General features: G+C 52.3%; 54 protein-coding genes and 2 tRNA genes (2 of these 56 running past the window's edge). 28 read left to right on the top strand and 28 right to left on the bottom strand.

All coding sequences use genetic code 11. The features are described from left to right. The 13 genes from phnD to MWU62_RS13200 all read left to right on the top strand — a co-directional run. Window positions 1-352, top strand: the end of a protein-coding gene (gene phnD, locus MWU62_RS13260; protein WP_247115361.1) for a phosphate/phosphite/phosphonate ABC transporter substrate-binding protein. It extends 641 nt beyond the left edge of the window; only the last 352 of its 993 coding nucleotides appear in the window; the start codon falls outside the window, past its left edge; it ends in the stop codon at window positions 350-352. 53 nt (window positions 353-405) lie between these two features. Continuing rightward, a complete protein-coding gene (gene phnC, locus MWU62_RS13255; RefSeq protein ID WP_247115360.1) occupies window positions 406-1209 on the top strand; it encodes a phosphonate ABC transporter ATP-binding protein in 804 nt (267 codons plus the stop codon). Continuing rightward, the gene (gene phnE / locus MWU62_RS13250; RefSeq protein ID WP_247115359.1) at window positions 1206-2024 is read left to right on the top strand and encodes a phosphonate ABC transporter, permease protein PhnE; all 819 of its coding nucleotides are present in this window, start codon (window positions 1206-1208) and stop codon (window positions 2022-2024) included. The genes phnC and phnE (MWU62_RS13250) overlap by 4 nt, the downstream gene beginning before the upstream one ends. Beyond that, on the top strand, window positions 2018-2827 hold the full coding sequence (gene phnE / locus MWU62_RS13245; protein WP_200365994.1) for a phosphonate ABC transporter, permease protein PhnE: 810 nt from the start codon (window positions 2018-2020) through the stop codon (window positions 2825-2827). Before phnE (MWU62_RS13250) ends, phnE (MWU62_RS13245) begins: the two co-directional genes overlap by 7 nt. Window positions 2828-2897: 70 nt before the next feature. Then, the gene (locus tag MWU62_RS13240) at window positions 2898-3671 is read left to right on the top strand and encodes an HAD-IIB family hydrolase (RefSeq protein ID WP_247115358.1); all 774 of its coding nucleotides are present in this window, start codon (window positions 2898-2900) and stop codon (window positions 3669-3671) included. 16 nt (window positions 3672-3687) lie between these two features. Beyond that, window positions 3688-4473, top strand: a complete 786-nt coding sequence (locus MWU62_RS13235; protein ID WP_247115357.1) for a DeoR/GlpR family DNA-binding transcription regulator — start codon at window positions 3688-3690, stop codon at window positions 4471-4473. 71 nt (window positions 4474-4544) lie between these two features. Further along, entirely contained in the window at window positions 4545-5798 is a 1254-nt protein-coding gene (locus tag MWU62_RS13230) for a glycerophosphodiester phosphodiesterase family protein (protein WP_247115356.1), read from the top strand. Window positions 5799-5819: 21 nt separating this feature from the next. Continuing rightward, complete coding sequence (locus MWU62_RS13225; protein WP_247115355.1) at window positions 5820-7358, top strand: glutamate synthase-related protein; 1539 nt, start codon at window positions 5820-5822, stop codon at window positions 7356-7358. 139 nt (window positions 7359-7497) lie between these two features. Continuing rightward, on the top strand, window positions 7498-7800 hold the full coding sequence (locus MWU62_RS13220) for a hypothetical protein (protein WP_247115354.1): 303 nt from the start codon (window positions 7498-7500) through the stop codon (window positions 7798-7800). A gap of 45 nt (window positions 7801-7845) precedes the next feature. Then, on the top strand, window positions 7846-8217 hold the full coding sequence (locus MWU62_RS13215; RefSeq protein ID WP_247115353.1) for a YajD family HNH nuclease: 372 nt from the start codon (window positions 7846-7848) through the stop codon (window positions 8215-8217). Between the two features lie 150 nt (window positions 8218-8367). Then, window positions 8368-8976 carry a sigma-70 family RNA polymerase sigma factor gene (locus tag MWU62_RS13210; RefSeq protein ID WP_247115352.1) on the top strand — a complete coding sequence of 203 codons (609 nt, stop codon included), beginning with the start codon at window positions 8368-8370 and terminating at the stop codon, window positions 8974-8976. Beyond that, window positions 8973-9707 carry an anti-sigma factor gene (locus tag MWU62_RS13205; protein ID WP_247115351.1) on the top strand — a complete coding sequence of 245 codons (735 nt, stop codon included), beginning with the start codon at window positions 8973-8975 and terminating at the stop codon, window positions 9705-9707. The genes MWU62_RS13210 and MWU62_RS13205 overlap by 4 nt, the downstream gene beginning before the upstream one ends. A 109-nt stretch (window positions 9708-9816) precedes the next feature. Then, on the top strand, window positions 9817-10248 hold the full coding sequence (locus MWU62_RS13200; protein ID WP_247115350.1) for a hypothetical protein: 432 nt from the start codon (window positions 9817-9819) through the stop codon (window positions 10246-10248). 67 nt (window positions 10249-10315) lie between these two features. Here MWU62_RS13200 and MWU62_RS13195 read toward each other — a convergent pair whose 3' ends face one another. Further along, the gene (locus MWU62_RS13195) at window positions 10316-10978 is read right to left on the bottom strand and encodes a protein N-lysine methyltransferase family protein (RefSeq protein ID WP_247115349.1); all 663 of its coding nucleotides are present in this window, start codon (window positions 10976-10978) and stop codon (window positions 10316-10318) included. A gap of 99 nt (window positions 10979-11077) precedes the next feature. Next, the gene (locus MWU62_RS13190) at window positions 11078-11845 is read right to left on the bottom strand and encodes a DUF1499 domain-containing protein (protein ID WP_247115348.1); all 768 of its coding nucleotides are present in this window, start codon (window positions 11843-11845) and stop codon (window positions 11078-11080) included. Window positions 11846-11975: 130 nt separating this feature from the next. Between MWU62_RS13190 and MWU62_RS13185 the strand changes: the two genes are divergently transcribed. Continuing rightward, window positions 11976-12242, top strand: a complete 267-nt coding sequence (locus MWU62_RS13185) for a DksA/TraR family C4-type zinc finger protein (RefSeq protein WP_247115347.1) — start codon at window positions 11976-11978, stop codon at window positions 12240-12242. 7 nt (window positions 12243-12249) lie between these two features. On the opposite strand, the gene MWU62_RS13180 is transcribed toward MWU62_RS13185, so the two are convergent. Continuing rightward, window positions 12250-14328 carry a dehydrogenase gene (locus MWU62_RS13180; protein WP_247115346.1) on the bottom strand — a complete coding sequence of 693 codons (2079 nt, stop codon included), beginning with the start codon at window positions 14326-14328 and terminating at the stop codon, window positions 12250-12252. Window positions 14329-14509: 181 nt separating this feature from the next. Between MWU62_RS13180 and MWU62_RS13175 the strand changes: the two genes are divergently transcribed. Then, a complete protein-coding gene (locus tag MWU62_RS13175) occupies window positions 14510-15523 on the top strand; it encodes a class I fructose-bisphosphate aldolase (protein WP_247115345.1) in 1014 nt (337 codons plus the stop codon). 2 nt (window positions 15524-15525) lie between these two features. On the opposite strand, the gene MWU62_RS13170 is transcribed toward MWU62_RS13175, so the two are convergent. The 7 genes from MWU62_RS13170 to MWU62_RS13140 form a co-directional block, all read right to left on the bottom strand. Then, the gene (locus tag MWU62_RS13170) at window positions 15526-16518 is read right to left on the bottom strand and encodes an MBL fold metallo-hydrolase (RefSeq protein ID WP_247115344.1); all 993 of its coding nucleotides are present in this window, start codon (window positions 16516-16518) and stop codon (window positions 15526-15528) included. A 124-nt stretch (window positions 16519-16642) separates the two neighbouring features. Then, entirely contained in the window at window positions 16643-17620 is a 978-nt protein-coding gene (locus tag MWU62_RS13165) for a tRNA-dihydrouridine synthase (protein WP_247115343.1), read from the bottom strand. Window positions 17621-17726: 106 nt separating this feature from the next. Next, complete coding sequence (locus tag MWU62_RS13160; protein WP_247115342.1) at window positions 17727-19241, bottom strand: catalase; 1515 nt, start codon at window positions 19239-19241, stop codon at window positions 17727-17729. 186 nt (window positions 19242-19427) lie between these two features. Further along, on the bottom strand, window positions 19428-19646 hold the full coding sequence (locus tag MWU62_RS13155) for a DUF2835 domain-containing protein (protein WP_200366025.1): 219 nt from the start codon (window positions 19644-19646) through the stop codon (window positions 19428-19430). A gap of 5 nt (window positions 19647-19651) precedes the next feature. Further along, window positions 19652-21544 (bottom strand): molecular chaperone HtpG, encoded by a 1893-nt coding sequence (htpG, locus tag MWU62_RS13150; protein ID WP_247115341.1) that lies wholly within the window; start codon window positions 21542-21544, stop codon window positions 19652-19654. A gap of 304 nt (window positions 21545-21848) precedes the next feature. Continuing rightward, the gene (locus tag MWU62_RS13145; protein WP_247115340.1) at window positions 21849-22283 is read right to left on the bottom strand and encodes a PaaI family thioesterase; all 435 of its coding nucleotides are present in this window, start codon (window positions 22281-22283) and stop codon (window positions 21849-21851) included. Then, a complete protein-coding gene (locus MWU62_RS13140; RefSeq protein WP_247115339.1) occupies window positions 22280-22750 on the bottom strand; it encodes a PaaI family thioesterase in 471 nt (156 codons plus the stop codon). The genes MWU62_RS13145 and MWU62_RS13140 overlap by 4 nt, the downstream gene beginning before the upstream one ends. A gap of 151 nt (window positions 22751-22901) precedes the next feature. Here MWU62_RS13140 and MWU62_RS13135 point away from each other — a divergent pair, with 151 nt between their 5' ends. From MWU62_RS13135 to MWU62_RS13120, 4 genes are all read left to right on the top strand, one after another. Then, a complete protein-coding gene (locus MWU62_RS13135; protein ID WP_247115375.1) occupies window positions 22902-24134 on the top strand; it encodes a M48 family metalloprotease in 1233 nt (410 codons plus the stop codon). Between the two features lie 169 nt (window positions 24135-24303). Then, window positions 24304-24849 carry a hypothetical protein gene (locus MWU62_RS13130; RefSeq protein ID WP_247115338.1) on the top strand — a complete coding sequence of 182 codons (546 nt, stop codon included), beginning with the start codon at window positions 24304-24306 and terminating at the stop codon, window positions 24847-24849. Then, complete coding sequence (locus MWU62_RS13125; protein ID WP_247115337.1) at window positions 24850-26037, top strand: iron-containing alcohol dehydrogenase; 1188 nt, start codon at window positions 24850-24852, stop codon at window positions 26035-26037. A 177-nt stretch (window positions 26038-26214) separates the two neighbouring features. Further along, a complete protein-coding gene (locus MWU62_RS13120) occupies window positions 26215-26997 on the top strand; it encodes a transporter substrate-binding domain-containing protein (RefSeq protein WP_247115336.1) in 783 nt (260 codons plus the stop codon). Between the two features lie 28 nt (window positions 26998-27025). Here the strand turns inward: MWU62_RS13120 and MWU62_RS13115 are convergent, their stop codons facing one another. Both MWU62_RS13115 and MWU62_RS13110 read right to left on the bottom strand, forming a co-directional pair. Continuing rightward, window positions 27026-29512, bottom strand: coding sequence for an FtsX-like permease family protein (locus MWU62_RS13115; protein ID WP_247115335.1), 2487 nt, complete (start codon window positions 29510-29512; stop codon window positions 27026-27028). Then, complete coding sequence (locus MWU62_RS13110) at window positions 29512-30231, bottom strand: ATP-binding cassette domain-containing protein (protein ID WP_247115334.1); 720 nt, start codon at window positions 30229-30231, stop codon at window positions 29512-29514. The genes MWU62_RS13115 and MWU62_RS13110 overlap by 1 nt, the downstream gene beginning before the upstream one ends. A gap of 58 nt (window positions 30232-30289) precedes the next feature. Here MWU62_RS13110 and MWU62_RS13105 point away from each other — a divergent pair, with 58 nt between their 5' ends. After that, complete coding sequence (locus MWU62_RS13105) at window positions 30290-30919, top strand: arylesterase (RefSeq protein WP_247115333.1); 630 nt, start codon at window positions 30290-30292, stop codon at window positions 30917-30919. A gap of 7 nt (window positions 30920-30926) precedes the next feature. Here MWU62_RS13105 and MWU62_RS13100 read toward each other — a convergent pair whose 3' ends face one another. After that, a complete protein-coding gene (locus tag MWU62_RS13100; protein ID WP_348645650.1) occupies window positions 30927-31892 on the bottom strand; it encodes an alpha/beta fold hydrolase in 966 nt (321 codons plus the stop codon). Between the two features lie 73 nt (window positions 31893-31965). Here MWU62_RS13100 and MWU62_RS13095 point away from each other — a divergent pair. Then, window positions 31966-32041, top strand: a tRNA-Asn gene (locus MWU62_RS13095). A gap of 66 nt (window positions 32042-32107) precedes the next feature. Here the strand turns inward: MWU62_RS13095 and MWU62_RS13090 are convergent. After that, on the bottom strand, window positions 32108-33397 hold the full coding sequence (locus MWU62_RS13090; protein ID WP_247115332.1) for a M18 family aminopeptidase: 1290 nt from the start codon (window positions 33395-33397) through the stop codon (window positions 32108-32110). Window positions 33398-33480: 83 nt separating this feature from the next. Here MWU62_RS13090 and MWU62_RS13085 point away from each other — a divergent pair, with 83 nt between their 5' ends. Both MWU62_RS13085 and MWU62_RS13080 read left to right on the top strand, forming a co-directional pair. Further along, window positions 33481-33966 carry a hypothetical protein gene (locus tag MWU62_RS13085; RefSeq protein WP_247115331.1) on the top strand — a complete coding sequence of 162 codons (486 nt, stop codon included), beginning with the start codon at window positions 33481-33483 and terminating at the stop codon, window positions 33964-33966. A gap of 82 nt (window positions 33967-34048) precedes the next feature. Continuing rightward, entirely contained in the window at window positions 34049-34657 is a 609-nt protein-coding gene (locus tag MWU62_RS13080) for an outer membrane beta-barrel protein (protein WP_247115330.1), read from the top strand. A 19-nt stretch (window positions 34658-34676) separates the two neighbouring features. Here MWU62_RS13080 and rlmKL read toward each other — a convergent pair whose 3' ends face one another. Beyond that, window positions 34677-36851 (bottom strand): bifunctional 23S rRNA (guanine(2069)-N(7))-methyltransferase RlmK/23S rRNA (guanine(2445)-N(2))-methyltransferase RlmL, encoded by a 2175-nt coding sequence (rlmKL, locus tag MWU62_RS13075; protein ID WP_247115329.1) that lies wholly within the window; start codon window positions 36849-36851, stop codon window positions 34677-34679. A 318-nt stretch (window positions 36852-37169) separates the two neighbouring features. Here rlmKL and rmf point away from each other — a divergent pair, with 318 nt between their 5' ends. Continuing rightward, complete coding sequence (gene rmf, locus MWU62_RS13070; protein ID WP_247115328.1) at window positions 37170-37382, top strand: ribosome modulation factor; 213 nt, start codon at window positions 37170-37172, stop codon at window positions 37380-37382. A 175-nt stretch (window positions 37383-37557) separates the two neighbouring features. On the opposite strand, the gene MWU62_RS13065 is transcribed toward rmf, so the two are convergent. Beyond that, the gene (locus tag MWU62_RS13065) at window positions 37558-38577 is read right to left on the bottom strand and encodes a quinone-dependent dihydroorotate dehydrogenase (RefSeq protein ID WP_247115327.1); all 1020 of its coding nucleotides are present in this window, start codon (window positions 38575-38577) and stop codon (window positions 37558-37560) included. A 352-nt stretch (window positions 38578-38929) separates the two neighbouring features. Between MWU62_RS13065 and MWU62_RS13060 the strand changes: the two genes are divergently transcribed. Beyond that, the gene (locus tag MWU62_RS13060; RefSeq protein WP_247115326.1) at window positions 38930-40090 is read left to right on the top strand and encodes a cation diffusion facilitator family transporter; all 1161 of its coding nucleotides are present in this window, start codon (window positions 38930-38932) and stop codon (window positions 40088-40090) included. 27 nt (window positions 40091-40117) lie between these two features. On the opposite strand, the gene MWU62_RS13055 is transcribed toward MWU62_RS13060, so the two are convergent. Beyond that, complete coding sequence (locus tag MWU62_RS13055; protein WP_247115325.1) at window positions 40118-41617, bottom strand: RimK family protein; 1500 nt, start codon at window positions 41615-41617, stop codon at window positions 40118-40120. A gap of 202 nt (window positions 41618-41819) precedes the next feature. On the opposite strand from MWU62_RS13055, the gene MWU62_RS13050 reads away from it, so the two are divergent. Beyond that, window positions 41820-42944, top strand: a complete 1125-nt coding sequence (locus tag MWU62_RS13050) for a GNAT family N-acetyltransferase/peptidase C39 family protein (RefSeq protein ID WP_247115324.1) — start codon at window positions 41820-41822, stop codon at window positions 42942-42944. An 18-nt stretch (window positions 42945-42962) separates the two neighbouring features. Here the strand turns inward: MWU62_RS13050 and uvrB are convergent, their stop codons facing one another. Further along, window positions 42963-45023: an excinuclease ABC subunit UvrB gene (gene uvrB / locus MWU62_RS13045; protein WP_200366478.1), complete on the bottom strand. Its 2061-nt coding sequence runs from the start codon at window positions 45021-45023 to the stop codon at window positions 42963-42965. A gap of 213 nt (window positions 45024-45236) precedes the next feature. Between uvrB and MWU62_RS13040 the strand changes: the two genes are divergently transcribed. Next, complete coding sequence (locus tag MWU62_RS13040) at window positions 45237-46421, top strand: pyridoxal phosphate-dependent aminotransferase (RefSeq protein ID WP_247115323.1); 1185 nt, start codon at window positions 45237-45239, stop codon at window positions 46419-46421. 69 nt (window positions 46422-46490) lie between these two features. Beyond that, window positions 46491-46566 (top strand) — tRNA-Asn (locus tag MWU62_RS13035). A 477-nt stretch (window positions 46567-47043) separates the two neighbouring features. Here the strand turns inward: MWU62_RS13035 and pyrF are convergent. The 10 genes from pyrF to serC form a co-directional block, all read right to left on the bottom strand. Beyond that, entirely contained in the window at window positions 47044-47754 is a 711-nt protein-coding gene (pyrF, locus tag MWU62_RS13030; RefSeq protein ID WP_200366087.1) for an orotidine-5'-phosphate decarboxylase, read from the bottom strand. Between the two features lie 47 nt (window positions 47755-47801). After that, window positions 47802-48971 carry a lipopolysaccharide assembly protein LapB gene (gene lapB / locus MWU62_RS13025; protein WP_200366089.1) on the bottom strand — a complete coding sequence of 390 codons (1170 nt, stop codon included), beginning with the start codon at window positions 48969-48971 and terminating at the stop codon, window positions 47802-47804. Further along, complete coding sequence (locus MWU62_RS13020) at window positions 48971-49273, bottom strand: LapA family protein (RefSeq protein ID WP_200366091.1); 303 nt, start codon at window positions 49271-49273, stop codon at window positions 48971-48973. The genes lapB and MWU62_RS13020 overlap by 1 nt, the downstream gene beginning before the upstream one ends. A gap of 67 nt (window positions 49274-49340) precedes the next feature. Then, the gene (locus MWU62_RS13015; protein WP_100640373.1) at window positions 49341-49637 is read right to left on the bottom strand and encodes an integration host factor subunit beta; all 297 of its coding nucleotides are present in this window, start codon (window positions 49635-49637) and stop codon (window positions 49341-49343) included. 132 nt (window positions 49638-49769) lie between these two features. Then, entirely contained in the window at window positions 49770-51464 is a 1695-nt protein-coding gene (gene rpsA, locus MWU62_RS13010) for a 30S ribosomal protein S1 (RefSeq protein ID WP_200366096.1), read from the bottom strand. A gap of 131 nt (window positions 51465-51595) precedes the next feature. Continuing rightward, entirely contained in the window at window positions 51596-52276 is a 681-nt protein-coding gene (gene cmk / locus MWU62_RS13005; RefSeq protein ID WP_247115322.1) for a (d)CMP kinase, read from the bottom strand. Beyond that, complete coding sequence (locus MWU62_RS13000) at window positions 52276-54534, bottom strand: bifunctional prephenate dehydrogenase/3-phosphoshikimate 1-carboxyvinyltransferase (RefSeq protein WP_247115373.1); 2259 nt, start codon at window positions 54532-54534, stop codon at window positions 52276-52278. The genes cmk and MWU62_RS13000 overlap by 1 nt, the downstream gene beginning before the upstream one ends. 1 nt (window position 54535) lies before the next feature. Beyond that, on the bottom strand, window positions 54536-55660 hold the full coding sequence (hisC, locus tag MWU62_RS12995; protein WP_247115321.1) for a histidinol-phosphate transaminase: 1125 nt from the start codon (window positions 55658-55660) through the stop codon (window positions 54536-54538). A gap of 53 nt (window positions 55661-55713) precedes the next feature. Then, window positions 55714-56811 carry a prephenate dehydratase gene (pheA, locus tag MWU62_RS12990; RefSeq protein WP_200366103.1) on the bottom strand — a complete coding sequence of 366 codons (1098 nt, stop codon included), beginning with the start codon at window positions 56809-56811 and terminating at the stop codon, window positions 55714-55716. Window positions 56812-56813: 2 nt separating this feature from the next. Beyond that, window positions 56814-57671: the 3' portion of a 3-phosphoserine/phosphohydroxythreonine transaminase gene (gene serC, locus MWU62_RS12985; protein ID WP_247115320.1), read on the bottom strand. It continues 225 nt past the right edge of the window; only the last 858 of its 1083 coding nucleotides appear in the window; its start codon lies beyond the right edge, outside the window — the gene reads right to left on this strand; the stop codon is at window positions 56814-56816.

The following is a 57671-nucleotide window of genomic DNA, read 5'->3' as shown; positions in this document are numbered from 1 at the left end:
CCAATCGATGCTTGGTGTGGTCGCAAAAGACTACGATGCTGCTCCGGTAGCTTCTGAAGTTGTTGAGCGTATGGCTGCTCGTGGCCTATACGACACAGACGATGTGCGTCTGGTTTGGGAATCCGATCGTTTCCCGACAACGTCTTACAACCACGCGCACAACCTGCACCCTGATCTGGTCGAGAAGATTCGCGAAGCTTTTTACACCTTTAAGTTTGAAGGCACAGAATTGGGTGAGGAGTTTGAGGGAGTCGAGACCTTCGTCCCCATCAATTATAAAGATAACTGGAAGGTCATTCGCACCATCCAAGCCTCCAACGGCGTTCAGTACACCCCCGACAATCTTAAATAAGTAGAACAAGAGCCTCCGGCCAAGTGCCGGAGGCTCTACCCGGAGTGAACCTCATGTTAGAGATTACCAACCTCGTAAAACGTTACGGGCAAAACGACCCTGTGCTCAAAGGCCTGAATCTTAAGGTTGAGGGTAGCAGCGTTGTTTCGATTGTCGGCGCATCCGGTGCGGGCAAGAGTACGCTGCTGCGCTGCATCAACCGGTTGGTTGAGCCGACCTCAGGTTCAATAAAGTTGAACGGCCATGAGTTGGTCAATCTTCGCGGAGGCGAGTTGCGCCATTCCCGCCGCCGTATTGGTATGGTTTTTCAGGGCTTCAACCTGATTGATCGTTTAACGGTTATGGAGAACGTGCTCTCCGGGCGTTTGGGTTATGTGTCCTTTTTCCAAGCCTTAACTCGTCGTTTTCCGCAATCCGATATCGACCGTGCCTTCAGTCTTATGGAGCGTGTGGGTATCGCCCACTATGCGGATAAGCGTGCAGACCAGTTATCTGGTGGTGAGCGCCAGCGCGTCGCGGTGGTTCGCGCATTGATGCAGGAGCCCCAGATTTTACTAGCGGATGAGCCAACAGCTTCGTTGGACCCTAAGACCTCCCAGCAAATCATGAGCCTGCTGCAAAGTCTTGCCAGTGAGATGTCCTTGCCGGTATTGATCAACATTCACAACGTTACTCAGGCCAGAATGTACACGGACCGAATTGTTGGCATGCGACATGGCCAGATGATTTTTGATGGTGAGCCTAAAGATTTTAATCAGGATGCGCTAGATGCCATCTACGGCGGTATCGAATCGCCGGAAGAAGATGGCGCTGATTCAGGTCAGCAGGCATCCCCTGCCCCGGAGGCGACGGCATGACACCGGGCAAAACTGCAATCGATGCAAATTCGGGCAGGGTCTGGAAGAAGCCACCGTTCATTGCAAACCCTTGGGTTCGTTATGGATTGGTCGCAATCACTCTGGCTTACCTGTACTGGGCATTCTCCACGCTTCCATTTGATTGGCAACGAATTGCCGAAGGCTTGCCTCGCGCTGGAAAAATTTTTGGTGGCGCCTTCCCTCCCAGCTTTGAACGCGCTGGGCTGTTATGGACGGGGTTTAAGGAAAGTTTCCAAATTGCATTCTTGGCGACCCTGCTTGGAGTTCTCCTTTCTGTGCCCATCGCGGTAATGGCGGCTAGAAACGTAGCACCGCTGCCGATGTATATTCTTGGGCGTACGCTTATTATCGTCTCCCGAAGCTTCCACCCGGTTATCGTGGCCATTCTATTTGTTGCTGCGGTCGGATTTGGCCCAATGGCGGGTATTCTCACCCTCACCCTTTATTCCATCGGGTTTGTTGCCAAATTGCTGGCAGAAGAAATCGAAGAGATTGATTGGGGTCAGGTTGAAGCCATGCGCTCGGTGGGCGCCGGTTACATGAAGATTCTGGTTTACGGGGTTTTTCCGCAAATCATGCCGCGCCAGATTGGGCTGTCTATGTACCAACTCGACAGCAACCTCCGCGCTTCAGCCGTTGTCGGCATTGTTGGTGCTGGTGGTATAGGTGGCACGCTCATGAACGCATTCGGACGTTACGATTACGATTTCGCCTTTGCCATTTTGCTGATGATCATCGCGATCATTCTGGTCAGTGAAGGCTTGAGCGGATGGGTGAGGAAAAAGGTATGGTAGATCACGCTGCAAAATTGTCTGATCGAGTTTGGTCTCGTTATGACCGCAAAGAACAGCTAACGCGTTATGTGGTCTACTTGGTCACTCTTATCGCTGTTGTATGGGCAGTCCGGGACATCGACATCTTTTGGCCTTGGGTATGGGATGCTCCCAACCAAATCCAAAGTCTGGGCGCACGCATGTGGCCGCCCGAGTTTAGTCAGTGGAGTGCCATATTCTCCGCCATGTTGGAAACGGTCCATATTGCAACGTTGTCCACCATGTTGACCATATTTATCGCTTTGCCGGTGTCTTACATCGCAGCGCAGAACACTACGCCCAACAAGGTCACCTTGTGGATTGGTCGATTCATTCTGGTTTCCAGCCGTTCCGTAAACACCATTATTTGGGCACTGCTATTCGTGGCCATTTTTGGCCCGGGTGTACTGGCCGGTATTTTGGCGGTTATGTTTCGCTCGGTTGGGTTCATTGGCAAGCTGATGGGTGAGGCGATTGAAGAAATCGACCGTCGGCCCGTGGAAGCTATGGAAGCGACCGGCGCCAGTAAAATGAAAGTGGTTTTGTATGCGATTGTGCCTCAGGTAATGCCAGCATTTTTTGCCATCATTATTCTGCGCTGGGACATTAATATCCGTGAATCCACTGTATTGGGTCTGGTGGGTGCTGGTGGCATCGGGGTGCTGTTGCAGGGCTCAATCGACATGTTCGCATGGCAAACCGTGGCAACCATTCTGCTCGCAATTGTTGTGTTGGTCATTTTGGGTGAGGCGCTAACCAGCGTGTTACGCAAAAAGGTCATCTGACTCTAAGCCGCCTGTCGCCCGAACTTTTCGCGCGGCAGGCACTCGTGCTGTTAATTGGAAAACGAGCTCTATGAAAGACAGTATTGAGTTTGGTAACGCCGACATTTTGTTCACCGATGTGGACGATACACTGACCACCGGTGGCCGGCTGCTGCCGGAGACCTATCTAGCAATCTGCCGTTTGGCCGAGGCGGGTATCAGTGTCATTCCGGTAACCGGTGGCTGCGCAGGATGGTGTGACCAGATCATTCGTACCTGGCCGGTTAAAGCGGTGATTGGTGAAGGTGGAGCCTTCTACGCCGAACGTACGGCTCCGCAAACGGTTAACTGGCGCTTCTGGGAAAACGAAGCAAAACATCGCCGCGACCAGCAAGCCATACTAAGCGCGGTTGCCGCATTGGATCTGGACTTCGAGGCCAAGCTGGCCACAGACCAACCTTTCCGCTTTGTAGATGTTGCGGTGGACTACAACCAGCAGGAATCGCTCTCACCTGAACAAGTGGCAGCCATTCACGATCCTTTGGTAGCTCAGGGCTTTAGTGTTCGGCAAAGCTCTATTCATATCAACATTTGGCTCGGAGACTTCGACAAATCCACTATGTCGCTTCGAGTGGGGCAAGAGTTGTTGGGGCTGGATATCGAGACTTTGCAAAAACGTTCTATCTTCATCGGTGATGCGCCGAATGACGAGAGCATGTTCCGTAGCTTTCCAATGAGTGTAGGCGTGGCCAACATTCGCAAGCATTTGCCCCGTATGAGCCACCAACCGGCGGCGATTGCGAGCCAGCCCTCGGGCCTGGGTTTTGCTGAAATGGCAGAGGCTTGGCTGCAACATCGTACCTAACCGAGCACCTATTCTTATGAGTGCCAAAGAACGCCAGCGCTGCATCCTAGAATGGGTGCATGAACAAGAGCATGTCGAAGTTGAAGACATTGCCCAGCGCTTTGGCGTTACCACGCAAACCATTCGTCGCGACATCAACAAAATGTGCGAACTGGGTTTGTTACGGCGCCGTTATGGCGGTGTCAGCCTGCCCCCAGCAAAACCAGCTGCCAATTTGGCTTACCTGCATGATGAGCAGTCTGCCCATCACATAGCCAAACAGAAAATGGCCAGACGCGTTGCAGCCGATATTCCAGAAGGCGCTACCGTTAGCCTAGGGGTTGGCACTACGGTTGAGCAGGTCGCGAAAGCGTTGATTCATCACCAATCCCTTCGAATACTGACCAACAACCTCAGCGTAGCGGCGGCTCTATCGGGTAACCCGGGTATCGAGGTTATCGTGTCTGGTGGCATGTATCGGCACAACCATCACGATGTGGTTGGCCCTGAGGTCACCAGCTTCTTCAGTTCCTTCACGACCGATTTTGGTATTTTCAGTGCTGGAAGTATGGATTTGGAGCAGGGCGTGATGGATCACGAAATCCGTGAAGCGGAAGCTAGCCGTGCAATTATCGCCAATACTAGAACCCGTATGCTTGTGGCAGATCACAGGAAATGGGCTCTGAACTCACAATGTAAGGTCGCAACGTTCAAGTATGTTGACCGTTTCTATACCGATTCCGTACCCCGGAAACAACGGGCAAACCTGCCCAGTTCTATAGCCATCATTGAGTGCGACGAAGCACAGTTTGTGATTAGTTGATCAATGAAAAGATGGCTGCAAATGTTCAGCTCGGAACTAAAACCCAAACAAAAATACAGAAGGATTCTGTCATGAAACGCACTTTTTACCTTCCTCTGCTTATTGGCTCTCTTGCGGCTTTGTCTGGCTGCAGCAGTATGCACTACGACACAAGCGCTCCCGAAGCCAGCCCTACGGATGGCCAAACGCTGGTTCAGCTTGGGCCACGGCCTTATTTCCTGATTAACGATATGGATGAAGGCTCGCTTAAGCAGTCCTTGCAAGCGTGCGAATCCAAGCCGGTAACGTCGTCGACCTTCTCCATCGGTCACCGGGGCGCACCCATGCAGTTTCCTGAGCACACCCGCGAATCTTACATCGCTGCCGCCAGAATGGGCGCAGGAGTTGTAGAGTGCGACGTAGCCTTTACCAAGGACAAGCAGCTAGTGTGCCGCCACGCCCAGAATGACCTGCACACCACCACCAACATTGTGGCTGTGCCGGAATTGAACGCCAAGTGCACAAAGCCTTTCACTCCCGCAAACCCAGTCACCGGCCAAAAGGCCGAAGCCGAATGCCGCACAAGCGACATTACGCTGGCCGAGTTCAAATCGCTCAAGGGAAAGATGGATGCGTTTAACCCGGAGGCAACGACCCCAGAGGACTATCTGGGCGGCACTGCGGATTGGCGAACCGATTTATATTCAACAAACGGCACCCTGCTAAGCCATCGCGAAAGCATAGAGCTACTTAAAGAGTTGGGCGTTCAATTTACCCCGGAACTGAAAACCCCGGTGGTTGATATGCCTTTTGAAGGCAACTACACGCAGCAGGATTATGCGCGCCAGATGATCAATGAATACCGTCAGGCGGGCGTTAACCCTTCCGAAGTTTGGCCGCAGTCATTTCTACTGGAAGACGTGATTTTCTGGGTAAATGAAACGCCTGAATTTGGCAAACAAGCTGTCTTTCTTGATGAAGACGATCACTCTCCTGAAAACGTATCTCTGGAATACATGGAGAAACTCGTTCAGCAAGGGGTTCCTGTACTGGCCCCTGCAATCTGGAAAATGCTGACCCTAAACAGCAACAACGAAATTGTGCCGTCTGAGTACGCTCTCAACGCTAAGGCCGCAGGCCTTGACCTGATTGGCTGGTCACTTGAGCGCAGCGGCCCACTGAATTCTGGCGGCGGCTGGTACTATCAGAGCGTAACCGATGCCATCAACAACGACGGTGACATGTTCACAGTGATTGATGTGTTGGCTAAGGAAGTAGGTGTAATCGGTATTTTTTCAGACTGGCCGGCCACTACAACCTACTACGCCAACTGCATGGGCATATAAGCTGAACTCTGGAGATAAGTAATGAACCCGATCGTAGCGAACAACAGGCCTGTAAAAGTAGACCTCACTGAGGGTCAGGAATATTACTTTTGCGCCTGTGGTCGTTCCAAAAAGCAGCCGTTTTGCGACGGTTCCCACGTGGGAACTGAGTTCAAACCAAAACCCTTCACGGCTGAAAAACCCGGCGATGCCTATCTGTGCCAGTGCAAACATTCGGCAAATTTGCCCTTTTGCGATGGTACTCATAAGCAGTTTGATGCCAGTGCCATTGGCAAAGAAGGGCCAGGCATCAAAGCGGGGGCAAGTGAGATTCCCGTGGCAAGTGCCACTGTTGAGGAACCTACGGTCGAGTTCATACATCAGCTGGCCAGAGATGGCTTATCAAAGATTGGGCACCATGGTCCTATGACCTCCATGGGGGTTCCCCGTCATTTGCTGCCGCACTGGGATGACATCCAGGTGATGACGGCGCAAATGGCTACACAGCCTCTGCTTGAAGATGTTCCCGTTAGTACCAAGCTGGTTATCGGGCCCAGAGCCAGAAAGCCGCTGAAGCTCAAGATTCCCCTGTTTGTTTCCGACATGAGTTTCGGAGCCCTGTCTGAAGAAGCCAAGCTGGCTTTGGCGAAAGGTGCCGAACTTGCAGGCACGGGCATTTGCTCCGGAGAAGGCGGAATGCTGCCAGAGGAACAGGCCGCTAACTCCCGCTATTTTTACGAATTGGCGAGTGCGCAGTTCGGTTACGATGAAGCAAAGCTGAAAGATGTTCAGGCTTTTCACTTCAAAGGTGGCCAAGGCGCAAAAACCGGCACAGGCGGCCATCTGCCAGGTAATAAAAATGTCGGTAAAATTTCACAAGTTCGCGGTATTCCAGAAGGCGAACCTGCGGTATCTCCACCCACATTTGTCCACTTGCACACGGCTGCAGACTTCAAGAAGTTTGCCGATCGCGTGCGTGAGGTAACGGGCGGCATTCCCATTGGCTTTAAACTCAGCGCCAACCATATTGAAAAGGACATTCAGTTTGCTCTGGATGCCAGCGCTGATTACATCATATTGGACGGTCGTGGCGGGGGCACTGGTGCGGCGCCGGAAATGTTCCGTGATCACATCAGCGTGCCAACCATACCTGCACTGGCACGGGCACGTCGGTATCTGGATGAGCAAGGCGTGGGTGGCGAGGTGACCCTGATTATTACCGGTGGCTTACGTACACCTATAGATTTTGTGAAGGCTCTGGCTTTGGGTGCCGATGGCATTGCAATAGCAAACAGCGCCATGCAATCAATTGGCTGTGTTGCTGCACGCATGTGCAACACAAACAACTGCCCTGCCGGTATAGCCACACAAAAAGCAGATCTTCGACAGCGTTTGAACGTTGAGAAATCCGCCAGCCAGCTCAGGAATTTTTTTGAAGCCTCTGTGGAGTTGATGCAAGTGATGGCTAGAGCCTGTGGTCACGATTCGTTGAGTTCATTCAACAGTGACGATTTGGCAACTTGGCACCGGGAGATGGCACTGCTTTCAGGGGTGAAGTATTCAGGGTTCATAGAGCCTTAATACGCATTGTCAGTAATTGCGCCGCGCCTGATCGCGCACAGGGCCAGGTCAAACAATAAAAAAACGTGCGCGGTTGCTTTTGGACTATTATGTAGGTTGGGATCCAGCTTCCTAAACTCAGGCTTTGAGAGGAATACCTATGCGATATTTGGGATCTTTTGCCAGCCTTATTTTGCTCTCTTTCCCAGCGTTTTCTGCCGACATGACCAATGATGAGCTTTGCGAGAAGCTCGGTGAGGTAACTGCGCAAGCCTCCACAATGAGGCTTTCCGGAGAAGATAAGGAAACCGCTACAGACGCCCTCCTAGAAAAATATGATCAACCGGGGTCGGGCTTGTCCAACAAAAAAATACGTGCTTATGTAACCTTGGCCTACATGATGCGCATGGAGCCAGAAAAAGCTCAGGATTTCGCTATCTCGCAGTGTAAACAGGGATCATAAGCTAGCATTGGGGCTGCAGCCGCACTGCATTCGAGGAGAGCAATCATGAGCCAAAGTACCGGCGGCACGAGCAAGGTAGACAAGCTACTGGCTGAACAGCGTGATTATATCGCGAAGCGCGAAGGTGGTTACCGTGAACGCGCGCTAAAAATATACCCCTGGGTGTGCGGGCGCTGTGCCCGGGAGTTTACCCGCATTAATCTACGCGAACTTACCGTGCATCATGTTGATCATGACCACGACAACAATCCACCCGATGGCAGTAACTGGGAATTACTCTGCGTGTACTGCCACGATGAAGAGCACAGTAAGTTTGAGGATTTCGTGCGCTACGGGGGTAGCTCGGAGAAGCGGCGGGAAGCTGCCACGCACAACCCGTTTGCTGGACTCAAGGAGGCGCTTGATAAGAAAGCTTAATACCTTTAACAGATAAAATGCTTAAAACGCGACTAGTTAGTGGGGAGATTACAGCCGCATTTGACGTCGATAGACCGTACAAGATCTTTAGGCTTTTTTCAGGTTTTTCCCCTACACTGCTTATTCCACCCTGTGCCGGTCTGCTTATCTATGCCTTCTGATTACCCAACACCAACGGCAGAATCCCGCTCAACCGACAGCTCTGTGCCCCAAGCCGCCACCGCTAACGACATAAGCGCTCTGATTGGCAGCGTAGCAATGCAAGATCGAGCAGCCTTCGCAAAACTTTATACAGCAACGGCGCCGAAACTTTTGGGGGTGGTGCTGCGTATTTTAAAAGAGCGCTCCTGGGCAGATGATGTCATTCAGGAGGCGTACCTTAAAGTTTGGCAGCGTGCAGGTCAGTTCGATTCAGGCAAGGCCTCACCGATTACTTGGCTGGTGTCCATTGCCCGTAACAAAGCCATTGATGAGCTGCGAAAGCACCCTGCTGGCCGAACCAGCACCGACGATGCCATGGACGAGAGAGTTTCCCGGCAACCCACAGCACAGGACCAGATGGAAGATCAACAGGAAGTAAGCAAATTAAACCGCTGCATAGATGAGTTGGCAAAGGAACGTCAGGATATAGTGCGCTTGGCCTATTTAGGCGGCTGGTCCAGAGAGGAACTGGCAAACCAGTACGAGCAACCGGTGAACACCATGAAAACATGGCTTCGCCGCGCACTGCAGGATATCAAGGGGTGTCTGGAATCATGAGCGAACATGACAACGAAGACATGCAGATTGCAGAGTTCGTGCTGGGCACCTTACCGGCAAACGAACGCAAGGCACTCAATGCCCGGCGTCAGCTTGACCCGGCGCTGGATGCGCGAATTCAGCAATGGGAAGAGCGCCTGATCGCAATGACGGGCGAGGTAGCACCGGTAAAGCCAAGCCCTGAGTTGTTCGCCAGAATTGAGAGCATTCTTGATCAACAAGCCGCTCAGTCTATCCAGCCAGGCAGTACCACCTCAGTAACTAGGCTGCGGCGTCAGGTGAACCGTTGGCGCTGGAGTACCGCCCTGAGCTCTGCCGCTGCATTGGTTTTGGTGGCCGTGCTTGCACTAAAGCCCGAAAGTTCGCCGGAATCCTTTGTTGCCGTATTCCAGCACGACGACCAACAGCCTGCCTTTCTGCTCACGGTCGATCTGCAAAACCGCCAGCTGAACATTCGACCGGTAACCGCAGAACAACAACCGGGCAAGTCTTACCAGTTGTGGATCAAAGCTGACGAGCTGGGCCCTAATCCGCGCTCTGTGGGCGTACTAGGTGACCAGATGCAGTTGGACAAAGGTGCTCTGAAGCAATACGACCCGGCCTTACTGCGCGAAGCCACCTTCGGTATCAGCGTGGAGCCGCCCGGCGGATCGCCCACCGGACAGCCCACCGGCCCGGCCATTCACGGATACCTGTACCCCGCTGGAGATGGCGAAAGCCGCGGAATTTGAAAATAAGTCCTATTTTCTGAAACTCTTCCGTTGCGTGCCCGTAGCTGTTTGTAGCACATCCAAAAACATATCCAATCGGATGAGCACAACCAACAGCAAGGAGTACACCATGAAGAAGCACCTCAAAACGACCGCACTGATGGCAGCTCTGGTATCCGGCGCACTTACCACCGGCATCGCTCAAGCAGGCATGAACCAAGAAGCCCAAGTATGGGCAGACGATCAAGCTGTTTCAGAAGGCACTGTTACCGCTAAGAAAGTCACTGCTGAAGCCAACGGTTGGCTGGTTGTGCATCGCACAAACAAAACCATGAAGCCCGGCCCCGTGGTTGGACACGCCCCGCTTAAAAAGGGCGAAAACATGGATGTATCGGCAATTCTAACGGAAGAAGTAAAATCTGGTGACATGCTAATGCTGATGGTTCATGCCGAGGACGGCGGCATGAAAACGGGCATCTTCGAGTACACCTTGGGCGCCAAAGCAGACGGTCCAATCAAGAAAGACGGCAAGCTGGTGATTTCTACTATCACCGCCAAGTAATACCTTCTAAAACCTGTCAGGCGAGAAGCGGCAGCGGAACTGCCGCTTTGATCAAAGCCTGACGGGTTCATGCATCACCCCGCCAAAACCTGAGTATGTGCCCCTTAAAAGGCTTTTCCAGATAGTCGGTATGCTCGGGCTTTTCTTGTGAAAAGCTATACCCGTGCGTTTCCATCCGCCTGCAAAATTTGTTCTTCCGCCCTCTTCCGGGATCAACCAGAATCACTTCACAGTTGGGGTTGGAATGCCGGTCAATAAAGTCAGCTAACAAGTTTACATGCTCGTCTTCGTATAGAACGTCACTACCGATGATGATATCGAACAAACCCAAATCACTGGCTTGATCTGCCCAGTCAACCCGTTGGTAACCTATGGCTTTCCCATGGTTGAGCTGAGTATTCCGCTCCAGAAAAACACCCACTTCAGGGTGATAGTCGGTCGCCGTAATGTCATCGTTACGCTGGTTCAGCAACAAGCTGGACAGTGCCATTCCACAGCCAATTTCCAGAACTCTCTTGCCCTCTGTGTGATGGTTCAAAATGTGGTGGGCAAGCACAAGGCTTGATGGCCAGATAATCCCGAACAATGGCCAGGTGGCCGAGGAAATACCCAACTTTAGGGCGATGTCGTTTGGGTCATCGAATTGCTGGTTATCACGCAATGTGCAAACGTGAATGTCCACATTGCCGAACTCAATTGTTTGGTAACGAAGACGTAAAGATGATGTCATTATGGGTCACACTGAAGGAATCAGGCTCGCCAACCCGATAAAAGAAGCGTTATGTTCTAATTCCTCAGAGTATAACCCCTACTGCATCTGAACAACGATTTATTGCTTTTGCAGGTCTTCAAGGAAAGCCTGAATACGCTCCGCATTGGTACCCAAGTCGCTCTTCCCTAGCCGTGACGCGGATCGCATATCCACCAGTACACCAGCCTCGGTTTGCTTCATGCGGATGGCCACGTCGTCTTTAAAGCCGAACCAAGGGGTGGTTGCGGTAGCTTCCAGAGTATTGTTGGTAACGCCGGCAATCTCCCAACCACGGTTTTGAACAGTTACTTTTGCAGCGTTCATAGCACTCGCCAATGGCATATCGAGTGTAATCGGCTTCAGCTGCGGATACGCCGCTTGCTGCTGCCGCGCGGTTTCCGCTCCCGGGTACTCCACTGCATTGGGGGCTTCCTCCCGGGCCGAGGCCAGCAATGTAAAAGCAGGTGGATTTGTCATATCCGTTGTAATGTCGTGAATAGGCGGGACACTCTGAGCGCGCTGTTTCATTTGCATGGGCATAGCGATCACTGCAACCACAGACAAGCTCACCACCGCTCCCACAAGCGCTGGGCGCCATCTCCGAAGTACACCGGCAAGTAGTAGAGTTACAAGACCAAACACTGCGGCGGCCATTGCAAGCTGCGCACCCTGTCGCAGCCATGTGAAGGATGTACTCAATGCGATCATCTCAGCTCTATAAGCTGGCCCCGAGGAACCTATCAGTGCGCCAGCACTAATCAGCAAAACCACACCGAGCCAAGCGGTAATCAGGGGCCACTTTCCGCCTCGGCCGCCGCGGCGGGCCGGGCTTGTTTTTGACAGCATGTTGGTTCCTTTTATTTGGATGTTAACACTCTGCGGAAATTCACAGAGAAACAGTTACGAGGCTACACCTTAGCCCGATCACTTTAGCTTTGGTATGCTGAATATGTGCATGTATCTCGGGAGTATGGTTATGGCTGGTGGCTGGACCCGTGATGGGGCCGTTCAAGATCAGATTGATGCAAGTGTCGAGGATGCCGTAGCCGAGGCACGCAGCCGTCTAGGCAAAGGCAAAAGCGCGGAATTCTGTGAAGAATGCGACTGCCCTATTCCAGAGGCACGACGCACAGCTATTCCTGGTGTACGCTTGTGTGTGAACTGTCAAGCGGCTCTGGAGAAGCAAGAAACTGCTTCCGGCGGAATTAACCGCCAGGGTAGTAAAGACAGCCAGCTCAGGTAGTCGAGCGTTAAACGCTCACTTTAAGGTCTAGGGTTTCGCCAGCATCGCTTTTAGCCGCCAGCACTTTCACCCGCTCGAAGTCTTCCTCACTGAATACGCCGTTCACCCCCGAGATAGCCGCCAGCGTCATACCGTGTTTTAGACCAAGCTTATAAATATCCCGCACTTTTTCCCACTCGATGTTACGGCCAAGCGTGAAATTTTCGAACCGCCCTTCCAGCGCCAACACGATGGTTTCCGCCAAGCAGGCGTAGGCAACTCCAGCGGGCAAGCCGATATTTTTCATGTGTACATCGCCCGGCAGCTGAACCTCTCCGGATTCGATAACAAGCACATCTGGGCGCTTGGCAACATCTTCTGCCGATATATCCAAAGGTCGAGCCACATCTGTGATCACGCAACCCGGCTTTACTCTGGTGATATCCAGAATTCGTTTACCCGCTCCGGAGGTCGCTGTCACAATCATGTCCATATCTTCGATATCACGGTCAGCAGAACCAGCCACATGCACGATAGCGCCGGGGGTTTCCTGTTCAATGCTTTCTTTAAGGGATAGCAATTTGGCAGGCTCTGGGGCAGCCAGATAAATCTCATCCACCGCTTTAGCCAATAACCGCGCACATACAGACCCTATTGCGCCGGTCGCGCCAACAACCATGGCCTTGCCAGCCATCTTTCCGTTTTCACCAATTTGCGCACGCCCCAATTTTTTCACCGCATCTTTGGCGGCCCAAAGGGCTCCAGATGCGCTATAGCTGTTACCAGTGGTGATGGGCAGTGGCGCCCGCTTGGCGACGGTAATACCTGCGTCTCCCACCACTTTCGTGAATGCTCCCAACCCCATAATCTGGGCACCCAGTTTTTTAGCAAGGTTGGCGGCCGCCAGCAAACGGCTGTAGGTAAACTCAGGATCGTGAGCCATGATCTCTTTCGGCGTGCCGCCTACGGTAATCAACCAACCTTCTACCTCGTCTCCCGTGGGCGATTTGATACCGGTTACTTTCGAATAGATAAACGGTGGTGCGTAAGCCACAGCTTTTTCCACAAGGTTCATAACCAGCGGCGGTGACACGCTGGCCACCCAATCTAAAGGCCGGGTTTTGGTGAGATACTGCTGTGACAGTGGGTGAATCACAAAGGCGAACCGGTTTATCCTCCGGTAGCCGTTGGGGTACAAGATTCGGGGTTCTATTCCCAAGCTCTGAATCACGCCCAGATAATCGTCAGCACCCAGTTGCTCCGGCGAGCGGGACAATGCCGCGCTGATCATGGCTTCCATCACGTTCACACCCAGCGGCCTGCCTTCTAGCCATGGGCTGTAATCCACTACCATGGCAACCTTACGGGAACGCAGCCAATCCATCGCCTCATCCGTTACACGAGAGGTGATAATGGTTTTGCCGTCCAATTCCTTCTCGGTAAAGTTCGCCAGATCGCCCATATGGGAAACAATAACGTGGGCATCTTTGGCTGCCTGATGCAGAGAGCCTTTAATTAACCCTTCTCCCAGCCGGTACAGCGGTGTGCGGAGAACGGCCTCAAGCGTCTTAACGGCTGACGGGCGGAACATTACCGGCGCAGTCAACGAGCTGTATGTTTCCAGCTGTTTGAGGGAGGTAAGTATCCGGGGCACACCAAAATCCATATAGGGATCGGCAAAAAACAGGTTATCGGTATGCTCGGAAAGGGCTTTCGCTACCCTGTAGCCCGCTTGCCCATTCAGGAAGAGAACCCGAGCGTTATCAAAGAAGTGCCCCAGTTCCGTTTGGGTAAGGCGCACAGCCCACTCTTGAAGAATACCGCGCAGCCCAGCTCCACTGGTGATCGGTTTGTCCGGAATACAGGCTTCAAGCTTGGCGGTATCCGGATGCTCCAGTTTTACTGAGCCGACCTGATAATGGTCAGAAACCATACTGAGGCCGAATGCATCGGCGCGTTCGTGGTAGGTTTTCAGAAGTGCGACAGCGCGAGAAAGGTCCCCATCAGTTCCTGCGCGAATAACCCGAAACGACTGCCCCAAAAACTCGGTTTCTAGATCGTAATCGTATTCCGAAGAGCCTTGGCTTACGCTAATAACAGTTTTCATAATTCATCCTTGTTTTAGTTGTGCAGCCATTTCGGTAAGCGTAGGACATTGCGTGCGTGACTGCGTTAACGCAGATCAAATTATCACCGGCACCTGCCGCCTGAGTTGAATGAACGGTCTACACTAGTGAGATGAGAACCTTTCAATGCGCTAACATATTAACGATGAGATAAGAGGCAGCATGAGTATTCATAAGGAACTGCTTTCGACAATTGAAAAGCTTGTTCAGCCGGGCAAAGGTATTCTTGCCGCTGACGAAAGCCACCCCACTATCGCTAAACGCTTCACGGCTGTTGGTGTTGAATCTACAGAAGACAAAAGGCGGGAATACCGTAGCCTGATCTTCTCCCCAGAAGGCCTTGGCGACTTCATAAGCGGCGTTATTCTTTTTGAGGAAACTCTTGGCCAAATCAGTTTGGATAATATCCCTATGCCAAAGCTATTGGAAAGTCAGGGCATAGTACCGGGCATTAAAGTGGATAAAGGTAAAAAGCCTCTGGTGAACGCCCCCGGTGACGAGATCACCTATGGTTTGGATGGTCTGGACGAACGTCTGGAAACCTACAAAAGCCAAGGCGCCCGCTTTGCCAAGTGGCGTGCTGTATATAACGTATCTGCGACACTACCCTCGCAACAGGCAGTCGAAGCCAACGCCGAAATGCTGGCCCGCTATGCCGCGCTTTGTCAGGCTATTGGCATTGTGCCTATTGTGGAGCCGGAAGTGCTGATCGATGGCGATCATTCAATTGAGCGTTCTGCAGAAGTAAACGAGGCTGTAATAACAGAAGTTTTCAACGCACTCCGCAGGCACCGTGTATTTCTCGAAGCCATCATACTAAAGCCCAGCATGGTTACACCTGGCAATGCATGCGCAAAGGCGTCTCCGGAGGAAGTAGCTAAGGCAACCTTGCAGGTATTTCGCAGAGTGGTCCCTGCTGCGGTGCCAGGCATTAACTTTCTTTCCGGGGGGCAAACTCCTGAAGAAGCCACGCTAAACTTAAACGCCATGAACAGCCTTGGCCATCAGCCCTGGAATTTGAGCTTTTCCTATGGCAGGGCTCTGCAAGAGCCCGCACAACGAGCCTGGGCAGGCAATCTGGACAACGCAGGCGCCACCCAAAATGCCATGCTCAAGCGAGCCAAACTTAACGGCGCTGCCTGTTCCGGGAGGTATAAAGCAGGTATGGAAGACTGAGTTCAGTCACACCCAACAGTACAACCGCCGTCACCGTTGAAGGCGATAATGCGTCCACTCAACGGTACGTGCATTGGGACATTTACCAAATCCCCGAACAAGGCCGTTTTCGAGCCTCGTTTCAACTTTCCACCGGATGTAGCGGGTTCATTGGCGTGGGAGGCAATGACCGATTTTGGATTGATCAAATCATTGATCACATAAGCGGCCTCTTTGGGTCCGGTGGTATAGTTATCGCCAATATTCATTACCACCAACTCTGCTCCATAGTGGTCGTTCACCACCAATTTCTGCTCGGCTGTAATACCAGTGTCCCCGGAGAGGTAAACCACCAGACCATTTGAAAAGGTCAGTATGTAACCAGTCGGGGGCCCAACACTTGCGCCAACGCCTGCGGCTTGCAGATATTCCGCCAGCGGACCGGTGAGAAACGATGGTGCAACCCCATTACTGTGAACTGCCGGTACGGTAGTGATAGCTACACCGCCCACTTTTAACTCTCCACCGAAGCGCACCAACATGGAGTTGGCCGGATCGCCGCCCGAATCTTTCAGCTTGGCGGCAAAAAATGCCGGCATCTCGCTGCCAGTTATAATTTTTGCATTTTTTTTCACCGCAATGTCTACGGTGTTGGATTGAGGCAGTGTAACCACCGGGAACGCTGGCCCGCCGCAATTACCGGCGTTGGTTTCTTTGATACGGCGATCGCCCAGATGGTCGCCATGCATATGCGACACCAGAACTACATCAATTTCGCCAAGGCGGGGGTCATCAGGGCCTGCCACTGTGCGACCGGCATCGTAAAGAATACGCGTACCGTTAGGATCTTCAAAAACCATGGCCCGATCCAGAGCACAGAACTCGCCATCATGGCTTCCCAACGGTGTGACCTTAACATCACCCTCCGCAGCACCCGTGCCAGACACCAGCCCGAGCGACAGAAAAATTCCGCTTACTAGGCCTCTAAAGGCCCCGAATTTCATTTTTTTGGACATCAAAGAACTCCCCTAAATGGTTTTGTTTTTTGCTCTCCACAGAAAATACGAACACAGGACAACTCTGTACCAGTGTAGTTCGCAATCAGGAAGAACGAGGGAGATGTAATCAAAAAAAGAAGCTTCAGGCTGCTCGAGTAGCGTTCCGTGATGAAGTTATGCCTTGTTCGAGGCAGGCGAACATGAGTGCCACGTCACGGATTTTGCGGGCATCCTGCCAGATGGCCTCAGCCTCTGGGAAGCCTTGACGCAGGAAGTTCATCCATTGTTTGATACGGCCAGTCACGTACTTGTCTTCCAACCAACCTTGCAGCACTTCTGCGTACTCCCGAACCAGCGCTGCTGCCTCTGGCCAAGTCATGTCTGCAACCTCAACACCCTGTTGGCTGGCTTTGATCTTGCGTGCGAGATCCGGCCTTGCTATCAAGCCGCGGCCGATCATCACGTCCTCACAACCGGACACCTCACGGCAACGCCAGTAGTCCGCAACCGTCCAAATTTCGCCGTTGGCAATAACTTTGGCTTTTACCGCTTCCCGGGCTTTGGCAATTTCTTCCCAATAGGCTGGCGGCTTATAGCCATCCACCTTGCTCCGAGCATGGATAACGATCTCTTCCGCCCCGGCAGCTTCCAATGCCTGAGCACAGGCTACGCCCATAGAGCGATCGTCATACCCCAAACGCATTTTTGCCGTTACCGGCACGCCTGCAGGCACCGCTTTGCGCACAGCGGCGACAATGTCATACATTAACTCCGGCTCACGCATAAGCACACACCCGCCCTTGTGCTTATTCACCGTTTTCGCAGGGCAACCAAAGTTGATATCTACCTGTGTCGCACCCAATTCTGAGGCTTTACGGCCGTGCCAGCCCATTTGTTCGGGGTCTGAACCCAAAAGCTGGACCGCCACCGGAGTGCCCACTTGCGTGAGTGACTGGTTGTGCAGTTCCGGCGCGAACTTATAAAAGACCCTTGGCGGCAACATGCTGTGGGTCACACGGATAAACTCCGTCACGCACCGGTCGATCCCGCCTACTTTCGTAAGCGTTTCGCGAATAGGTGCATCAACCAGCCCTTCCATCGGGGCAAGAATGATCCGCATAGGGTCTCCATAAATTCCAAATTAAAAATGCGCGGAAGCCCAAAAGACAACCGCGCAGTTTACGAACCGCTTCACTTCTCGTGAGGGCTTTTATCGCCGACCGACTTTACTCATCTAATTCGGGGTCAGCAGACAGTTCATCAGGCGACTTGACCGACATACCCAGAGCCTTGGCAACCCCTTCGCCATAAGCCCGGTCGCAACGGGTGCAGTTGTCGATATGGCGCTGCTTGATAAAATCCGGAGCGTCCCCCATGTTTCGCCCTGTATTTTCAAACAATACCTGCTGTTGCGCGGGCGTCATTAACTGAAAGAGTGCTCGCGGCTGGCTGTAATAATCGTCATCATCCTCGCGGAAATCGAACATGGCCGCATTGCCGTCGATCTTCAGCGGCGGCTCTGCGTATTCAGGCTGATCCTTCCACTGGCCAAAGCTGTTCGGTTGATAATGCGGCAAACTGCCGTAGTTGCCATCCATCCGGCCAAGACCATCTCGGTGGTTACTCATAACCGGACATTTAGCTGCATTCACCGGCACCTGCTGATAGTTTACGCCCAAACGGTACCTTTGCGAATCGGGGTAATTGATCAGGCGCGTCTGAAGCATCTTGTCCGGGGACACGCTTATACCAGGAACGAGATTCGATGGCGAGAATGCTGCTTGCTCAACATCCATATGATAGTTTTCTGGATTCCGGTTTAGCTCAAACTCGCCTACCTCGATGAGCGGGTAGTCCCCTTTTGGCCAAACCTTGGTCAGATCAAACGGGTGCACGTGGTAAGTTTCCGCATCGGCTTCCGGCATCACCTGCACATACATTTTCCAGCGCGGGAAGTCTTCACGCTCAATCGCTTCAAAAAGATCCCGCTGATGGCTTTCCCGGTCATCAGCAACAATCGCTGCTGCCTCGGCGTCGGTCAAATTCTCAATGCCCTGCTGGGTTCTGAAGTGGAATTTCACCCAGTAGCGCTCACCTGCTTCGTTCCAGAAGCTGTATGTGTGGCTGCCAAAACCATGCATGTGCCGGTAGCTCTTGGGAATACCGCGATCGGACATGACCACAGTTACCTGATGCAGAGCTTCGGGCAGCAGCGTCCAGAAATCCCAATTGTTGGTGGGCGAACGCATGTTGGTTTTCGGATCGCGTTTTACTGCTTTATTCAGGTCTGGAAACTTTTTGGCATCCCGCAAGAAGAACACAGGTGTGTTGTTACCCACCATGTCCCAGTTGCCCTCTTCGGTATAGAACTTGAGCGCAAAGCCGCGAATGTCCCGCTCGGCGTCGGCCGCGCCCCGCTCCCCTGCCACGGTGCTGAAGCGGGCAAACATTTCGGTCTTCTTCCCGACTTCACTGAAAATTTTAGCGCGTGTGTAGCGGGTGATATCGTTGGTTACGGTAAACGTACCGAATGCACCGGAGCCTTTGGCGTGCATACGGCGCTCAGGAATGACCTCACGCACGAAATTGGCGAGTTTTTCGTTGAGCCACACATCTTGAACCAGCACAGGCCCACGCTTGCCAGCAGTCATTGAGTTCTGGTTGTCTACTACCGGAGCACCAAAGGCCGTTGTAAGGTGTGACACCGGACATTTGCTTTTATTCGATTTTTCATCAGTCATGGTCAATTCCTCTGAAGTTCATAACGCCACTAATCAGCTTATACCGAGACTTGGCGATACTAAAGCCTCCGCAATCACTCGTTTCGGTGTAAGCGCGTAACAATATTGAAGCACTACAACCGCAGCTTGGATAATCAATTCCGGAAAAGAGCACTAAAGCTTTTAACTATTAATAAAGGAGAATCATTAAATACGCTCAATGAATTCAAATTTACCTTGCTCATTGAACACGATTCGGAAGGAGCCACGAACGCCGTCGCGTAGGTAGAATCGGGAGAGGATACGGGCCGGGAAACGGACTGAGCGTCCGTCCCGGGCCCGGGTGTGAACATCGGTAGCAATGCCCTGATAGAGCTTTATCCACTCATCAGGGCTGATGCTTATGTCCACAATAATCTGATGCATGGGGCTTAGTTAGCCAGTTCCAGCAACAAACGGTTCAAGCGGGAAACGTAAGCACCCGGGTCTTGCAACTGCTCGCCGCTGGCCAGTGTAGCTTGGTCCAGAAGCACAGCAGAGAGCTCGTTGAAGCGCTCATCGCCCTTCTCGCTTTCAAGGCGCTGAACCAGCGGGTGATCCACGTTAATTTCAAAGATCGGCTTGCTATCCGGAACCTTCTGGCCCGCCGCTTCCATGATCTTTTTCATTTGGGCACCCATATCAAAGTCGCCCGTTACCAAGCACGCAGGAGAATCCGTTAGGCGGTTGGTTACGCGCACTTCCTGAACCCGGTCAGTGAGGGCCGTCTTGATGCGTTCCAGCAGCTCTTTGTGCTCTTCGGCCGCTTCTTCTTTGTGCTTTTTGTCTTCTTCGGTTTCCACATCACCCAGATCAAGATCGCCACGGGCAACGTCTTGAAACTGCTTTTCGTTGTACTCGTTGAGGTAGCCCATCATCCATTCGTCGATACGATCGGAGAGGATCAGCACTTCGATGCCTTTCTTGTGGAAAACTTCCAGATGCGGGCTGCTCTTGGCGGCCATGAAGTTGTCAGCAGTGATGTAATAGATCTTGCTCTGACCTTCTTTCATGCGCTCGATGTATTGGTCCAAAGAGACATTCTGGGCGTTCTCACCTGTGTGGGTTGAAGCAAAGCGCAGCAGGCCAGCAATTTTCTCGCGGTTGCTAAAATCTTCTGCAGGGCCTTCCTTGAGCACGGCGCCAAACTCGTTCCAGAACTTCTGGTACTCGTCCGCATCTTTCTTCGACAGCTTGGAGAGCATGTCTAGCACACGCTTTGTGAGCGCGGTGCGGATGCTGTCCACCGTGGAGTCGTTCTGCAGAATCTCACGAGAAACGTTCAGGGACAGGTCGTTTGAGTCCACCACACCCTTGGCGAAACGCAGGTACAACGGCAGGAACTGCTCTGCGTCGTCCATGATGAATACGCGCTGCACGTAAAGCTTCAAGCCTCGGGGCGCATCACGGTTATACATGTCGAACGGAGCGCGGGCCGGGATGTACAGCAGGCTGGTGTAGTCTAACTTGCCTTCCACTTTGTTATGGGACCAAGTAAGCGGGTCTTCAAAGTCGTGAGCGATGTGCTTGTAGAACTCTTTGTATTCTTCGTCTTTGATTTCGGTACGGGGTAGGGTCCAAAGCGCTGTTGCGTCGTTGACGGTTTCGTCTTTGGGCTCTTCGCCTTCTTCGGTCGGCTCGGATTTCATGATGACCGGGAAGGAGATGTGATCAGAGTACTTTTTGACCAAGTTGCGTAGGCGGAAGCCATCGGCAAATTCGGTAGCGTCTGGCTTCAGGTGGATAACGATTTCAGTGCCGCGCTTTTCGCGGGCAACTTGTTCGATGGTAAATTCGCCATCACCGGTGGATTGCCAATGTACGCCTTCTTCTGCAGGGGCACCCGCGCGGCGGGTGAATACGTCCACTTTGTCGGCAACGATGAAAGCAGAATAGAAGCCTACGCCGAATTGGCCGATCAGTTTGCTGTCTTTCTTTTCGTCACCGGAGAGCTGTTTGAGGAATTCTGCGGTGCCGGAGCGGGCGATGGTGCCCAGGTTCTGAACAACGTCTTCGCGGCTCATGCCGATGCCGTTGTCGGTCAGGGTAATGGTGTTGGCGTCTTTGTCGAAGTCGAGGCGGATTTGTAGCTCTGAGTCGCCTTCGTAGAGGCCGTCGTCTTTGACTGCGGCAAAGCGCATTTTGTCGGCTGCGTCGGAGGCGTTGGAAATCAGTTCGCGGAGGAAGATTTCTTTGTTTGAGTACAGGGAATGGATCATCAGGTGAAGTAGTTGTTTTACTTCGGTCTGGAATCCTAGAGTTTCCTTTTGTGTTTCTACTGTCATTACTTCATCTCTCCTGCTGCAAGCTTTGGGGGAGGACGCGGGAGTGAAGGGCTTTTCCAAAACACGCTGTGGATACATCCATGTACGCTCGGCTCCGCCTTTCACTGCTTATTGCTCCTGCGTCGCAGTGAAAGTCCTGTGCTGGCCGTCCTTGGCCAGCCCGTGAAGCGCTTTCGCACTTCACCCATGGCTCCGCACGGTTTTGGAAAAGCCCTTCACTCCCACGTCGTCTGACGTTCAGTTATCTCATGCAGCAAGAATGGGGACATGCTGGGGCATTTCAAGTGCTGATGCCGAAAGCGTATTAGTCTTCCAGCAAGAAGTGCGCCCTTGCCGTCGAGATGGGTTTGGATCGGGATTTTTGCCAAGCAGTGATCATTACGTTCGCCACGCGGTTGCCTTGGCGCGTTAGCTTGCACTCAGCGTAGGTTTCGCTGTCCAGGCCAGCGCGGAGGTAGTCTAGTGAGAAGTTGATGATGCGTGGCATGCGAGCGGATTCTTGGGCAAGCATGAGGTAGATTGCAGCGGAGAGCTCCATGAAGCCACCGATTACGCCACCGTGTATAGCAGGTAGTACCGGGTTGCCGAGGTTTTGGTCTTTTGCAGGTAGGCGGAAAATGAGGTCGTCGCCAAACTGGTCGCATTCCAAGCCGATGAATTTTGCGTAGGGGATGCTGTTGATCAAGCGGGAGAAGTCACCGGTTTCTCGGGTGTATTTTAGGATGTCAGGGTCGGTCATACCGGGCCTCCAGTGATTTGTTCACGGTAGGCTTGCGGTAGGGCTTGGGGGCCGATGCGCATGAAGGTGCCAACGCAGTTGGCGACAGTTTCCCCGCCTTCTTGATAGGCTTCGCAGCGGGTAAATATGATGTTGCGGGTCATTCTGTATACCTCTGCCCGCGCATAGACTGGTTTATGGGGTTCGGCTGGGCGCATGTAGTCAACCCTTAGATCCAGGGTGGGGCAGAGTTCGAATACGTCCAAAGCACAGAGCATGAGTGAGCCGGATGTGGTGTCCATTAGAGTGGTGATGGCGCCGCCATGAATCACGCCCGTGTCTGGGTTGCCGATGATTCGTTCGTCGTAGGGCAGGCAAAGAGTTAGGCTGCACTCAGTGGTTTCGGCAACCGTCAACCCAAGCTCTTTAGCTTGGTTGAGTGTGTTGATAAACCGGGTAACCCGGTCGGTTCGGATTTGATTGTCCATTCAGAACAAACCTGTGGTTCATGTATGAGTATTAAGCTGCCGGTATTTAAAGCCGCCAGCAGCCGTGTAATTATATGTTTCTTAAATTCAATAACAGGGGTTGAGAGTGAAAAACGCCGTTTTGCAACGCTGCGCGCCGATTTTAGCGCTAATGCTGCTACTTACCGGGTGTGCTGTAAACCCGGTAACTGGCGAGAAACAGCTTTCGTTAATTGGTGAAGGCCAAGAACTTGCGCTGGGCGCAGAGCAGTATACGCCTACCCAACAGACTCAAGGCGGGCAATTCTACGTTGATCCCGAGCTTACGCTTTACGTGAGAGAAGTTGGCCAAAAGATGGCTCGGGTAAGTGACCGCCCTGACCTACCCTATGAGTTTGTTGTTCTAAACAGCAGCGTTCCCAACGCTTGGGCCCTGCCCGGAGGTAAGATTGCTATTAACCGGGGACTACTGGTTAAGTTTGATGATGAAGCTCAACTCGCATCTGTGCTTGGCCACGAGATTGTACACGCGGCTGCCCGCCACAGTGTTCAGCGCATGCAGCAGGGAATGCTGATTAACGCAGGAGTGGCAGGTCTAGGCTTTGCGCTGTCAGACAGCCAATGGGGCGGTCTTCTTATGGGTGGTGCCGCTATGGGAGCTCAGCTCGCTTTAGCGCAGTACGGTCAGGGCGATGAGCTGGAGTCGGATCACTACGGCATCGTTTATATGAAAGAAGCGGGCTACGATCCGCAAGCCGCCGTAGAGCTGCAGGAAATATTTCTTGAAATGTCCAAAGGCCGCGAAGCAGGCTTTGTCGATGGCCTTTTTGCAACGCACCCGCCTTCTTCGAAGCGTGTGCGCGAGAACAGCAAGCTGGTGGGTAAGATAGGTGCCGGTGGCTATCGCGGAGCCGATGTTTATCAGAAGAAAACGGCCTTTCTGCGCAAGGTTCAGCCGGCCTATGACGCTCACGATGAGGCCATGAAGTTGGCATCTAGTGGAGATATGAACGCGGCCCTGACAAAAGTCAACGAGGCCATCAATGTGTTGCCCCGCGAAGCTATGTTCTATTCATTGCGTGGGCGCATCCATCAAGAGATGAAGAACCCAGATAAAGCCTCTGCTGATTTCGATAAGGCGGTGTCTCTGTATCCCGAAATGTTTGTTTATCGCTTACACAGCGGGCTGAATGCACTTAACCTAAACAATCTCAGCAAAGCCCGGGAGAACCTGACCCAGGCAAACGAGGTTGTGCCAACCTCCATCGCCTTTCTCAGGCTTGGAGATATTGCAGTCAAAAATAATAACCGTAAGGAAGCCATCGCCTATTACAGCAAAGCGGCGGAATCTAGCGGTGATATTGCCGAAGAAGCACGGCGAAAACTGGCCGCTCTCACTCAGTAACCTCACAAATTAGAATAAATTAAGGGCCGAACTCCTTGAGACTTCGGCCTTTTTTATTTCTATGTTTCGGTTTGCAAACAAAACGCCTATTTACCGTCATCATGAGCATTGACTTTTAGAGCAATAACTCTAAAAATCAACTATCGATAACTAAAATCAGGTGACGGACATGTTAGCGAAACGTATCCAACCTATGGCTTCGCAGGCAAAGCGCCTGTATGTCGAGCTTATGTTTCAGGTTATGGGGCGAGCTCTTCAGGCGGTCAGTGAAGTTGATGGTGAGGTTCAAAAAGAAGCTCAGGTTCTGCCTGAGGGGTTTCTATTTGAAATGATGGTGATGCCCGAGGGGGCCAAACTGATCGTAGAACACATCGGTGGAGGCCGATTCCACTATCATGGCGATTCTGCACCCCGCGCGGTGAATGTATCCATTCAGTTTAAACACCTTACCCACGCTTTTATGGTGCTGTCGTTTCAGGAAAAAACCTCAATCGCCTTTGCCCATGACCGCATGCTGGTTGATGGCGATGTGAGCTACGCCGTGCGCATGACCCGTGTACTCAATCGGCTTGAATCCTTCATTCTACCCAAAATAATTGCCAAACGTGCGGTAAAGGAGTACCCGGATAACCTTCACTTGCCGGAAAAACTAATCAGTGCGGCACAAATTTACCTGAAAGTCGCCACCCATTTTATCCAGACAGCGAGAGCCTAAATGTCTAACTCTTACTATGAGTTCTTCTGCCCTGTAAAAGTCATTGCTGGCAAAGCAGCCCTTGAGCATATTCCTTACGAGCTGAGTGGCCTTGCGGCCAAGCGTCCTATGATTGTGACCGACAAGGGTGTTCGCGCCGCCGGTCTGCTTGACCCCATCATTGCGGCCTGCGAAGAAAGCGGTCTTGAAATCGTTAGCATTTACGACGATGTACCGCCTGACTCCTCAACAACGGTGGTTCGCGACATTGCCGCCGTTTATCGCAAGGAAAAATGCGACTCCATCATTGCGATTGGTGGTGGCTCGGCCATCGACACAGGTAAAGCTGTGAACATTCTCGTTTCTGAAGGCGGAGACGAGATTGCCAAGTATTCGGGCGCTGGCGTGCTGAAACGCCCACTCAAACCCTTTTTGGTGGTGCCAACCACGGCAGGAACCGGCTCGGAAGTTACCTCCATTGCCGTCATCACCGATGAGAAAAAAGGCGTAAAACTACCCTTTACTTCTTCGTACCTGCTGCCCAATGCAGCTGTTATCGACCCGCGCATGACGTTAACCTTACCGCCCCACATCACGGCGGCAACGGCCATGGATGCCATGACTCACGCAGTCGAGTCGTTCACATGCATGGCGAAAAACCCCTTGAGCGATGCCTATGCGGCAGCGGCTATTAAGAAAGTCAGCCATTCACTGCTTCAGGTGATGGACAACCCGAAAGACAGCGACGCCAGGCTTGAGTTGGCTCAAGCATCCACCATGGCAGGCATTGCCTTCTCAAACTCAATGGTTGGGCTGGTTCACTCTCTTGGCCACGCCACAGGCGCTATATGCCACCTACCCCACGGCTTGTGCATGAGCCTGTACCTGCCCTATGTGCTTGAATACAACCTTGAAACCATTCGGGGGCCTTTAGGTGAATTGTTGCTGCATCTGGAAGGGCCAGAAATTTATTCAGCCACACCCGCCAGCCGCCGTGCGGAAGCCAGTATTTCCGCCCTACGCAAGCTGCGGGATGCGCTTTATAAACGGTGTCAGTTGCCACGCACACTGAAGGAAACCGGCAAGGTGACAGAAGAGCAGCTGGACCAGATTGCAGAGATGGCTCTAGACGATGGCTCTATCATGTTCAACCCGAAAGAAGTGACCCTGAAGGACGCCCGTGCTGTTCTGCAGCGCGCATGGGCCTAAGCTACCACCACGAGAAAAGCAGAGCCCAAACTCAGGGCTCTGCTCCTTGGTAACATTACATTACTCTCAAATATTGAAATAGCGGGGTAGAAACGTAACAATCTCACTCTTTCTGGCAGGGATTTGGCCGGTTCAGCTCTTCTAAAGACGGCATTCTCCCCCAGAGGGTTTTATTTAATGAAATACCGAAAACCTCGCTGGCTTAAAGCGTTTAATAGGCGTTCTGCCTTCTTCCCACCTCTACTCGCAATATTTCTATGCTCCAGCGCTGCTGCGGACGGCGATTCAAACGTATTTCGTCTCAACATATCCCCTAATGGCTACCCACCCTACATGATCGCGGACCAAGAGGAACCCGCAGGTATTATGTGGGACATCGTATCGTTGATTACCGAGCGTTTAGGCTACAAACTGATAGCTGAAAAAATACCCCGAAAACGCGTGGACCAAATGTTGCTTGACGGGTATATCGATGCCACACCGCGGGCTATAGAGTGGGCGCACGAGCCAGAAAAATACTTATTTACGGCACCCATCGTAGACATTCAAGAGGTGTTTTTTACGCCCAAGCATGCCAAGGAAACCTATCAAAAGGCGGAAGACCTTTTCTCTAAAACGGTTGTTGCCCATCTCGGTTATCTTTACCCAGAGCTGCAACCGCACTTCAATTCTGGCGCTATAAAGCGTTTTGATGTATCTCAAGAACGGGATATGTTTAACTTTTTACTGCACGGTGACCGTTTTGATGCTGCTGTAGTCGATTTGCTTGTAGGAAAATGGGTACTGAAAAAAGAAGGCCTGCAAGACCAGTTCAGAATTTCTTCAGGAGACATCAGTTCCTACGGTTTCCGGCTGATGATGCGTAGGGATTCTCAGCTGTTTGTCGATAGATTCAACGCGGAACTTGCACGTATTCGCGAGAGCGGCGAATTGGAAGCCATTCTCGCGAATTATCAGTAAGCTGCTGCTTAGCCAGCAAGCCTTTGCGTTACTCTAGCCGCCGCAGCAAAAGCATGGGTGAAACATTCAGCACGGGCCTTAACTGCCATCTCCCGAACAAAGACAGTACTACTGCGCTAATTACAGGTATAGGCAACACCACTTGCCAGTGCCAGCTGAAGTTCCCCTCAAACATACGGAATTGCAAAGCCCATACCGCAGCTTCAGCGGCGGCAACGCCCAGAATACCAGCGAAACCACCGAGCAATGCAAACTCCAACATGGTGCTGCGCACAAGCAAACTCTGGCGCCCACCGAGAGTTCGTAACAGCGCGCCCTCTCTTTGGCGGTCTTGAAGCGTAGCGCTAACCACAGCAGCCATAACCACCAGAGCTGCTGCCAGTATCAGCACCAAAATTGCCTCTATTGCCTGAGTAACCTGACGGACAATCTCCTGTATGCGTTCAATGATGTTGTCTATTTCCAATAAGGATACCGTTGGAAAACGACGCGAGAACTCATTCAGCGCGCTTTTCTTATCTCTAGGAAGATAAAAGCTGGTTATCCAGGTAGCCGGCATGTTGGTGAGCCCACCCTCCGGAGGGAACGCCATGTAGAAATTAGGCTTCATGCTGTCCCACTGAACCGTGCGGATGCTGGTGACGGCTTCCGTGACCTTGTCGGAGCCGATGGTAAACGTGAGTTCATCCCCCAATACCAAGCCAAGTGCTTCGGCCAGATCCGCCTCTACTGACACTCCCTCCGTTTGGCCATCCTCAAACCAGCTGCCTTCAACAATATTGTTATCTTTCGGGAGGGCAGCCATCCAGGTTAGGTTCAGCTCTCTATTAAGTGCCCCTACCCGTTGGTCTTTGCTCACCACCTCTTTCACTGGCTGACCATTCAACTCTGTCAGGCGACCCCGCACCATGGGGTAAAGTTGATCCAGCGGCTGACCACGCTCTTTCCAGTAGTCGGCAACCTCGTCCACTGCATCTGGGGCAATGTTGATCAAAAAGTGGTTTGGTGCATCATCGGGAAGCTGGGCCTGCCAGTCATCCAGTAACGAGGTACGCACCAAAATCAGCGTTGTCGCTAACATTAGCGTCATGGCAAACACTGCTATTTGCGAAAGACTGGCTCGACGATGGCGATACAGCCCAACCAAAGCCAGGCGCCAGGCATGCCCACCGCCGCGAACTTTGCGTAGCGCAGCAACCAATAAGCTACCCAACAGCCCCAGAGCCCCAAGCAGAAGCGCAAGGCCGCCCAAAAGGGCAATCACCAGCGACAACTCACCCGCATATAGCCACACCAAGCCGAACACGGCCACAATGGCAATCAACATGTCGGGCAAGGCTTCCCGCCCTGTTTCGCCTGGCTGGCTACGCAATACACGCATTGCAGGAACATTTCTCAGGCGCCGGATGGGCGGGTATGCAAAGGCAAACAGGGAAACCACTGCGGTAAGTAATGCAGGGGTGAGAGCCGATGAATCCAGCTGAAATTCTACTGGCCTTTCCAGCGCCTCACTGAGTAACCGAGTGAGCAACCAAAACAGCGGAAGCGCCACTAGAAGGCCACCGATCATCCCCGTAACGCCCCATAAAGACAGGCGTTTCAGGTAGAGCCGACCAATTCCCGAGCTACCGAGACCGAGGGTTTTGAGCAGGGCAACTGTGTCCCTTTGAGACAGCGCATATTGACGACTAGCAACCGCAACAGCCACAGCAGCCAACAGCACTGCCAAACTCCCACCTAGTAACAGAAAGCTCTCAGCGCGTTCTAAAGAGCGTGAAAAGGTTTCGCCATCCCGAACACCTTCCCACTCATGGCTTGCTTCAAGTCGTGGCTCAAGCCATTGGTAATAGGTTTCTAGTACTTTCTCGTCACCCGCAAATAGATAAACGTATTCAACGCGACTACCCTCTTGAATAACACCTGTGGAGGCAACGTCGTCCACATGCATCATCACTCTTGGCGCAAGCGCAGAGAGGCTGAACCCGCCATCGGGTTCTCGAAGCAGTACGCCCGATACTGTTAAGTTCTGGCTCCCAACTTCTAGGGAGTCACCTATTTGGATATCCAATAGCCGTAGCAGTCTGGGGTTGACCCAGACTTCACCGGGCTCAGGCCCGTGCTGAACCTGATCTCGGGAACCTTCAGCGGCCCCTTGGATTTCGAGATCACCGCGCAGAGGATATTCATTGCTTACTGCTTTTATGGACACCAGTTGAAACGCATCGCTGCCAAACACCATGGTAGAGAATTCCACCATTCGACCGGTTTCCAGCCCTAGGTTCGCGGCCTCCGTAATCCAGATTTCAGGCACCGGGCGCCCGTTCTCGGCCTCTAGCTGCCGGTCTGCGGCTAGAAAAGAGCTGGCAGAGGACACCAAGGTGCGTTGCAACTGACTGGCGAATAAAGCAATGGTGGCAACCGTAGCTACGGCAATAATCAGCGCCGCCAGTACAACTCTCACATCTCGCTCACGCCAATCCCGGCGTACCGACATTAATTTTTTTGCAGCAGCCATCAGTGTGCAAGCTCCGCCTGAGCAACCGGTTCTGTTAACTCGCCCGCTTCAATGTGGAACTGCCGGGAACAGCGGGCAGCTAGCTGTTCATCATGGGTAACCATTACCAGTGTGGTGCCCTGCTCTTGGTTCAGCGCCATCAATAGATCAGAAATGTCCTGCCCTGTGCGGTTATCCAAATTGCCCGTTGGCTCATCAGCAAACATTATGGCTGGCTCTGAGGCAAAGGCCCGGGCGATAGCCACTCGTTGCTGTTCGCCACCCGACAACTGCCGGGGCGTATGGGCAAGTCGCTCACCCAGCCCTACACGCTCAAGAAGCTCTTTAGCGCGCTTTTCCGGCGCGTCCATTCCTGCCAATTCCAGCGGCAACATGACGTTTTCCAGAGCCGTTAGCGCCGGGAGCAATTGGAACGACTGGAACACAAAACCCACGCGATGTGCACGCAGCTGGGCCCGCTCATCTTCGCTTAACTTGCTGATAATGGCGCCGTCTAATTCAACCGTGCCTTCGGTGGGTGTATCAAGGCCGGCAAGCAATCCCAGCAAGGTGGTTTTGCCCGAACCGGAGCGACCAACTATGGCTACGGATTCTCCCCGATTGATTTCAAGGCTAACCCCCTTCAATATCGTCAGCGTATCTGTTTCCAGACTCACGCGATGAGTCAGGTTTTCAACGCGCAACATGGGGCGTTGGCTGTCAGAATGTGTAGTCTGCATGTTGTTTACGGGGCTCCCGGGAAAAGCACGTTCATTTATTAAGGTAGTCAAGCTGTTTATGCATACGCTATTACTGTACGTAAGATCAATCGTATTCCTTTTCGCTGTTTTTGTTGCCACGCCTATCTTGGCTGGCCAGCAAACGCTGCTCATTTTAGGTGACAGCCTCAGCGCAGCTTACGGCGTACCGTCGGAAACAGCCTGGGTGCAGTTGTTGCGCCAACGTTTGCAAGAAATCGGCCTAAGCAACTGGCGCGTGGTGAATGCCAGCATAAGCGGCGAAACCACAGATGGCGGTGTACGCCGGCTGCCTGAGTTGCTTGAGAAGAACAGTCCCTCCGTGGTTATTATCGAGCTAGGCGGTAACGATGGCCTGCGCGGCTTTCCGCCAGAGGTAATCAAGTCCAACCTTGCAACCATGGTTGAGAATGCCAAGAACTCGGGCGCGCGCACCATTTTAGTTGGTATGCAAATCCCTCCCAACTACGGCCAACGCTATACACAAATGTTTGCCGATATCTTTCCAGCGCTTTCAGACAGCTATAACACCGCTCTGGTTCCCTTCTTTTTGGACGGAATTTACGACCAAGAGAACCTAATGCAGGGAGACGGCATTCACCCTACTGCGGAGGCACAGCCCAAGCTTCTTGAGAATGTATGGCCAGAGTTAAAACCTTTGCTTGAATAGGCTTAAATCACTCCACACCCTGCAAAAAGGCGAGAGCTCGGCGCTCAGACCAGTAATAGCCGTCACGCCCATGCTCGACAAACCCGACATGGCCACCCCACTTAGGCGCATCAACTCGAACATGGGCTCCGAGAATAGAAGGCGATTCAGGAAAACAGCTGGGCGACAGAAATGGGTCGTCCGCTGCATTAACCATCAAAGAGGGCACTCGAATATCTTTCAATCTCCCCAACGCGGAGCATTGGGCCCAGTAATCCGCAGCATTCTCGAACCCGTGCAACGGCGCCGTATAGCGATCGTCGAATTGGTGAAAATCCTGAATGGCATCAAAATCGGAAACATCGACAAGATCAGGAAACTTCTGCGCTTTTTCGACCATCTTTACGCGAAGATCCTTCAAAAACCTCTGCATATAAATTCTTCTGCTTGGCAGTGCTAGCTTATCCGCACTGCCCGCTAGATCGCAGGGCACTGAATAAGCTACGGCGCCGCAAATTCTGCTGTCTACGCGCTCACCCTGCTGCGCCAGATACAGCAAGGTGAGGTTCCCACCCATACTAAAACCGGACAAAAACACCGTTTTATAATGTTTGGACATGCCATGATCGACCACCCGGCGCAGATCTTCGGTTGCGCCACTGTGATAAAACCTTGGCTGATGATTCATCACACCACCGCAGGAGCGGAAGTTCCAGGCCAAAACATCCCAGCCCTCGGCTAACAAAGCTCGCGCCAAGCCCAGAACGTATGGTCGACGGCTATGACCTTCTAGCCCGTGAGAAATAATGGCCAAGCGGTTATTACCTTGCCTGTGCCAATCCAGATGCAGTTCATCTTTGTCGTCCGTCGGCAACACTTCGGTTTCCGGATCTTGGAGGGATACCTTGCGAAACAGCGCTGGCCATATGGATTGAACATGACCACTGCGTAACCAGTGTGGTGGACGATATTGGTGAGCCATACTGCGGTACAAATTTTGACCTTTTATATCAGGGGGTTGACCATTCAACTGAAAGCGCTTAATATGCCGCCCGAATTGATGCTGTTCCCCGATAGCTCAGTTGGTAGAGCAACGGACTGTTAATCCGTTTGTCGCTGGTTCGAGCCCAGCTCGGGGAGCCACTTATTCTAAAATGCCGCTACTTCAAACGAAGCAGCGGCATTTTTCGTTTTAGGCTCTCAAAACTGCTAGAAAACCTGCCTGCGCTGCATAAACTCTGTCAACACCTGATACAACATAAAACCATCTTCTGAACCGATCAGCTCACGAATAGAGTGCATGCCAAACTGCGGCACACCAATATCTAGTGTTGTCACACCCAGATTTGCCGCCGTCAGCGGTCCAATGGTGCTGCCACAGCCCATATCACTGCGCACCACAAAGGTTTGGTGTGGTAACCCAAGTTCATCACTGATATGCCGATACACCGCAGCCGACCGGCTGTTAGTTGCATAGCGCTGATTATGGTTCACTTTGATAACGGGCCCCTGATTCAAAATCGGGCCATGGTTTTCATCATGCTTATCAATATAGTTGGGGTGTACCCCGTGAGCATTGTCCGCTGATACCATCATGGAGTGGGCAATCGCTTTTGCTTTGCCAGCACCACACCAGCGGTCGAGCACGGCGGTAAGAAACGGCCCCTGCGCGCCTTCAGACGATACACTACCCACTTCTTCATGATCATTGCACACCAGCAACGCAGCCTCAGCGCCAGATGTGTTCGATAGAGCTTGCAAGCCAATATAACAACTCAGCAAGTTATCTAGCCGTGCAGAGGCAATGAAATCGTCACGCAGGCCCACAAAACTTGCCGCCTGTGCATCGTAAAAGCCCAGCTCATAGCCAAGAATTTTACGCACCTTAATACCGGATTCACTTGCAATTTGCTGACTTAAAAGCTCGTTAAAGCTGGTCGTGTCGTCTTCGGCAACCTGCATCAGCACCGGTGGAAGGTCAGTCTGGGCATTCACTGTGCGGCTGGTATTGGCTTCCCTATCCAGATGAATGGCGAGACTGGGAATAAAAGCCATAGGTTTTTTGAAGTCCACCAAGGTGTCGTTGACCTTGCCATAACCGTCGAGCAACGTCACTCTGCCCGCCAGCGAAAGATCCCGATCAAACCAAGGGTTCATCAGAACCCCGCCGTAAACTTCTACGCCCAGCTGGAAAAAGCCTTTGCGCCGCAGCTCCGGGTTGGGTTTTACCTTCAAACACGGGCTGTCGGTATGTGCACCCACCATACGAATGCCGGAGCCCGAAACATCCTTTGCCCCGGTTCGGAAGGCAACGATAGACGACCCGTTACGGATGACGTAATAGCTTTGATTCTGCTTGAGCGACCAGTCCTCTTTTTCATCCAGCTCTTCAAAACCGGCAGCATCCAACCGTGCTTTCATGGTTGCCACAGCATGCCAAGGCGTTGGTGAAGCGTTCAGAAACTTCAGTAAATCTTTGTTGAATTCAGTTTGTTCCATGATGTCCCTGATAGAATGATAATTACTGCGCCAGTATGGCATGAAGCGTTAATACCTCATACCACCCCCGCATGGAGCCTGATATGCCAAAGCCAAGATTTCTCGATATCGAGTATTGCCAGACCGAAGATACCCTGTTTCCAGTTGCTATGGCCTGGTCGCTGGAAGACGGCCAGATGAAGACGGTGGTTATTGCACCTATAGAGGAGTGGCTCCCCGAGGACGGAGATCTGGGCGATGTTGATGTGGACTACCTTGCAGAACAAGGCGTGCCGCTCATCGAACTTATCCATGAACTGCATCAGGACTTACCAGACCAAACGGTATACGTGGATGGTCTGGACCCGGACGAGATTCTGGTGGACCTTATCTTTAGTGCCTTGGACCAAGAAGCCCCTTTCGAAATTGCACCCATTACGGAATTGATCATGGGTTTGAGCAGTGATGCCTTGGAGGATCGTCGCCGCCAACTGCTATTCGAAGAAAGCCTGGAACCCCAACTACCGGAAAACGGTGTATATGCACTGTTATTGATGGCCCAGGAAGAAGGCCTGTTTGAGGAAGACTAAACTGTGACACGGGTCGACGTAACAATAGGTTACACAAGGCAAACTCTGCCCGTAACCGCTCACGTCAGGATACCCCATAACAATGAACAAGGTTGTGCGAACAAACCTATTGCTTTTTTTAGTGCCAGCTTGCCTGCTTTCCGCCCAAACTGCATTGGCGCAAGAAACGCCCAGAGAAGATAAGCACTACCTAGGCTTATTAGTAACCGCTTTCAATCACCGTACCATTGGTGAAGTTTCGAGCGAGCAGGCTACGGGAAGTGGCGGCGCGCTGGTAATAGGCAGTCATATCAACGATTTGTTTCACGCCGAGTTACGGCTCGGCAGCGGGTTCCGGGACGCAGAAGTACCGAACAGTGACCTTACTCTTGCGGTTGACTACTTTGCCAGTTGGTACATGGGCCTTCACTACCCTATTACGGATTATGCCAATGTTTACGCTCAGGCGGGATTTTCCTTTATCCATGGCACCGGCGAGTTTACTGAAGAAGAAGGCGAAGGGCGTGCACAGTTTCGAGATTTGGAAGGTGACTTCCCAGAGAGCAGCTTTAGTGTAAGCTGGGTGCTGGGTATGGATTTCGAAATTATGAACGACACCTACCTTGTACTTGAGGGCGGAAAACTGTTCGAAGATACTGGCACAGAAGCCAATACCTTTCAGTTTTCCACTGGTCTCAAATACGAATTTTAAAAAAAGAAAGTAGTTAACACTATGCGTTTTTCCGGATATGCCAGCACCGGTGTATCCGCGAATTCCTCTGAAAGTCCTTATCCAAAGTGCTAGAACTCACTTCATCAATCTCGAATTCTTCTGCTAAAGCATCATCAAGCTTAAAGCGCCGGAAGTTGTTGGAAAATATCAGCAAGCCATCTGAGCTCAGCCGAGTCATTGCCTGGCGGATCAACGTTGCATGGTCCTTCTGAACATCCAGAACGCTCGTCATTCTTGCTGAATTGGAGAAGGTGGGCGGATCCATGAAAATCAAATCATAAAGCTGATCCGGTGTTGGTTTTGCGGCAAGCCAGGCTAGGCAGTCTGTTTGCTCCACCTTGTGTTTACGAGGATCGGCACGGTTCAAAGCCAGATTATCCTGAGCCCAACTCACATAGGTTTTCGATAAATCCAAACTTAATGAGCGACTAGCTCCGCCAGCGACTGCATGGACGGTGGCTGCGCCGGTGTAACAGAACAAGTTCAGAAAACGCTTACCCTGAGCGTTTTTCTGAATCCAATGGCGCACAGGCCGGTGATCCAGAAAAAGCCCGGTATCCAAATAATCCTTAAGGTTTACCTTCAGTGTGCAACCATGCTCCTGCACCTGAAAGAACTCACCACTGACATCCTGCTTCTCATATTGATTGACCCCGGTTTGGCGCTGACGCTGCTTACAAACCATCCGCTCCCGCTCAATTCCAAGCGCATCAGGGATAACAGCCAAGGCTTCTGCCAAACGCTCCCGGGCAGATCGTTCGTCAATGGACTTGGGAGCCACGTACTCTTGTACATGTACCCACCCTTCGTAGATATCGATTGCCAGCGCATACTCTGGCATATCGGCATCGTAAAGGCGGTAGCAGTTAATCTGTTGCTTGCGCGCCCACTGTCCAATGGTCTTCATGTTTTTCTTTAAGCGATTATGCAGCATGGCTGCCCGCTCTTCATTGGCAATTCGGGGCAGCACTTCGCCCGGTGCGGCAGGCTCTCGGGGCGTGCGCACGCTGGCTTCGTCGATTGTAAACAGCAGGAGTTGTGCGGGAAGCTTGCCGTTAAAAAGCTTGTATTGCTTAAAGCTGCGCAGGCCAATGGATTTGCCAAATTCAGGAGCACCGGTAAACACGCCCAAACGCCAACCTGAAGCCGCTTTTTTCACTGCATCACCAAGCGACTCATACAAGCTTGCTAGGGCTTTTCTGTCACTTAGGCGTTCGCCATAGGGAGGATTCACCAGAACCAAACCGGTTTCTGCCCGGTCGTCTCCGAGTGAAAGCTCGTCAATCGATTGCGTCTGGAACTCAACCAAACCTTCAAGGCCTGCCCGTTGAGCGTTATTGCGCGCAGTGGAGATAACTCTGCTGTCTTCATCAAAGCCCAAAAACTTCGGTATTCTTCGCTGCTTACCTTCATAAGCTCGCTTTTCAGCATCCTGACGTAAGGCCAGCCACACTTCCGGTTGGTGCCCCAGCCATTTTTCAAAACCAAACCGGTCCTGTCTGCGCCCCGGTGCAATATCCAACGCCATCATGGCAGCTTCGATAACCAGAGTTCCGGAACCGCACATTGGGTCAACAAAATCGCCACCGGCAGCGACTATGTCAGGCCAACCCGCGCGCATCAACAAGGCGGCCGCGAGGTTTTCTTTCAAAGGTGCAAGGCCTTGCTCTGTGCGGTAACCGCGCTGATGCAAACTGTGCCCGCTAATGTCAATGCCCAGCGCAAGGCGACCACGGTGCAAACGGGCGGAGACGGTTACATCAGGGGTTTTTGCCTCAACCGCGGGGCGTCTTCCGCCACCCGAGGTGAAACGATCCACGATGCCGTCTTTTACTCGCTGAGCGCCAAATTGGGTGTTGCGTATGGCTTCGTTTTCACCAATAAAATTAACGCGGAACGTTCCAACCACCGGGATATGCTGCTGCCAGTCAAGATGAACCACACCATCGTATAACTCGTCAGCACTGGTAGCGGCTATTTCGTCCACATGTAAGATCACGCGGTTAGCCAAGCGCGACCAGAGACAGGCGCGGTAACCGGCTTTCAAAGTGCCCTCCACCCAAGCGCCAGCAGGTGCATTTCTCACCAAGCCAAGACCAAAGGTGCTGAGCTCGTCCGCCAGCAGATATTCAACGCCCTTCGGGCAGGTTACAAAAAAGACAGATTTGGACAAGTTCAACTCCAAGGTCTTTTGCGAATCGCGGTAAGTCACGGGAATCGCAGCGTTCATAGGTTTTAAGCAATCTTTTAATTCCATTCAGGCCTATAAAATGCATTACATAGACCAAAACGATTGTGTACTTCTACTCAAGGTTGAGTTTACCTTGTAGGTGACGCGTCGTTCGGAAAGGGTAACTCCCTTTCGTTAACAGGATCCTGACTGCTCTGGCTAGAGCTGGCAATAGTGGGTTGTCCCGGAGTGGATTCCACATGCCAAAGCCACTGCAGAAGTGTACACGCTTGTTCTGTTAATCCATTAGTGAGGAACGGCATGAAAAGACAGAAAAGAGATATGTATGCTCGCGCATTCAAACGGGGCTACCTCGCCGGTGTATCCGGTAAATCCAAAGACAGCTGCCCACTCGAGCAGGCGGAGGTCCGCCAGGAATGGTTAAGCGGTTGGCGTGAAGGCCGCACAGATCAATGGGAAGGCATGACCGGCGTCTCCGGTATTCATAAACTAGCAAACGTCACCACCGCGTGATGTTTATTGTAACCCCGACATCTTAATCTGATCTTTTGTCACACAATTTGACGCAGTGTTCAGAATAACCAATACGGGGCCTCCCGCCCCGTCTCATGCGCTGATGAGCGCAACGGGGTTAACTCCCCGTGAGGGCCCGCCTAGCGGGCCCTTCTTTGTTTCTGCGCCTGCAAAACTATCCTTTCTTTCGAATTGCCTCAACCGCTTCGCCGATCAATGTTGGCCCGCGATATATAAAACCGGTATAGAGCTGAACCAACTTTGCACCCGCGCGGATTTTTTCAGCCGCACTCTCACCATCGGTAATGCCACCCACGCCAATGATTGGAAGGTCATCACCAAGCTCTGCATACAGCCCTTGGATCACCCGCAGAGATGCCTCACGAACTGGAGCTCCGCTAAGCCCGCCAGCCTCAGCAGCATGGACATGCCCAGCAACCGCGTCGCGGCTGATGGTGGTGTTCGTGGCTATAACGCCATCTATTCCAGACTCCTTTAAAGCAGAGGCAACAAACTGAATGCCCTCATCGTCCATGTCCGGCGCGATTTTAACGGCAACAGGCACGTAGCGACCCAAATGCGCCTCACACTTACGTTGTTCATCCTTGATGGCGTAGAGAAGGCCCTTTAGTGAGTCGCCAAACTGCAGATCCCGCAAACCCGGTGTGTTCGGCGAAGACACATTCACCGTTATATAGTCAGCACGATCGTAAACCGCTGCAATGCCTTTGCGGTAATCCAATTCAGACTCATCGTTTGGCGTATCTTTATTCTTGCCAACATTGATGCCAAGAATACCGCGATAGCTGCGCTTATCGACCCGCTCCAGCATGTGCCCCAGGCCTTCATTATTGAAACCCATGCGGTTAATGATGGCCTGATGCTCCGGTAACCGGAACATACGTGGCTTGGGGTTGCCTGGCTGTGGAAGCGGCGTAACGGTTCCAACTTCGATAAACCCAAATCCTAGCGCGCCCAGAGCATCCAAATGATCTGCGTTTTTATCGAGCCCTGCTGCGAGCCCCACCGGATTGGGGAAATCCAGCCCCATCACATTGACCGGTAACGCATCTGTTTTCGGTGAAAAAGCACCCAATACGCGCAAGCGGTGCGCTAAATCCAAACCGTTTAATGCAATGGCATGGGCCTGTTCAGGTGGTAACCGAAAAAGCAGATTGCGGATAACGCCGTACATCTGAAAACTCCTCCAAAAATCGTGAGCGCGAGTATACCGGAAGTTTTCCACAGCGACCAGGTAACATAAAATAACAGAGCTAAACATCTGTATCATTTAGCTCTCAGGAGCTTTTCCACGGAATCTGTGGATAACCCTGTTGAAAATTACGGGGGAACCTTGCCAATCCCTTGTGATCTGCGCCAATCTACAGATTGATCATTTTTTGATCAGTTTATTTATTGTTTATTTTCAATAAGTTATTTAATTTTTGCATTAAACGGAAGGAATCCTGAACAAACTGTCATTCAGGATCGTTACTGCTATGATGTGCATAAAACAAGCAGTCATGCGGAAAAATCTGGAGTTTTTAATGCAACAGCCCGACTCACCGGCCCAACGTCACCGGGAAAATCTAGCGGGGGAAATGCAAGCGGCCTCACGGGTTACTGTTATAGGGATGATTCTTGATGCCTTTCTTGGATTCATCAAAGTCATCGGAGGAGCGCTGTTTCATTCTCAGGCCCTTCTGGTCGACGGCATTCACTCTTTCACTGATGTAGCCTCAGACCTTGTTGTCCTCGGAGTTATGAAACTTTCCCGACAGGAGCCGGACGACTGCCATCCTTATGGTCACCAACGCATAGAGACCTTTGGCACCCTTGTGCTCGGCAGCATTCTGATTGCAGTAGGGGCTGCCCTGGCTTGGGAAAACACTCTCAGGCTAATAGATGGTACCGCCGACAACCTTCCTGAGTGGCCCGTGCTCGTAGCTGCGGCCGTATCTGTTTTAGGGAAGGAATGGATTTACCGCTACACCCGGCATGTTGGCGAAGCCATACGCTCAGACCTGATTATTGCCAATGCTTGGCACAGCCGCACTGATGCGTTTTCTTCATTGGTGGTTCTGGTTTCAACAATTGGCGCCATGCTTGGCGTAGTGTGGCTGGATATAGTTGCGGCCGTGGCAATCGCACTTATCATTATCCACATCGGATGGAAGTTCACCTGGGACAGTGTCCAGGAACTGATAGATACGGGTTTGTCTCCAGAAGACACAGAAATGCTGAAGGACATAGCCCGCAGCACCGATGGTGTTCTCAACGTACACGAGCTTCGTAGCCGCCGCATGGGCCAAGACATTCTTTTGGACATCCACCTTGTGGTGCGACCGGAAATCAGTGTGTCTGAAGGGCATCAAATCGGCATGCAGGTGGTCACCGGCATGCGTAATTCTCTCGAGAACATTCTCGATATCAACTTCCATATCGATGCGGAAAACGACGAGGACCCGAATCCTACAACCGAGAAACTGCCCTCGCGAGCGGAAGTTGGAGAGATTATTTCGGAACATTTGGGGGAAATTCCCCAGCGCAGCCGCTTGAGGCTTCACTACCTCAGAAACAAACTGCATCTGGAGATATTCCTCGACGAGCCAGACCCGGAAGGTGTGTTCACGCTGGAAAACGCCCGGCACCAACTTGAGGACTACCCTTGGTTTGGCAGCGTGAGAATTTGGGTAGCCGGCCCCTGAGCCGGTTACCCGCAATGTGACTGGCCACTAACGCCTGCGGTTTTCCTCCATTCTTGACAGAAACTCCTGCATGATCAGTGTGTAGAGTTCACCTCCGAGAAAGCGGTCTTCAACACCCGCATCAATGCTCGGGTTGTCGTTCACTTCTATTACCGCAACCCGGTTGCCAGACTGTTTGATATCCACACCATAAAGCCCGTTACCAATCAGCCGTGTGGAATTCAATGCCGCCTGTATTACGTTTTTGGGCACTTCGTAAGTAGGCATGGTTTCAAACCCGCCGCTTTCGCTCTCTGACTCGCCATGCTGGTAGATCTGCCAATGGCCCTTAACCATCATGTACTTACACGCATAGATAGCCCGACCACCCAATACTCCGATACGCCAGTCGTAATCGGTGTACAAGTACTCTTGGGCCAACACCAGCGCCGACTGCCGGAACAGGTCTTTTAATCCGGCCCGCAAAGATGCTTCATCTTCGGCCTTAGTCACACCCCGGGAAAAGGCACCGTCTGGTATTTTGATAACCGCCGGAAAGCCCAGTTCCTGAATCACCTGCTCCACTGCATCCTTCTGATCTTTCGAAAGAATTAGTGTTTTGGGTGTGGGTATCTTGTTGTTTTTCAACAAATCAGCCAGAAAAACTTTATTTGTACATTTTAGGATGGATACAGGATCGTCTATCACCACCAAACCTTCTGCCGCAGCTTTACGGGCAAAGCGATAGGTGTGATGGTCTATGGCCGTGGTTTCACGAATAAACAGGCCGTCGTACTCCGGCAAACGCATGTAGTCCCGGCGCGTAATCTGCTCCACGTTGATACCCAGTTTGCGCCCGGCTTTTTCAAACCGCTTTAGCGCCACGGCATCGCTGGGAGGCATTTCTTCATCTGGGTTAACTAAAATCGCCAAGTCATAGCGGTAGCGGCGACGTGTTCTGGGCTTGCGCCACACCATGCTGCTGAAGCGATCTAAAGCGGACGCAAATACATCTTGCTCGGCTTCGTCCAAATCCGCGGGTGCAGCGGGCTTCATGGATTCAATTTGCCAGGCTTTCCGGCGCCGGAATACAACTTCCAGAATTGGGCTCGGGAACCGCTCAAACAATGCCCGCGCCACCGGCTTAAGCTCCGGATGCTCAGTCTGTCCAAAATAGGTACGAATGCGAACTTCATGTGTAGCATTGCGCTCATCACTGGCCGGATCAATAGCCGAGCCTGCAGCCTCCAACCAGTTGATTACACTGGCATTCAACTCCTCCAACTCAAGAGAAAATAGCCCTTTCCGGCTCAGGTCGTTCAGCGTCATCACGGACGGCACCACATGATGTCCACGGGCTTCGGCCAACAGGGAACAGTAGTACCCACGGCTGAGGTATTTGGCGCTCTGGCATAGGTTGATCACACGCACACGACTGGTCGGTGATGCGGAAAATTGAAGGTACTGATCGAACGTTAGTACGTCCTCACTGGGGTAATACGGAGCCCAGTCTTTGGTGCGGTCTACAACGATAAGCAAACGAGACATTAAAGGCGCTCCTCCCCGGAGATAATTGCCTACAAAACTTGCAGCACAATACGCCGCTGCGGGCGTTGGAACAATCGACTCATAATGAGTGCTTTTACTCATAATAAGCGTATTTTCCAATTCCTTACTCTCTATCATAATAGCCGCATACGGGAAGCCCACCAGCATGCCCCATGCCTATATTTTTAAGGCCGCTTTACACATGTCCGACCTGCAACTCCGACAAGCCACCAGCGCTGACCTAAATGCACTTTTACAATTAGAGCACCGCTGTTTTACAGAAGATCGTCTGTCTCGCCGAAGCTTTCGACGTTTTCTGGATATGCCACGGGACAGGTTGATTGTGGCCGAGTCTAAAAATGAGGGGGTAAGTGAGCTATTAGGCTATTGCTTGGTGCTTATGAGCGCAGCAACCCGAATGGCCAGAATCTATTCGATTGCGGTACTGCCGACCGCACGTGGCCGCGGCATTGGTGAAAAGCTGGTAAAAACCGCTGAACGGGAGGCCACAGAAGCCGATCGTATTTTGATGCGGCTGGAAGTTCGAGAAGACAACAGCGACGCCATCGCACTCTATAAACGCTTGGGCTATCGCCAGTTTGGCACTTACCGTGACTATTACGAAGACCACGGCACTGCCTTACGCTTTGAACGCCGCATCCTGTTCTACGAGCCGACACGGGAGTTCCTACCCGTGCCCTACTACCCTCAGACCACCGATTTTTCTTGCGGTCCGGCCGCACTGATTATGGCCATGGCGGCGCTTGATGAGCAACAACAGCTCACCACTTTGGAAGAGCTAAGAATTTGGCGCGAGGCGACGACTATTTTCATGTTGGCAGGCCACGGCGGCTGCGGCCCCCACGGCCTTGCTCTCTCGGCATGGAAGCGCGGCTTTAACGCGAGTGCTTGGATAAGCGCTGAAGGTCCTTTGTTTCGGGATACTGTGCGCAACGACGACAAAAAGCGCGTTCTGGAGCTAGTGCACGAGGGCTTTTTACACGACATCGGCCAGACAGATATCCAGCTACACCATGACCCGCTAACATTGGACGCAATGGAGCAGGCTCTGCTAGCAGGCCAGATACCGGTGATTCTGATTAGCACTTGGCAACTGAACCGAAGCCGTGTTCCCCACTGGGTTACCGTTTGCGCAATAGACGATCAGTTTGTGTATCTGCACGATCCCGAAATCGATGTAGAAGACGGCGAGACGGTTGCAGACAAACAGTATTTACCAGTGGATAAGCGCGTGTTTAGCCAAATTTCCCGATATGGCCGCAATCAACCGCTTCAGGCCGCCGTGATTGTTGGCCCGAAGCGCTGAAAACATGTTACGCACAAATTAACCGGTTCGCAGAGCGGCTTCTTTAAGACCCGCGATTTCATCCCGCAAACGGGCCGCAGCCTCAAAATCGAGATCCGCTGCGGCTTTGTACATCTCATCTTCAAGCCGCGACACTTCTTTAAGCAGGTCTTGCGGCGAGCGACTGCCAACCCTTGTTCGATACTGCTCCGCCTCTTCGGCCGCTTTCTCGCCAGGCCGTTCGGCTTTGCGTCGGCCGCGACCGCCGCCTCCGGCGCCTTCCATAATATCTGCAATGCTCTTGTTTAGCCCTGTGGGCGTTATGCCGTGAGCTTCATTGTGCTCAGCCTGTTTGGTGCGCCTGCGATCCGTTTCATCAATAGCTCTCTGCATAGAGCCGGTAATTCGGTCGCCGTAAAGAATGGCTTTACCGTTGAGGTTACGGGCAGCTCGACCAATTGTTTGGATTAGCGCCCGCTCGGAGCGCAGGAAACCTTCTTTGTCGGCATCCAGAATGGTGACTAGAGACACCTCGGGCATATCCAAACCTTCACGCAGCAGGTTAATCCCCACAAGCACATCAAACTCGCCCCGGCGCAGATCCCGGATGATTTCTACCCGTTCTACCGTGTCTATATCCGAGTGCAGGTAGCGCACGCGTACATCGTGCTCCATCAGAAAGTCTGTCAGATCTTCTGCCATGCGCTTGGTCAGCGTGGTTACCAAAACCCGCTCGTTAACCTTCACTCGGGAATGGATTTCCGAGAGCAGATCGTCAACCTGTGTCGACGCGGGGCGCACTTCTATCACCGGGTCCAATAGGCCTGTGGGCCTAACAACCTGCTCTACTACCTGCCCGGCATGTTCTGCTTCGTAATTGCCGGGCGTGGCCGAGACAAAGATCATCTGGGGCGCTATCCGCTCCCATTCATCAAACCTCATGGGCCGGTTGTCCAGTGCGGACGGCAAGCGAAACCCATACTCCACCAAGGTTTCTTTCCGGGAACGGTCGCCTTTGTACATGGCACCGATCTGCGGAATGGTCACGTGGGATTCATCAACAATCAGAAGTGCGTCCGGCGGCAGATAATCAAAAAGCGTTGGCGGCGCTTCACCGGGCGGGCGGCCCGAGAGGTAGCGTGAATAATTCTCTATACCGTTGCAATAACCCAACTCATTCATCATTTCCATATCGTAGCGGGTACGCTCTTCCAAGCGCTGGGCCTCTACAAGACGGTTGTTGTCACGCAACTGCTGCAAGCGTTCATCCAGCTCAACCTTTATGCGCTCCACTGCATCCAGAACGGTCTGGCGCGGTGTTACATAGTGCGATTTAGGGTAAATTGTGACTCTAGGAACACGCCGCAAAACCTCACCCGTAAGCGGGTCGAAATAACTGAGGTTTTCCACCTCGTCATCAAACAGTTCAATACGAATCGCTTCTTTTTCTGATTCCGCGGGGAACACATCAATGACATCCCCCCGCACCCTGTAATTTGCGCGATGGAATTCAATGTCGTTACGCGTGTACTGCAACTCAGCCAACCGGCGCAGAATATGCCGCTGGTCGATCTTGTCGCCCCGGTCCATGTGCAGCATCATTTTTAGGTAGGACTTTGGATCACCCAAACCGTAAATGGCCGATACCGTTGCAACAATAATCGCATCCGGGCGCTCTAGCAGGGCTTTGGTGGCAGACAACCGCATCTGCTCAATGTGTTCGTTAATGGAGGCGTCTTTTTCGATAAAGGTATCAGACGAGGGAACATAAGCCTCCGGCTGATAGTAATCGTAGTAAGACACGAAGTATTCCACAGCGTTATCCGGAAAAAACTCGCGGAACTCTCCGTATAACTGCGCAGCCAGCGTTTTGTTGTGGGCCATCACAATGGTCGGCCGCTGTACTGACTCGATAACCTTAGCAACGGTGAATGTCTTGCCCGATCCGGTCACCCCCAATAGTGTTTGATGCGCAAGGCCGGAATGAATACCGTCCACCAGCCCTGCAATCGCTTTTGGTTGGTCACCGGCTGGTTCAAACGGCGAATCAACCTTAAAAACGCCTTCTTTGCCTAATTTGCTGGAATCGCTACTGGCCATAATCGGCACACAACCTCCGCTCACTCAACCTATGAATCCTTGCCATATCCTACCCTTACAGGATGTGGCTACAGAGAGAAATTTATTGTTACGCTGGCTTCATGGTACCATCAACGTGATCGACGGCTGGGCGAAAATCAGCCGCCATAAGGCAAGGATTCAGACACCCCGCCGGTCACGGACCTATCAGACGCAGCTTTAAGGAGCGCAAGTTTGGACCTTCAACTTTCCAGCCGAGTACAGGCAATCAAGCCATCCCCCACCCTCGCAGTCACCAACAAAGCTGCCGAATTGCGCGCAGCAGGTCAGGATATTATCGGCCTTGGTGCAGGCGAGCCGGATTTTGATACCCCCGAGCACATCAAACAGGCAGCCATTGAGGCCATTAGTAACGGCCAAACCAAGTACACTGCTGTAGATGGTACGCCAGCCCTGAAGAAAGCGATTATTGCGAAGTTCAAACGGGACAACGGTCTGGAATACGAAGCCAACCAGATACTGGTATCAAGTGGTGGCAAGCAAAGCTTTTTCAACTTGGCACTAGCCACTCTGAATGCCGGGGACGAAGCCATTATCCCCGCGCCTTACTGGGTATCCTACCCAGATATGGTACTGGTTGCTGAAGGCAAGCCAGTTATCATTGAAACTGGCGCAGACACTCGCTTCAAAATTACGCCGGAGCAGTTGGAAAACGCCATCACTGAGCGTACTCGTCTGTTCGTGATTAACAGCCCTTCCAACCCCAGCGGCATGGCTTATACCATGGAAGAGCTGAAGGCGATTGGCGAGGTGCTGAAGAAGCACCCGAACATCATGATCGCTACGGATGATATGTACGAGCCTATCCTCTGGACAGGTCAGCCGTTCTGCAACATCCTCAACGCCTGCCCCGAGTTATACGACCGCACCTTCGTGCTAAACGGCGTATCCAAAGCCTACTCAATGACTGGTTGGCGCATCGGCTATGCCGCGGGCCCGGCTAAGATTATTGGGGCTATGAAGAAAGTTCAGTCCCAAAGCACTTCAAACCCTTGCTCTATCTCGCAGGCGGCTGCTACGGCCGCACTGGATGGCGATCAAGCCTGTGTGGGTGAAATGGTTAAGGCATTTAAAGAACGCCACGATTGGCTGGTAGCGGCCCTAAACAAGCTACCAGGCGTCGAGTGTCTAAAAGGCGACGGTACCTTCTACGTATTCCCAAGCTTTCAGGCCGCAATTGATTCCGCCTCTGGCGTTAGCAACGACGTAGAGTTCGCAGAGAAGCTGTTGAGTGAAGCTGGTGTTGCACTGGTTCCGGGTTCTGCATTCGGTTGCGCTGGGCACATGCGCTTGAGTTTTGCGACGAGCATGGACAATCTGGAGAAGGCAATTGAGCGTTTACAGAAAGCTTTGAGCTAAAAATTTCGGTAAGGGGTTGACGAGGCGGCGGTGTACTCTTAATATACGCGCCTCGTCACACGACGACGTTCCCCGATAGCTCAGTTGGTAGAGCAACGGACTGTTAATCCGTTTGTCGCTGGTTCGAGCCCAGCTCGGGGAGCCACTATTTTAAAACCCGCTAATTCTTTGAGTTAGCGGGTTTTTTGTTTTTTGTTCGTGAACTTTTGCTTGTAGCCCTAGCCTGTTTGGTTTGGGAGATAGGGGTGGCTGGCAGGGCTTTCCAAAACACGCTACAAGCACCTCCATGTGCGCTTGCTTCGGGCCATCCATGGCCCTTTACAGTTTTGGAAAGCCCTGCCAGCCACCCTTCACCTATCACTGAGTTATCTGAAGCATTTAAAATGCGTAAGCGTCAGGTACCATCAAATGGATATCAATGAAATTAAGTTTCGTTTTTTAATGCGATAACTGAGGAGACAGAGTGGGATGGTGGGAGCGCCCTCCCAAAAATGTCGTAGGCCAAGGATGGCCGAAGACAAGCGCACATGGATGTGCTCGTAGCGGTTTTTGGGAGGGCGCTCCCACCATTCCTTGCACCAAAACTAAAAGGCTAGGGCCGAAGCCCAATCAAAACACCAAGCTAAAGCCCGATCACCTCAGCATGAATGGCCTCAAGCGCTGCCAGTGGATCAGCCGTCTGGGTAATCGGGCGACCTATAACAAGGTAGTCGGAACCGGCTTGGAGGGCATCGCTGGGGGTCATGATGCGTTGCTGATCGCCTTTGTCGGCAGTCAGGGGCCGGATTCCAGGAGTAACCAGCTTGAAATCGATGCCCTGCTCTGTTTTCAGCTTCTTCGCTTCCTGCGCGGAGCAGACTACGCCGTCCAGACCACAATTCCGGGTTAGTGTTGCCAAGCGGGACACCTGAGCTTCCGGCGAGCCTGTGATACCAATTCCTGCAAGATCTTCAGCACCCATGCTGGTCAGCACCGTAACGGCGATCAACAAAGGCTTATCTTTGCCAAAGGGATTCAGCCGCTCGCGACAGGCCAGCATCATCTTCGCGCCGCCCGAGGCGTGGACATTCACCATCCACACACCCAGATCAGCCGCCGCAGCCACGGCCGCTGAGGCGGTATTGGGAATGTCGTGAAATTTCAGATCCAGAAACACATCAAAACCGCGCTTCTGCAAACTTTCAACTAACTGCGGGCCGGAGCGGGTGAAGAGTTCTTTGCCAACCTTCAACCGGCATTTGGCAGGGTCCAGCTTATCTGCCAGTTCCAGCGCCGGGTTTGCAGAGGGGAAGTCCAGAGCCACGATAATTTTGGGGTCGTTAGAAGTTTGCACGTTGAAATGTCCTGCGGGGTTTTATAGTAGAGGGAATCGATAACTAATTATTCAGCTTCAACGCCCTGAATCGGGCGAACAGTTTCCCATTGTTTACAGCTCGGGCACAGCCAGTGAAGTTGCTGGCCTGAGAAACCACAGCTTACACAGCGGTAAACCGGTCTGTTGGCGAGAATCAAGAGCCCGATACGACTCACCAATCGACCTTCGTCTGTGGTCATGCCCTTCTCATAGCCTGCCATCTCCACGAGCCGCAAAAGCCCTCGCATACTGGGGCGAATTTCCAGCTCCCTACGTAACAGGTCGATAGCTGCAGGGCGACCGGAGTCCCGCTCAACAGACTCAGCCAAAGCCAGCAACAAACTGGTACTTGGATAGGCTTCGTATAGTTTGCGAAGTTTTTTTACGAGCCGGCCTATATCGCCATGCTCATGCTCTAGCTTCATTAATCGATCAATAGATTCTGGACCAAAATCCGGGTTCTGATCAAAAACTTTTAGCCCTTGATTACCTGCTTCCCGATAGCTGCCCTGCCGGACCAGAATTTTCATCAGTATAAGGGTTGCACGAACGCAGGAGTGATCGTAATCCAACGCTTCTTTGGCAAGTTTTTGAGCAGCCCAGCGGTCGTCCTGCGCGAGAGCTTTTTCCGCCAACTCACAGGTAAGGTAGGCAAGATCCTTGAACATGCTCGGATCTGCATCGTTTCTGGTTAGAGTACGCGCGACGTCTGCAGCCTTACCCCACTCTCTTTCTTGCTGATACAGTTCAATTAATTGTTGTGCAGCTTTGCGCCCATACTCGCGATCACCCATCAGTTGCTGCAGCAATGCTTCAGCGCGGTCCAACAAGCCAGCATTGAGAAAGTCCATGGCCAGCTCAAGCGTTACCTGAGGGGAGAATCGCGGAGGAAGCTCTGGCCTGGCAAGCAAGTTCTGATGAACCAAGATGGCTCGATCGGTCTCACCTTTATTGCGAAAGTGACGACCAATAGAAAGATGGAGACTTACCGTATCTTTATTAACAGCAAGGGATTGAACGAAATTGTCGACAGCCTGATCGGAGTAGTTCGTAAACAAAAACTGCAGCCGATCTTTAACGGATTCTTCGTCTGCAACCCTTGCCTGGGCTTGATTACGGCCGTTACCCAGACGCCCAACAAACCAGCCAACGGCAACTGCAATCGTTAACAGCAGCCAATGAAGCACTATGTCCATTAAACGACCTGGTCGTTTTGGGCTCTGGACTTCTCCAATGCCTGCTCGGCGCGATCAAGCCGTTTCTGAAGGGTGCGACGGGAAACCGATGTGCGGAATGTGGCGAGAAGGGTCATTAATATGCCTACTAGAGCGCCAACAATAAAAGACATGATAATCCAAATGGCAACACCATGGGGCTTAGTCTCGAACACCAAAAAATTGAGAGCCACTGCCATCTGATTATTGAGAGAGAAAACAAGCGCCAGTAACACTAGGATCAGCACCAACAGAATCAAAAGGATCTTCTGCAATCCTGCCATAGATCTCGCTCTCCCAAATGCTTTTAAGTGCCAGAATTATAGGTGGTTCGCCGCAAAGATGAAAAGCCTAAAACCCTTGTTTTAAACTGTCATTCACCTGTTCGCGGAGCTCCTTTCCGGGCTTGAAGTGTGGAACATACTTTGCCGGCAACTGCACAGCTTCACCGGTTTTCGGGTTCCGCCCTGTACGGGCCGCCCGATGATGAAGCGAAAAACTGCCAAATCCCCGAATTTCAATCCGCTGCCCATTGGCAAGCGACTGGGACATATGCTCAATAATTGTTTTTACCGCCAGCTCCACATCTTTTACAGAAAGCTGTGTTTGTTTTGAGGCAATCAATTCGACCAGTTCAGACTTCGTCATGTGGTACTTCCCTCTTTTCTTTTTTATTCGACCGTTTATTGCCGAATTCCCACCTCTTCAGTTTAGCTAAATCGAAAAAAAACACAAAAAAAACGGGCTCTTAGAGCCCGTTTTTTTCATACCAATCGGAGATTAGTCCTTATTGGCGTTCTGCTGCTGCATTTGTTCCTTAATGAGATCACCAATGGTGGTCGCACCGGAAGCAGATTCTGCAGCTTTACTGCGCACAGTATCAATAGCCTGCTTGTCGTCTTCTACGTCCTTAGACTTAACAGACAGGTTGATGATGCGGTTTTTGCGATCGATGCTGATAATCTTAGCTTCGACTTCTTCGCCTTCTTTCAGAGCGTTACGCGCATCTTCAACGCGATCACGGCTAATTTCAGACGCCTTCAATACCGCCTCAACTTCGTCATTCAAAGCGATAGTGGCTGCCTTAGCGTCAACGGCGGAAACAGTGCCCTTAACAATGGAGCCTTTATCGTTCAGCTGAACAAACTCAGCGAACGGATCGCTTTCAAGCTGCTTGATACCAAGAGAGATACGCTCACGCTCGGGATCTACAGACAGGATAACGGTGTCAACATCGTCACCCTTCTTGTATTCACGAACGGCTTCTTCGCCGGTTTCATTCCAGCTGATGTCTGACAAATGAACCAGACCATCAATGCCACCGTCTAGACCGATGAAGATGCCGAAGTCAGTGATTGACTTGATCTTACCGGAGATACGGTCGCCCTTGTTGAAGTTGCCGGAGAAATCTTCCCATGGGTTAGATACACACTGCTTGATACCCAGAGAAATACGACGACGCTCTTCGTCGATGTCCAGAATCATCACGCCCACTTCGTCGCCAACATTAACAACTTTAGATGGGTGGATGTTCTTGTTGGTCCAGTCCATTTCGGATACGTGAACCAGACCTTCAACACCTTCTTCCAGCTCAGCGAAGCAGCCGTAGTCGGTTAGGTTGGTTACGCGTGCAGTAACCTTGGTACCCTCAGGGTAACGGCCTTTGATATCAACCCAGGGATCTTCACCCAGCTGCTTAAGACCCAGAGATACACGATTACGCTCACGATCGAACTTCAGAACCTTAACGTTGATTTCGTCACCAACGTTTACGATTTCGCTCGGGTGCTTGATGCGCTTCCAAGCCATATCGGTAATGTGCAGCAGGCCGTCAACACCGCCCAGATCTACGAACGCGCCGTAGTCAGTCAGGTTCTTAACGATACCCTTGATTTCCAGACCTTCGGTCAGGGTTTCAAGCAGAGCTTCACGCTCAGCGCTGTTTTCAGCTTCCAGAACGGCGCGGCGAGAAACAACCACGTTGTTACGCTTCTGGTCTAGCTTGATAACTTTGAATTCGAGTTCTTTGTTTTCCAGGTGCGCAGTGTCGCGAACCGGGCGAACATCTACCAGAGAACCCGGCAGGAACGCGCGAATACCGGCCAGATCAACGGTGAAACCGCCTTTGACCTTACCGTTAATAATACCTTTAACCACTTCTTCAGCTTCGAAGGACTTCTCAAGCACCTTCCAAGATTCAGCACGCTTGGCCTTTTCACGGGAAAGACGGGTTTCACCGAAACCATCTTCCACTGCATCCAGTGCTACGTCGACAAGGTCGCCAATAGCTACTTCCAACTCGCCTTTTTCATTCAGGAACTGGGAGGCGGGGATAACACCTTCGGACTTCAGCCCGGCGTTAACTGTGACCCAGTCGCTATCGACATCAACTACGGTTCCCTGGACGATGGAACCTGGTTTCATGTCAATTTCTTTTAGACTTTCTTCAAAAAGATCCGCAAAGCTCTCGCTCATTATGAGTCCTATAGGTTCAATGCAAGTATGCTCCGTGTCGCCAGCAACACGGTCTGTTAATAAGTTCCGGAAATCAGCCAGCGGCTGGCAGGTTGCGCTGTTCCCGGCATTTCAACGCCAAAAAGGTGCCGTCAGGCCTGACCTACAGCGGCCAAACACCTGTCTAACACCTCCTTTATACTCAAACCTGTAGAATCAATGACTTGCGCATCATCTGCGGGCTTGAGAGGGGCTGCGGAACGGTTCATATCCCGTTCATCACGAACCCGTATCTCTTCTAAAAGGGCGTCAATACTAACATCGACACCCGCAGCCTTCAACTGGCTAAAACGCCGGTGCGCTCGTTCTTCCGCACTGGCTGTCAGGAAAATCTTGACCGAGGCATTCGGAAACACAACGGTTCCCATATCGCGTCCATCGGCAACGAGTCCCGGCTCTTGCTGGAAGTCGCGCTGGCGCTGTAACAGAGCATCGCGAACCGGTTGCATTACAGCAATACGGGATGCGTTGTCGCCACAGGTTTCCGTACGGATCTCGGCGGTAACGTCCTCACCTGAAAGAATCACTTTTGCAGGCTCCCCCTCCGGTGTGGGTTCAAAAGCCACATCGAGTGAAGCAGCGACGCGCACAAGTTCCGTTTCGTTATCTAGCGACACGTTTTGGCGAATTGCTGCAAGCGCGGTCAACCGATAAAGCGCGCCACTGTCGAGCAAATGCCAGCCAAGTTTTTTCGCCAACATTTGCGTAACAGTGCCCTTTCCAGACCCGCCTGGGCCGTCCACTGCGATGACTGGTGCATTGTCTTGCGACATTAATCTGCTCCCTGTTCAACGCCAGCTTTGGCCTCCTCGGCGGAGATTTTGATACCTGTTTGTTGCGCCAACTCTACAAATCCGGGAAAGGATGTCGCAACATTTGCGCAGTCATTAATTTCGATGTCCCCAGTGGCACGCAAGGAAGCCACAGCAAACGACATGGCTATACGGTGGTCACTGTGGCTGTGCACGGAGCCGCCCTTAATGGTTTGTCCGCCTTCAATAATAATACCGTCTTCTGTAACCTCAGTTTTCACGCCTAGCGCTGCCAAACCATCCGCCATCACTTGAATACGGTCACTTTCTTTTACCCGTAGTTCCTCTGCTCCGGTCAAAACCGTACGACCGGACGCGCAAGCGGCCGCAATAAACAGGGCAGGAAATTCGTCAATTGCCAGAGGCACCTGATCTTCAGGGATCTCAATGCCCTTTAATTCAGCAGAGCGCACACGTAGGTCAGCAACCAGCTCACCGCCAATCTCACGCTCATCCATAATGTCAATATTTGCGCCCATTTGCTGCAGTATATTGATAACACCTACTCGCGTTGGGTTCATTCCAACATGGCGTAGTATCAGGTCCGAATCAGGTGCAATGCTGGCTGCAACGAGAAAAAATGCCGCTGATGAAATATCTGCAGGCACATCAATCGCATTGGCTGTTAGCTTGCCACCACCTGTAACGCTTGCAGTTGGGCCGTCGCGTTCTACTTTATAACCAAAGCCAGCCAGCATACGCTCAGTGTGATCCCGCGTTGGTGCGGGTTCGGTGACTGAGGTAGTGCCGTCGGCATATAGGCCGGCAAGCAACAGGCAAGATTTCACCTGAGCACTAGCAACCGGCATGTCATAGTGGATACCGACCAGCTTCTTATCCTTACTACCTCTAATTTTTAAAGGCGGCCGACCGCCCTCCGCTGTATCGATAACAGCACCCATAGACCGCAGCGGGTCTGCAACGCGATTCATAGGGCGGACTGAAAGGCTGGCATCGCCGGTTAGCTCGGACTCAAAAGGCTGTGCCGCCAACAGGCCAGTAAATAGGCGCATGCCAGTGCCGGAGTTCCCCAAATATATCGGGCCGCGGGGCGGCTGCAACCCATGCATTCCAACGCCGTGAATACGTACAAAGCCATTATCCGGCCCTTCAATGGCAACCCCCATATCGCGGAATGCCTGCAATGTTGCGAGACTGTCCTCGCCTTCAAGGAAGCCCTTTACTTCCGTTATCCCCTCAGCGAGAGCCCCGAGCATAATCGAGCGGTGGGACATAGACTTGTCGCCGGGCACTCGAATATCGCCGGTTACGGAACCACCGGGCTGAAGACGAAACGTCACTTGATTTTCACTATTATTTGTCACGTAAGCCTGTCCTGAAAGCATTTTTGAAAAGTGTTCGCGTGCCGCTTTGGCGCGGCTGAATACTCGCAGCAGCGTGGCGCCATCCTGATCGGCAATCGCCGTGCGCAACTGATCGAGATCCCGGGTAAAATGGTCAATGACTCGAAGTACTGCGTCGCGGTTGGATAGAAAGATATCGTGCCACATCACCGGATCACTGGCTGCAATCCGGGTGAAGTCGCGGAACCCACCAGCAGCATACCGGAAAATATCCATATTCTCGTCTTCGCCGGCCAACGTATCTACCAACGAGAAAGCAATTAGATGGGGTAAGTGGCTGGTCGCCGCCAAGACTTCATCGTGATACGCCACCGACATGGTAAGCACAGTGGCACCGCAGGCTTCCCACAATGCACGGAGCTTTTTCAGATGGGGGGCGCTGACGTTATCGGGTGGCGTGAGTATCACCTTGTGATGGGTGAACATATCCGGGTTGGCGGCTCGAATACCACTGCGTTCTGACCCTGCAATCGGATGCCCTGGAATTATACGGGGCGAAAACTCTCCGAACACCGCCTCAACATCCTTAACAAAACCAGATTTAGTACTACCTACATCGGTAAGAAGGGCATCGGCCGCTAAATGCGGGCGAATTTCCTCCAACACCTTGCGTGTTGCCTGCACTGGCACCGCCAGTACAACTAGATCTGCCCCACGCACCGCCTCCGCTGTGCTACCCGCGATCGTATCAATCACGCCCAAAGATTGGCCCAGCACAAGATCTTCTTTACGCAGGTCTGCGCCAACAACATCTAGAGCCAGACTATTTTTGCGAATGGCACTGGCCAACGAGCCACCTATCAGGCCCAGCCCGATGACCGCAACTCGCTGGAAAAGCGGTTCGCGCAGCGGCATATCAGGCGCCCTGCCCAGCCGCAACCAACGCTTTTGCGAGCGCGTCGATAAACTGCTCATTCTCCAACGGCAAACCTACCGACACCCTCAGGTGGTTAGGCATGCCGTAACCCGCAACAGGGCGTACTATTACGCCCTGAGCCAGCAACGCCTGATACACGCCCATGGCATGCGGCCCCACTTCAACGGCCACAAAATTCCCCGAAGACGGAATATACCGAAGGCCCATTTCATCAAAGGCCTTTTGTAGCTGCTTCAACCCAGCTGTATTCGCCTCGCGGGAACGTTGTAGATAGTCTTCGTCATCCAGCACTGCCGTGGCGGCTGCAAGAGCGAGGGAGTTCACATTAAAAGGCTGGCGCACACGGTTAAGAATATCAGCGATAGCCGGTGAACTAATGCTATAGCCGACACGCAAAGCCGCGAGCCCCCAAGCTTTGGAAAAAGTACGACACACAATTAGGTTGGGGAAACGGCTTAGAAGCGCAACACCATCCGGATCTTTTTCTCCGGTCATGTATTCGCAGTAGGCTTCGTCTAAAACCACGAGAACATTTTGCGGAATTTTGTCGAGAAACGCCTCAATGGCGTCTGAGTCGTGCACGGTTCCCGTAGGATTGTTCGGGTTGGCCACAAATACCAGCCGCGTGCGCTCGGTTACTGCCGCCGCCATGGCATCAAGGTCGTGGCCCCAGTCTTTAGCCGGCACAGAGACCGCTGTGGCACCAATAGCTTGAGTAACAATCGGATAAACGGCAAACGCATACTGGGAAAAGACAACCTCGGAACTGGCGTCCGCAAAGCAACGCGCAATGACTTCAAGCACATCGTTGGAGCCATTGCCTAGTGTGATCTGATCAGCACCAACCCCAAGACGCTTGGACAGCTTCTGTTTGAGTTCAAACCCGTTGCCATCGGGGTATAGGCAAAGCTCGGACAAGGCAGTTTCAGCCGCCGCAATAGCTATTTTACTGGGGCCCAATGGATTCTCGTTGCTCGCAAGCTTGATGATCGCAGCCGGGTCTAGACCCAATTGACGAGCCAGCTCGCTAATAGGTTTGCCCGGCTGATAGGGAGACAAAGCCTGAACGCCTTTTACCGCAAGACTCTGATAATCGATGGCCATATACCTTCCTTAAACCGCCTGAATTCCGATGCTATTCACGTGCCAGATCAATTTTAAAGTACACCGATGGGATAGGAGCCCAAACGTTTGAGTTCGACAGCTTCTTCATCTACTTCCGCAAGCACTTTTCTGGCCTGCTCGTCATCCATGTGCCCTTCAAAATCAATATAAAAAACATAGGCCCAGGTACCACTGGGTGATGGCCGGGTTTCGATCCGCGTAAGACTGATGCCGTGACGGTGAAACGGCTCCAATAGCTGATACAGTGCGCCGGGTTTATTTCTCATTGAAACAAGTATCGATGACTTATCATGCCCGCTGGCCGGTACTTCTTCCCGGCCGATAATGAGGAACCGCGTGGTGTTATCCGGGCGGTCTTCAATGCTATTCGCAAGCTTCTCTAAGCCGTATAGCTCGGCCGCCATATCACCTGCTATCGCAGCGGTACCCGGCTCCTGCGCGGCGCGGCGCGCAGCTTCGGCGTTACTGGAAACCGTTACCCGCTCAACACCGTAACGGTGGGTATCCAACCACTGGCGGCATTGGGCAAATGACTGCTGGTGCGAATAAATGCGTGTTATTTCTTGATCGCGGAATTCAGGTGACACCAAAAGATGATGGTGAATTCTCAGCTGAACCTCGCCGCAAATCTTCAGCGGTGAGGACATGAACATATCAAGCGTGTGATTGATCATACCCTCCGTGGAGTTTTCAACCGGCACCACTCCATAGTGGGCAGCGCCGGACGCGACTTCGCGGAAAACGGCATCAATGGCAGGCAAAGGCACACTAACAACAGAATGCCCGAAATGTTTGAGCGCTGCCGCCTGGGTAAAAGTGCCGACAGGTCCCAAGAAGGCAATATGCATGGGCTTTTCTAGCGCCAGACAAGCCGACATAATTTCGCGAAACAACCGGGCCATCTCTTCGCCTGGCAATGGCCCCGGGTTAGCTTCTTTTATGCGGCGCAGCACCTGAGCCTCACGCTCAGGACGGTAAAAAAACACATCTTCACCGGGGTTGGCTTCCATTTTTACATGGGCCACTTCCTGCGCGCATTTCGCACGGGCACTGATCAGTTCCATGATCTTCTGATCAAGGCTGTCTATTTCTTCCCGTAGTTCTCCGAGGCGGATCTGCTCATCGCTCATGGTCAGCCCCGCTCCTTCGCAAACTCTGTCATATACTGAATCAGCGCATCCACACCAGCTTCTGGCATGGCGTTATAGATGCTGGCACGCATACCTCCCACGGAACGGTGCCCCGCCAGATTGAGTAAGCCCCGAGCGTCGGCACCCTTAAGGAAGGCAGCATTCAAGCCATCGTCCTGCAGCGTGAAGGGTATATTCATCCAAGAACGGAAGCGTGGGTCGATAGGGTTGGCGTAAAATTCATTAGCATCGATGAAACCGTACAGTTTTTCTGCTTTCCTTCGGTTTATCTCACCCATGGCTTTTACACCGCCCTGAGCTTTCAACCACTTGAATACCAGACCCGCGAGATACCAAGAGTAAGTCGCTGGCGTGTTGTACATGGAGCCGTTATCCGCAATCACCTGATAGTTCATCATGGTCGGCGTTTCCTTTCGGGCTTTGCCCAGAAGGTCTTTCCGAATAATGACCACAACCAGCCCGGAAGGGCCGATATTCTTTTGGGCGCCAGCGTAAATCAGACCAAACTTGGACACATCAACCGGGCGCGAAAGCATGGTGGATGACATATCTGCTACCAAGGGCACCATGCCGCTGTCGGGAATAAAGTCATACTCCAGACCACCAATGGTTTCGTTCGGTGTGTAGTGCAAGTAAGCCGCATCGGAGCTGGTCTGCCACGACGCATGATCGGGAATATTGACAAAGCCGCCCTCTTCCGAACTGGCAACCACATTTACATCGGCATAGCGCTTAGCCTCGGCAATGGCCTTCTTCGACCAGATGCCAGTATTAACGTAATCCGCAGACGTTTTGTCGCCCAACAGGTTTAAAGGAATGGTGGAGAACTGGCTGGAAGC

Origin of the sequence: Marinobacter sp. S6332, assembly GCF_023016045.1 — a bacterium.
Classification (GTDB): domain Bacteria; phylum Pseudomonadota; class Gammaproteobacteria; order Pseudomonadales; family Oleiphilaceae; genus Marinobacter.
This window is presented reverse-complemented; position numbering and strand designations above follow the sequence as displayed.

Coding starts and splice junctions, on each gene's coding strand:
- phnC (WP_247115360.1), top strand. CDS start 406: ATGTTAGAGATTACCAACCTCGTAAAACGTTACGGGCAAAACGACCCT.
- phnE (WP_247115359.1), top strand. CDS start 1,206: ATGACACCGGGCAAAACTGCAATCGATGCAAATTCGGGCAGGGTCTGG.
- phnE (WP_200365994.1), top strand. CDS start 2,018: ATGGTAGATCACGCTGCAAAATTGTCTGATCGAGTTTGGTCTCGTTAT.
- MWU62_RS13240 (WP_247115358.1), top strand. CDS start 2,898: ATGAAAGACAGTATTGAGTTTGGTAACGCCGACATTTTGTTCACCGAT.
- MWU62_RS13235 (WP_247115357.1), top strand. CDS start 3,688: ATGAGTGCCAAAGAACGCCAGCGCTGCATCCTAGAATGGGTGCATGAA.
- MWU62_RS13230 (WP_247115356.1), top strand. CDS start 4,545: ATGAAACGCACTTTTTACCTTCCTCTGCTTATTGGCTCTCTTGCGGCT.
- MWU62_RS13225 (WP_247115355.1), top strand. CDS start 5,820: ATGAACCCGATCGTAGCGAACAACAGGCCTGTAAAAGTAGACCTCACT.
- MWU62_RS13220 (WP_247115354.1), top strand. CDS start 7,498: ATGCGATATTTGGGATCTTTTGCCAGCCTTATTTTGCTCTCTTTCCCA.
- MWU62_RS13215 (WP_247115353.1), top strand. CDS start 7,846: ATGAGCCAAAGTACCGGCGGCACGAGCAAGGTAGACAAGCTACTGGCT.
- MWU62_RS13210 (WP_247115352.1), top strand. CDS start 8,368: ATGCCTTCTGATTACCCAACACCAACGGCAGAATCCCGCTCAACCGAC.
- MWU62_RS13205 (WP_247115351.1), top strand. CDS start 8,973: ATGAGCGAACATGACAACGAAGACATGCAGATTGCAGAGTTCGTGCTG.
- MWU62_RS13200 (WP_247115350.1), top strand. CDS start 9,817: ATGAAGAAGCACCTCAAAACGACCGCACTGATGGCAGCTCTGGTATCC.
- MWU62_RS13195 (WP_247115349.1), bottom strand. CDS start 10,978: ATGACATCATCTTTACGTCTTCGTTACCAAACAATTGAGTTCGGCAAT.
- MWU62_RS13190 (WP_247115348.1), bottom strand. CDS start 11,845: ATGCTGTCAAAAACAAGCCCGGCCCGCCGCGGCGGCCGAGGCGGAAAG.
- MWU62_RS13185 (WP_247115347.1), top strand. CDS start 11,976: ATGGCTGGTGGCTGGACCCGTGATGGGGCCGTTCAAGATCAGATTGAT.
- MWU62_RS13180 (WP_247115346.1), bottom strand. CDS start 14,328: ATGAAAACTGTTATTAGCGTAAGCCAAGGCTCTTCGGAATACGATTAC.
- MWU62_RS13175 (WP_247115345.1), top strand. CDS start 14,510: ATGAGTATTCATAAGGAACTGCTTTCGACAATTGAAAAGCTTGTTCAG.
- MWU62_RS13170 (WP_247115344.1), bottom strand. CDS start 16,518: ATGTCCAAAAAAATGAAATTCGGGGCCTTTAGAGGCCTAGTAAGCGGA.
- MWU62_RS13165 (WP_247115343.1), bottom strand. CDS start 17,620: ATGCGGATCATTCTTGCCCCGATGGAAGGGCTGGTTGATGCACCTATT.
- MWU62_RS13160 (WP_247115342.1), bottom strand. CDS start 19,241: ATGACTGATGAAAAATCGAATAAAAGCAAATGTCCGGTGTCACACCTT.
- MWU62_RS13155 (WP_200366025.1), bottom strand. CDS start 19,646: ATGCATCAGATTATTGTGGACATAAGCATCAGCCCTGATGAGTGGATA.
- htpG (WP_247115341.1), bottom strand. CDS start 21,544: ATGACAGTAGAAACACAAAAGGAAACTCTAGGATTCCAGACCGAAGTA.
- MWU62_RS13145 (WP_247115340.1), bottom strand. CDS start 22,283: ATGACCGACCCTGACATCCTAAAATACACCCGAGAAACCGGTGACTTC.
- MWU62_RS13140 (WP_247115339.1), bottom strand. CDS start 22,750: ATGGACAATCAAATCCGAACCGACCGGGTTACCCGGTTTATCAACACA.
- MWU62_RS13135 (WP_247115375.1), top strand. CDS start 22,902: ATGCTGCTACTTACCGGGTGTGCTGTAAACCCGGTAACTGGCGAGAAA.
- MWU62_RS13130 (WP_247115338.1), top strand. CDS start 24,304: ATGTTAGCGAAACGTATCCAACCTATGGCTTCGCAGGCAAAGCGCCTG.
- MWU62_RS13125 (WP_247115337.1), top strand. CDS start 24,850: ATGTCTAACTCTTACTATGAGTTCTTCTGCCCTGTAAAAGTCATTGCT.
- MWU62_RS13120 (WP_247115336.1), top strand. CDS start 26,215: ATGAAATACCGAAAACCTCGCTGGCTTAAAGCGTTTAATAGGCGTTCT.
- MWU62_RS13115 (WP_247115335.1), bottom strand. CDS start 29,512: ATGGCTGCTGCAAAAAAATTAATGTCGGTACGCCGGGATTGGCGTGAG.
- MWU62_RS13110 (WP_247115334.1), bottom strand. CDS start 30,231: ATGCAGACTACACATTCTGACAGCCAACGCCCCATGTTGCGCGTTGAA.
- MWU62_RS13105 (WP_247115333.1), top strand. CDS start 30,290: ATGCATACGCTATTACTGTACGTAAGATCAATCGTATTCCTTTTCGCT.
- MWU62_RS13090 (WP_247115332.1), bottom strand. CDS start 33,397: ATGGAACAAACTGAATTCAACAAAGATTTACTGAAGTTTCTGAACGCT.
- MWU62_RS13085 (WP_247115331.1), top strand. CDS start 33,481: ATGCCAAAGCCAAGATTTCTCGATATCGAGTATTGCCAGACCGAAGAT.
- MWU62_RS13080 (WP_247115330.1), top strand. CDS start 34,049: ATGAACAAGGTTGTGCGAACAAACCTATTGCTTTTTTTAGTGCCAGCT.
- rmf (WP_247115328.1), top strand. CDS start 37,170: ATGAAAAGACAGAAAAGAGATATGTATGCTCGCGCATTCAAACGGGGC.
- MWU62_RS13065 (WP_247115327.1), bottom strand. CDS start 38,577: ATGTACGGCGTTATCCGCAATCTGCTTTTTCGGTTACCACCTGAACAG.
- MWU62_RS13060 (WP_247115326.1), top strand. CDS start 38,930: ATGCAACAGCCCGACTCACCGGCCCAACGTCACCGGGAAAATCTAGCG.
- MWU62_RS13055 (WP_247115325.1), bottom strand. CDS start 41,617: ATGTCTCGTTTGCTTATCGTTGTAGACCGCACCAAAGACTGGGCTCCG.
- MWU62_RS13050 (WP_247115324.1), top strand. CDS start 41,820: ATGTCCGACCTGCAACTCCGACAAGCCACCAGCGCTGACCTAAATGCA.
- uvrB (WP_200366478.1), bottom strand. CDS start 45,023: ATGGCCAGTAGCGATTCCAGCAAATTAGGCAAAGAAGGCGTTTTTAAG.
- lapB (WP_200366089.1), bottom strand. CDS start 48,971: ATGGACATAGTGCTTCATTGGCTGCTGTTAACGATTGCAGTTGCCGTT.
- MWU62_RS13020 (WP_200366091.1), bottom strand. CDS start 49,273: ATGGCAGGATTGCAGAAGATCCTTTTGATTCTGTTGGTGCTGATCCTA.
- MWU62_RS13015 (WP_100640373.1), bottom strand. CDS start 49,637: ATGACGAAGTCTGAACTGGTCGAATTGATTGCCTCAAAACAAACACAG.
- rpsA (WP_200366096.1), bottom strand. CDS start 51,464: ATGAGCGAGAGCTTTGCGGATCTTTTTGAAGAAAGTCTAAAAGAAATT.
- cmk (WP_247115322.1), bottom strand. CDS start 52,276: ATGTCGCAAGACAATGCACCAGTCATCGCAGTGGACGGCCCAGGCGGG.
- MWU62_RS13000 (WP_247115373.1), bottom strand. CDS start 54,534: ATGCCGCTGCGCGAACCGCTTTTCCAGCGAGTTGCGGTCATCGGGCTG.
- hisC (WP_247115321.1), bottom strand. CDS start 55,660: ATGGCCATCGATTATCAGAGTCTTGCGGTAAAAGGCGTTCAGGCTTTG.
- pheA (WP_200366103.1), bottom strand. CDS start 56,811: ATGAGCGATGAGCAGATCCGCCTCGGAGAACTACGGGAAGAAATAGAC.